Raw genomic sequence first — 57,671 nt, 5'->3', positions numbered from 1 at the left:
TATTGGTTTAGATAATTTAATGAATATGTAATATAAAATGCTTTTAATGTTTAATGAACTATAATTTTTAATAACATGAACGCTAGGGATAAACCCTAGATCTCATAACTTTTGTGGTAAAGAAGCAAACAGCAACGTTTGATAAGTCAGTGCTTTTACGTTTTGAAAACCTTACCAACACAGTGTTTTCAAGAATTCTATAAACTTTGTCATGTTGCTAATGTGACAAAATTCTGACATATAAAGCGTGTAAAAGGCCTTTCCCCCTGCTAAAATTAAAATTGTAAGCGAAACCAATAAACATAATAAATTGCAGAGGGGGAATTTTTATGAAAAATTTTTTTAGTTTACTAGTTTGTATCTCTTTGTTGGCAGCACTCGTTTTATCAGGATGCAGCAGCACTGAGTCAGGAGGAGGTGCCGAGTCAGGAGAAGGTGGTAAGTTAACGGTTGCGACAGTAAACAACCCGGATATGAAAATTATGCAGAAAATGACCGAACAATATTTTGAAAAAGAGACAGGAATTGATGTTGAATTTGTTGTTCTTCCTGAAAATGATCTTCGTAAAAAAGTAACTGAAGATGTCGCACTTGGCGCAGGACAGTTTGACATTGTAACAATTGGAACATATGATGCACCGATTTGGGCACAAAACGGTTGGATTGATTCTTTAACACCGCAGTTTGATGAATTATTAGAAGAAGAAAAAGCGGCATATGATATCGACGATGTGTTTCAACCATTAAAAGATGCGCTTTCTTATAACGATGAACTGTATGCGCTTCCTTTCTACGGTGAAAGCAGCATGCTGTATTACAACAAAGAAATTTTTGAAGAAGCGGGACTTGAAATGCCGACAAATCCTACATGGGATGAAGTAGCTGAAATGGCTAAAACGATTAAAGAAACGACAGGTACAACAGGTATTATTATTCGCGGTCTTCCTGGATGGGGCGAAATGATGGCACCGTTAAATACAATTGTAAACGCATTCGGCGGTTCATGGTATGACACAGATTGGAATGCAAAGCTTAACAGTGACAATACGGAAGAAGCTGTCCAGTTTTATATTGATTTGTTAAATGAAGCAGGACAACCTGGTGCAACAAGTACAGGATTTACAGAAGCACTTACATTAATGTCCACAGGGAAAGCGGGTATGTGGTATGACGCAACAGTTGCAGCAGGCTTTTTAAACAATCCAAATGATTCAGCAGTAGCTGGAAAAATCGGTTATGCGTTTGCGCCTAAGCAGGAAAAAGATAATAACGGCTGGTTATGGGCATGGTCGCTTGCAGTGGAATCAGCAAGTAAAAACAAAGAGCAGGCATTTAAATTTATTAAATGGGCAACAAGCAAAGAATACATTGAAAAAGTTGGCGAAACAGAAGGCTGGGGTGTAGCGCCGTCCGGAACTCGTCAATCAACATATGAAAATTCTAAGTATCAAGAAGCAGCACCGTTTTCTAATATGGTTTTAGAATCTATGCAAAAAGCTGACTATGAAAATGCAACGGTAGATCCAGTTCCGTATAAAGGTATTCAATATGTAACGATTCCTGAATTCCAACAGCTTGGGACAGAAGTCAGTCAGCAAATTGCAGCAGCAATCGCTGGTCAAAAAACAGTTGATGAAGCAATGGAAGAAGCGCAGCGTTTAGCAGAAAAAGCAGCAGAAGAAGGCGGCTATAAAAAATAATAATCGGAAAGTAATCTGCGAAAGAGGAAAAATCAATCTTTCTCTTTCGTAGAAATAAAGAACTGCGAATTAATAACGATAAAAAAGGAGGAGTAGTATGAGACAGAGTGAAGCTGTTCAGCAGTACTCCGGTGTGACGACAAATCGAAAACCTAATAAAAAGAAATTAAATGAACCGCCGGTAAAACGGCTGCTGCTGCCAAGTATTATTTTTGTGGCCATTATAACGCAAGTACCATTTTTAATTACGATTTACTATAGTTTGCATGATTGGAATATTATGAGGCCGGATCGCGGCATTGCGTTTTCAGGGTTGAAAAACTTTGCAAGTGTTTTATCCCAGCCGGCGTTTTATCAAGTTCTTAGCAACACGTTTTTACTTACCGTTTCGATCTTACTCGTTTGTTTTATATTAGGGTTAACTTTTGCCCTTTTAATGAACCGGGATTTTTTTGGAAAAGGAATCGTTCGTACGATGTTTGTTTCACCGTTTTTCGTAATGCCGACAGTGTCAGCAATTATTTGGAAAACAATGATGCTAAATCCGAACTTTGGTTATTCCGCTTATTTTGCGAACGTATTCGGAAGCGCACCGGTTGATTGGCTTTCTGAGCGTCCTCTTCTAGCGATTATTATGATTGTTTCATGGCAGTGGATTCCATTCTTTATGCTAATCTTACTTGCGGGACTGCAGTCATTGCCGCATGAATTAATTGAAGCGTCACAATTAGATGGTGCAAACCGCATTCAGCAGTTTATGAATGTAACAATTCCGCACTTAGTTCGTTACATTGAAGTTGTTGTACTGCTTGGCTTAATGTTCATTCTCCAAGTTTTTGGTGAAATTTATGTTACAACATCCGGCGGTCCCGGCTTTGCATCTACGAACCTATCATTCTTTGTATATCGCATCGGTTTCCAAAGCTGGAATGTTGGAGAAGCAACAGCAGTTGGTGTGATCACAGTTATTCTAACGATTATTATGATGCTTGCACTTATTAAAGTATTACGTCGCACATTCAAGGGGGAAATGTAATGAAAAAAATCGTCTCAGGTGGATTAACCCTTGTTACGTATCTTGCAGCTTTTCTATTCTTTTTTCCGATTTTATGGATTTTTATTACAGGCTTTAAAAGTGAAGGGGAAGCCATTGTAATCCCGCCAACCATTTTCTTTAAACCAACGCTTGAAAACTTTCGAATGATTTGGGATTTAGGCGTTAGTGAGTTTCTAGTAAACTCAGTCATCGTTACATCGGTGTCAACGTTAATCGCGCTTGCCTTAGGTGTACCGGCAGCATATGCCTTAGCAATGTTTAAAGTGAAAAAAGGTGATGATATTTTATTTTGGTTTATTTCAACAAGGTTTTTACCGATTGCCGGAGTTATTATTCCACTTTATTTAATCTTTAAAAATACAAATTTATTAGATTCGAAAACAGGCTTAATTCTACTTTATGCCGCAATGAATGTTCCGCTCATCGTTTGGATGATGCGCTCATTTTTTAAAGATATTTCATATGAAATTATTGAAGCAACACAAATTGACGGTGCGTCAGGACTACAAAGCTTTTTCCAAGTGGTCCTGCCGCTCGTTAGACCAGGTTTAATTTCAACAGGATTATTATCAATGGTATTTGCTTGGAATGAATTTTTCTTCGCGGTAAGTATGAGTTATACAAATGCGGGAACATTGCCTGTTTATATGTCTTCTTATATGACACAGGAAGGTTTGTTCTGGGCGAAGATGGCAGCGGCAGCGACTATTGCGATTTTGCCGGTACTTATTTTAGGATGGTTTACGCAAAAGCAGCTTGTACGCGGTTTAACGATGGGAGCTGTTAAAGGATAAATTCTGGAAAATAGAGGAGCTGATGAATGTGTCGCAAATGAAAGCAGCTGTACTTGATAAGCCTCTTTCAATTGAAGTAAAAGAAGTGAAAATGCCGGAACCAAAGCGAGATGAAGCATTAATTAAAGTAGCCTGCATTGGTGTTTGTGGTTCAGATGTACATTATTATGAGCACGGGAAAATCGGTCGTTATGAAGTAAAAAAACCGATTATTTTAGGACATGAACTAGCTGGAGAAGTTGTAAAGATTGGTGAGGATGTAACAAATGTTTCAGTAGGTGAAAGAGTTGCAGTTGAGCCGGGTGTTACATGCGGAAAATGCAGCTATTGTAAATCAGGACGCTATAATCTTTGTCCAGACGTTGTGTTTATGGCGACACCACCTGTTGACGGGGCATGGGCCGATTATGTTTCTGTGAGAAGTGATTTTCTTTTTAAACTGCCGGACAGCATGAGCTATGAAGAGGGGGCGCTGTTAGAACCGTTATCAGTCGGCTTTCATGCAATGAAACGCGGTAAAGTCGGTCCTGCTGATCGCTTGTTTATTACAGGTCTTGGACCAATCGGTCTGCTTACGATTCAAGCAGCAAAAATGTTTGGTGTTACAGAAATTTACACTAGTGATGTTGTCCCTTTTCGCCGTGAATTAGCTCTTGAAATGGGAGCGACGAACGTAATTGATCCAACAATAGAAGATGTCAATGATAGACTTCAAGAATTAACGAATGGAAAAGGGATTGACGTTTTAATTGAAACATCAGGAAATCAGCATGCGATTGGAGCGGCTGTAAAGCAGGTGAATCGAGGTGGCAGACTTGTTTTAGTCGGACTTCCGGTACAGAGCGAGATCCCGATTGATATTGCTCATCTCATTGATGCAGAAATTGATGTATACGGGGTCTTCCGCTATGCCAATACGTATCCGGCTGTTATTCAAGCATTAAGTCATTGTAATCTTAACATTGAAAAAGTAATTACCGATTCATTTAAGTTAGATGAAATAAAAGAAGCTGTTGAAACGGCAAGAACAGAAAAAGATAAAAGTATAAAAATTATGATTTATCCAAACAGCAAGGATTAAAAAGGGATGTGTAGAGTTCTCTGTCAGTTTGTTAACTGGCTAGTGAACTCTTTTTTATATACTCCACTATTTTCACTGCTTAAATTTTGTCATAAGGGAAGGATGACAAAATTGTGAGAACTTTAGGATGAAAAGGCAGCTTACTAAATGTAAAATGGTAGATAATATCCTCAGCTTTTTTATTTACCGAAATGTAAGGGTTTTAATAACAACTCAAAAGTATGAAGAGCGTGATGAAAGACTAAAGCTGTTTTATAGGAATACAGTTGACTTATTCTAATGTACAATAGTAGTTGTAAATTAGAATAGAGGAGTGATGGAGATGGAGAAGAAACTAGTGTTTTTTGATATTGACGGCACGTTATTGGATGGCGAAAAACGGCTGCCGCTTTCAACAAAACAGGCAGTAAAAGCGCTAAAAGAGAGCGACGTTGAAGTTGCGATTGCAACCGGTCGTGCTCCGTTTATGTTTAAAGAGTTATTAGAAGAACTTGAAATTGATTCATTTGTAAGCTTTAACGGACAGTATGTTGTTTATAAGGGAGACGTCATTTATAAAAATCCAATTGATCAAAAGATCATTGCAGAATTAGAAAACTATACAAGTGACAAAAATCATCCGTTAGTGTTTCAAGATCATCTCGGCATGAAAGCAAACTATGAAAGTCATCCTCATATTGATACGAGTATCAACAGTTTAAAAATAGGCCATTATCCAACATATGATGCAGCATATTATAAGAATCGAGAAATTTATCAAATTTTATTGTTTTGTGAAGAACATGATGAGAAACAGTATAGTGATCGTTTTTCGGAACTTTCTTTTATTCGCTGGCATCACTATTCAGCTGATGTGCTTCCGCTTGGCGGTTCAAAAGCAGTTGGGATTCAAAGAATGCTAGAGCGCATTGATGTGAAAAAAGAAAATGTCTATGCGTTTGGTGATGGTCTTAATGATATTGAAATGCTTCAATTTGTAGGACAAGGTATCGCGATGGGAAATGCCGCAAAAGTTGTGCAGGAAGCAGCTGATCTCGTGACAAAAGATGTAAAAGAGGAAGGCATTCCTTATGGATTAAAATTAGCAGGGTTGCTTTCTTGAAAAAATAAAAATGATCCTTTTCTGACTAGTTTTTAGAAAAGGATCATTTTTATGAGAGAGGAGGGGGAGGCAGAAAAAATGAGATATTCAATTAAAGTAGTTTTCTACATATTCATGCTGTTAATAATATCAGCCTGCACATTACAAGAAGAACCATTTGATCCCAAGAGCACAAATGCAGAACATATCAATCCTAATGTGCTGGTGGAAGCTCCTTTTAAGGGAAAGGTTGAAGGATTGCCAACAATTGAAGCCCCACAAGGATTTGATTGGAAGCAGTTTGAAGGAACCGAGCTAACAATGATTTCTGAAAATACGCCTCCTTCCGCTGCGCTTGCTGCAAACATCGATAAATTTGAAGCCGTAACAGGAATCAAGGTAACGATTGAACAAATGGATTTTGTAACAGTCATTGAAAAAGTTGGCCTTGATTTTAACGCAAAAGCAAGTAACTACGATATTATTTATGCCGATCCTTATCAAATTTTAACAAAATATCAAGAGAATTTTGTTGATTTAAACCTATTTAATAAGGAACCAACGATGCCTCACATTCCTGGAGGTGTAGAAGATTTTATTCAAAGTCAAGTGGACGTTGTCAGCTACATGGAAAATAAAGAAAAGTTTCTTGCTCTTCCATATGACGCTTCTACAATGGTGCTTGCTTATCGAAAAGATGTCTTTGAGAAATACAAAGAAATGTTTATAAAAGAGATGGGCTATGATTGGACACCAGGGGAAAGCTTAACATGGCAAAAATATTATGAAATTGGCAAATGGATTAATAAAAAAGTGGAAGATGGAACGATTACAGAGGTAAAATACGGAATCGGTCATCAAGCAGAACGTCATGATTCACTCATGAATGATTTTAGCAATATTCTCGCGGCAAACGGCGGCGACTATTTGGAAAACAGCAGCAGTCGAAGTATTGGCACAAACACCCCAGGGAATTCAACAATGACGTCAGAAGCCGCAGTACAATCGCTGAAGTTTTACAAACAGCTGTTAAGTATTGCAGCACCGGGAAGTACATCTTGGGATTGGCGCGATCTAGCGGAAGTCTTTGCTAAGGGTGAGCTTGCCATGGCTCCGCAGTGGCATGATTATTCTGCCGTATTTGCAAACAGTCAAACATCAAAAGTGGCTGACAAAGTTGGATGGACCGTATTGCCAAAAGGAACGGTCCGCCGTGCACATACATACGGCGGTACAGGCATTGCAATTAATAAATATGCAAACAGTAGAGAGAAAAAAGCGGCCTGGTTATTTCTCGTCTGGGCTACATCGCCACAGTCTCAATATATGATTTTAAAGTCGGAAGAAGGAGGAACTATTCCCACACGTCAATCTGTTTACAAACTACCTGAAGTGCAGCGAGGAATGGAAGTTGGGACAATTGAATCGAAAGAGATGCCAAATTTACTTTCTGTTCGTGCAGCACTTCAAGCGTGGGAAGAAGAAAATATGTATATAAGACCAAAAATCCCTCAGTGGCCGCAGATTAATACGTTTATTTTTACCGAACTATCCACCATGCTAATAAATAAACAAAGTCCAGAAGAAACAGCAGCAGAAATTGCAGAAAAAAGCGACCGCGTTATTAAAAATAAATAATCATTAAAAGGGGAGAGAAGCAATTGACACAGCAGCATCCATTGATCGATTCACGGCAAAAAGAACTGCTTCGAACGTTGTTATATGCAAAAGGTCCTGTTTCATACAAAGAACTAGCGGACAAATTTAAACTTAGTACGAGAACGATTCAACGTGAAATCACGTCATTAAAATCTGTTTTGCAGCACTACGATTTAAAAGTTGGGAAAAAAATTGGTCAAGGAATTGAGTTAAAAGGAGGATCTGAAGGCAGAGAATTGCTGGAAAAACAGCTGCAGGAAAGTAAAACAATGTCTGCTTATTCTCCTGAAGAAAGACAAGAAGGAATCACCTATGATCTGCTTCTTTCCAAAGAACCTGTGAAACATTTTGTGTTCAGTAAAAAATATGGAGTAACCGAATCAACAATCAGTAATGACTTAGATAAAGCAGAAGGTTGGTTAAATAAAGGACGTATTATACTTGTTCGCCTGCCGGGTGTTGGCGTTTATGTTGAAGGAACAGAACAGCAGCGCCGTACGATGCTGTCTCGGCTTATGCATAAAGACATTACATTTGAAGAATGGATGGAGCTTTTTCATTCTCCAACTGAAGAAGGTGAAAATAAATCTTATCATCAATTAGAAGCAGTGATTCGCAATCGACTGTTAAAATTTGTTCATACCCCTAATATTTTAGTTGTTGAAAAAGCAGTTCGTGAAGTAATTGATGCGCACAAAAAGATTGAATTAACGGATCGAAATTATGTGAATTTAATTGTTCATTTAATGCTTGCTGTTGAAAGAATAAAGCACGGTGAAATTATTGAAGAACAGCCTGCCTATCCAGTCAATCAATTAGATGAAGAAGCTTATTTTCTTGCTGAGAAGATTGTGACTAATTTAGAAAAAGGGTTATCGATTGCTATTCCAAAAACAGAAGTGAATTATATTGCGCTTCATTTAGCAGGAGCCCGAATGATGAAGCAGCAAAACGAGATAGCAGACAATGAAGCGTTTCAGTGGATTGAATTAGCACAAAGTTTTATTCGTGCAGCAGAATATTATTTAGAAGAATCTCTTCAAAGCGATGCTTTTCTTCTTGATGGATTAGTTTCACATTTTGTACCTGCCTTTAACCGTTTAAAGCTTGGGCTTCAAATTCATAATCCAATGCTTGAAAAAATTAAAGAAAAATATCCAGATACTTATCATGCGTGTGAAAAAGCGTGCACACTTTTATCAGAAAAAACAGGATACATCATTCCAGAAGAGGAAATCGGCTATTTAGCGATGCATATTGGTGCTTCGCTTATCCGTAAGAAAGATATGATAAAGAAGAATTATCAAGCAGTCGTCATTTGTGCGAGTGGTCTTGGTACATCTACATATCTTGCCTCTAAAATTCGCACAGAAATGCCAAATCTTCATGTGAAAGATGTTATTTCAGTTAATGAGCTTCAAGGATTGATAAAAGATGATACCGAGATTGATATTTTTATTTCAACTGTTAACCTTCCCTTTTTAGAAGGAAATGAAAAGGTTGTAACAGTAAGTCCATTTTTAGTAAAAGAAGATCTTACAAAAATCCAAAAAATATTAGAGTTTGCTTCTAAAAAAGAAATATTCGTAAAAGAAGACAAAAAGCAGCTTGAAAAACAGTCTTCGATGGTGTCGCTTGCGAAATACGGCGAAGGCATGATGCAAATTTTAAGAAATATAGTGATTGTGGAAAACGTCGAAGTGAAACAGCCGCTTTTATTAAACGTGCTGGAACAGATTAAAGAAAGGCTCGTTATTTGCGATTTTGAAAAAATGCATGAAGATCTTGAAAAGCGTGAGAAGCAGGGAGGATTTGTTTTAGAAAATGTAGCAATGCTTCATGCAAAAACAGTAGGGGTAAAAGAGCTATTTGTTTCCATTTTCCGCATGAATGATTCTGTTGAGTGGAATCGTGATGACGATGCCGCCCAATCTATTAACACCTTTCTTCTTCTTGCCGTTCCAAAAGATTCGCCAAAAGAGCACATTGAAATGATTAGTGAAATTAGTGCGATGCTAGTAGAGGATGAATTTCTCGCTGTTTTAACTGAAGGCTCACGAGAAGAAGTGAATGCGACAATAGACGATGTTTTATCGAACCTGTATCGCAATAAAGCAGTAGGATCTTTAAAGGGGTTATAAAATTAATGAGAAAATTTGGTCAACTGCTCAGTGCGATGATTTGGCAAAATGTAGCTGTTATTATAGCAGTTGGAATTATACGTGAACTTTTTGGGATTTATGGCTGGTTTTATAATGATCGACTTCTTCTTTTAGTGAATCCAATATACAATACACTTTTACCGATATTGTTGGCTTATACTGGTGGAAAGCTGATGGGCGGTCAGCGCGGTGCTGTTGTCGCTTCTATTGTTACGTACGGCTTAACACTTGCTAGTTCCACTTCTGTTATTTTTGGTGCAATGATTGTTGGACCCGTAATCGGCTGGATTGTTAATAAGCTTGATTCAGCCGTCAAAAAAAGACTGCCGGTAGGATCAGAATTATTAATCGGGAACTTAATCGGTGCGATTGTTGCCGTCTTTTTTACAAGCATTTGTTTTTTGTATGTTGGTCAAACATTGTCTGCTGGGGTAAAATGGTCAACCGCGCTTTTAGAAGATGTGATTTATGCTGGGTGGCTTCCATTAACAGCGCTGATTATTGAACCGGCAAAAGTTTTCTTTTTTAATAATATTATTAATTACGGGATACTCGCTCCGTTAGGTATTCAACAAGCAAAAGAATTAAGTAAATCAATTTTTTTCTTATTAGAAGCAAACCCTGGTCCAGGCTTTGGTGTTCTGCTTGCTTATTGGTTAAAAACGAAAGCAGAACAGAGAAGAGGAGCAAAAATTTCCTGTTTTATCCAATTTTTTGGCGGCATTCATGAAGTTTATTTTCCTTATATATTACGAAAACCTTTATTACTTCTTTCCGTTGTCACAGGCGGAATGATAGGAACGATTACATTTCAGCTGTTTGATGTAGGGCTCGTTTCACTTCCATCACCGGGAAGTATCTTTTTATTTATTGGATTAGCTCCAAAAGAGGATATGCTTTTTGTGTTAATCGGTGTCTTAGCTTCAGCACTTGTTTCCTTTCTTATCAGCTTTCTTGTATTAGATCCATTTTTAAAATCACCAACAGAAGAAGAGAACCGTGAACATGTGACTGAAATAACGAGATTAGAAACGGTCGATCAGTTGAATGAGGAACAAACAGGAGCACAATGGTTAGAAGAGAAAGCGTATCAAGAGCCGAAATGTAATCAAATAAATCAGTCTAACTTTCAACATATCCATAAAATCCTTTTTGTATGTGAAGCTGGATTAGGATCGAGTGCGGTCGGAGCAGCGATGCTTAGAAAAAAATTAAGGCAGGCAAACTTAGAAATCGAAGTGGATAACGCCGGTCTTGATGAAATACCTGAAGATGTAAACTTAATTATTTGTCACCAAAAGCTTCTTTCAAACGTACAAAAGACTGCTCCGGATCGAATGTATTACCCGCTGCAATCTTTTACGGAAATGAAAGGATATGATGATCTTATTGAGCGTTTAAAAAGAGAAAACAACTAACCAAGTATGAAAAGCTGTATAAATATAAAATTTGTCATTATCTTTAATTGACAAATTTTAAGGATGTAAAACTATTTCTTGCTTCATGTACTTGTTACAATGAGGCTAAGAAATAAATACGAGTAATGAGAGAAAGGAAGGAATGCGCAAAGCAAGCGTTGTGATAAAAACTTTATTAAAAAACCAACCAACCATTAAAGTAATCACCTTTGCTTGTGAGGGTGGAATGGTTTCAAGTGTAGTCGGAGCGGCATTAATTCGAAAAAAGCTGAGAGAAGCAGGCTTAACGATCAGACTTAACCATTCCTCTATTCATGAGATTTCAGAAGAAACAGATCTGATTGTTATTCATGAAAATTTTGCAGATCAGGTGAAAAACCTTTATCCGGACCATCGTTATTTTTCACTTCAATCGTATCTTCATCAAGAAAGCCATAATCGATTAGTTCAATATTTAACTTCTAAAAATTAAAAGCAGAGTGTTCTTCTTTGTGGGAAGGAACTCTGCTTTTTTAACATTCAACTTCTAGTTCGATAGTAGAAGGGAAATAGCCATTACAAGGACTTTCCTCAACTGGACAGGCAGAAATCGCGATAATAACATCCATTTCTACTTTTAATTTTAGAAAATCCCCAGCGGTTGAGAGCGGCTTTTCCACTTGTAATGTTCCGTTTTGATGAAGCACTGTATTCATAAAAATATTAAAAGGATAATGGTGATCAGACTTTGGAATATTAAATTTAGAAAGGGATTCATTTAAATTATCATAACAATTACGATGCCCATTTTTATTATATAACCATTCATACATTTCAGCCCGACAAGCAGGAAGAAGTACGCCGTGTTTGCCTACCGTATCTTTAAGGATTGTGAACATTGGGCGGTACATATTCGAATAAAGAGCGTCATTCAGTTTAAAATAAACGGTATTCAGAGCATCAATTGTCACCCGGAGATCGAGTTTTTCATGATAGTCCTCAGCATGATAAGCTGTAAAATCAGCAACCTGCTGTCCTTCAACATCAATAATTTTAATGATAGAGCCTTTCTTCACTTCTATACTTAAACCGGTTTTAGCGGGAATAAGAAAATGTTTTTTCATGCTGCTCTCCTAAATGTACAGTTTCTTGTAACAGTATGGATGAGAGATACTTTTCTCATACATAAATCTTTTTCTATTTTCCAACACTAAATGATGGGAAAAGCAAGGAGGCGTGTGATGAAAAGAGTCAGTGTACATAAAAAAGAAGAAGCCTATTTAAAGTGGTGGCAGCTTTCCTTAATTGGTGTTGGCTGTACAATAGGGACGGGCTTTTTTTTAGGATCGAGTATAGCTATTGAAAAAAGCGGTTTTTCTGTTATTTTTACTTTTTTATTTGCTGCAGTAGGGACATACTTTGTTTTTGAAGCTTTAGCAAAAATGACAGCAGAACATCCTGAAAAAGGCTCTTTTCGTTCTTATGCCAAAAAAGCGTTCGGGCGTTGGGCCGGGTTTAGCAGCGGCTGGGTATATTGGGGTGCTGAAATGCTCATTATGGGGAGCCAATTAACTGCTCTTGCTCTTTTCTCACGCTTTTGGTTTCCAAACGTGCCGGTTTGGATTTTAGCCTCGATTTATGGATTTTTAGGCCTTATCGTTATTTTTCTAGGAGCTCATGGCTTTGAAAAAACAGAAAATATTTTAGCGGTCATAAAAACTGCTGCCATTCTTATGTTTATTGTCCTTGCTGTTCTTGCCTTATTTGGATATTTTGACGGTGGGAGACCAATAAAAGCGCAAATTCCAAATTCAGTGGGTGAGTTTTTTCCGGTCGGCGTCGTCGGACTTTGGACTGGATTAATTTATGCCTTTTACGCCTTTGGCGGTATTGAAGTAATGGGACTGATGGCTGCCAATTTAACTGATCCAAAAGAAGCGTCGAAATCAGGAAAAGTAATGTTGTTTATTCTAGCGGTTATTTATATTGTATCTCTGGGTCTTGCCTTACTGCTTGTTCCTCTTGATGCTTTTAATAAACAAGAAAGCCCATTTGTAGTCGCTTTTAAAGAATACAGCCTTCCATATATTCTTGATATTTTTAATGGAGCGTTTATTATTGCAGGATTTTCAACGATGGTTGCCTCATTATTTGCAGTAACACTCATACTTGTAACATTATCAGAAGACGGCGATGCACCAAAGTTATTTTCGAAAAAAGGAAAATGGAAAGTGCCGCTCCCTGCCTTAGCCCTAACAACAAGCGGGTTAATTGTATCGATTATTCTTGCGCTTTTATTACCAAAGCAAATATATGAATATCTGACAACAGCGGCAGGACTGATGCTTTTATATACATGGCTGTTTATTTTATTTTCTTACCGTAAACTTAGCAAACTTAATGTAAAAGATAAAATAAAAACCTTTTCTGCCTTTTTTTTAATCACTGCTGCGGTAAGCGGAACATTATTAGAAAAAACGAGCAGGCCAGGGTTCTTTGTCAGTGTGCTGTTTGCTGCTGTGATTGGAATTATAACGTTAATGATGAGAAAGCGGTGGAGAAATCAAGAACATACAAGTTAAAAGCGAAGTTTATTTAAGGCATGTTTCATACGAGAAAAGGGGCATTTTGATAAAGAAGTGTCGTCGTCACGTAAAAAATACTGCTCCCACTCATGATTATCTTTTTGGCCGTACCATTTTAAGGAAGGATGAGCAGGTATACCGTCGTAGTTAACGAGACGTTTTCTTATCGCCTTTTTTATTTTTTTTCCAAATGGTGTTGAATCGTTGACTTTTTCAAATACCCAGCGCGGTTGAAACGCTAAAATAAAATAAGGAAAATGCCGGCTTTTGCGAATAACATGTGCTGGTGTTGCGCAAAACGCAAAAAACGGTTCGCCATTAAAGCAAAATTCCCAGGAATGGTGGGAAGGATTATCAGGAATATTCTCTGGCCATTCTGCTTCATCAAGCTTTGCTGTTTCATTTAAAAGTGTCCAAAAAAGATTTTCATACATTTCAACAGAGGCATTTTCCGTTAAGTCTTCTGGTGTTTCAAAGATAACAACTAAGGAAGCGTATTTTCCAGTATCTCTTGAACATTCGCTGTACTGTTTTAAAAGGGCTGCTAATGTGTAATAAGACTCGCTTTTTCTAGGATCACAGCTAAAGCCGAAGCGAAGATGATCTAATTGAAACCCCTGCCGTCCCGGAACGCATGGATACGTATTTGCATCATCATTAATCATGTTAGCAAACTTTAGAAAAGCATCTCGCTGCCATTTTGGAAGATCTAGTAGATTTTCTTCAAGCCAACTTTTTTTATACAACTCGGTCATTGAATCGTTCACCTCCAGCGATACAAAATATACATATTACGCGGAGGTGAATAAGGTGAATGCCCTATCTTATAAAAATAATTGTTTACACGCCTCGAAGCCAAAATAAATACCAAAGCAAATTAATGAAATACCAGCCAGTAAAGAAATGATTTGAAGTGGACGGCGGTTTAAATAGTGCTTGCATGTGCTTGCGACCGCCGCCATTACAATATCCCATATTAAAATGCCAATAAAAATTCCTGAGCTGTAAAAAAAGAGCTGATAAGTACCGTAATAATCAACTGTTTTTGCTAAAATCGAGCCATAAATGCCTAACCAAAATAAAATGTTTAAAGGGTTAGAAAGAGCCATGAAAAATCCGACAGAAAATGATTTTGATATTAATTCGTCAGTGCGCTTATTTTCAATCGTCATTTCTTTTAAGCCTTTTAATGTTTCAATTCCTGTATAAACGAGTACAAAAAAGCCAAATAACCAAAGAAATGTTTTTATAAACGGTGTGCTTAAAAATTGAGCAATCCCAAAATAGATGAGCAGCATATACAAAGCATCAGCAGCCATCGCTCCAACACCAATAAGCCAAGCGTGAAAAAAGCCGTTGCGAATTCCTTTATCTAATTGAGCGGCATTTATCGGACCAATTGGAGCCGATAATGATAACCCTAAAAAAATATAGCTTAAAAAAATACTCATATTTTCACACTCCTCTTATGTATCCATAAAGATGACTTGTACACATTCTATTCATGGAAAAGAATAGAAAGAACAATGAAAAGCAGGCTGCCAAGAGCCTGCTTTTCATTGTTTATCGCTATAAATCATTGTCATGGATTGCTCGATTTCTTTTCGTATGTTATGAAAATCTTGATGGCCGTAAATCTCTGCCCCCGTTATATTTGTTGTTTTTGCTAAAACTTCTTTTACTTGATTATAAGACAAACCAGATTGAGCGTTTAGCTGTTTTACTTCGTCAATATTTGTACCAGCAACTGTAAAGTGTTGCTTTTCCATGTAAATCACCTCCCTATTGTTTAAGTTAAACTGAACAGGGAATGTTTATCCTAAAAAAGGCATAGTAATTGTTTTTAATAAATATTGAAAACATAAAACCAACTAATTATTTTATTGATATAATAAATTCAGGGAATTAAAACAACTGAAATGTATTAAAAGGGGAGACATATATATGAATAAAGAGAGGTTTGATTCTTCTCAACATTACGCTTGTGAACTCGATCAAAAAGACAAATTAGCTCCTTTTCGAAATGAATTTTACATAAAAGAGGGAAGTATTTATTTAGATGGCAACTCATTAGGTTTACTATCAAAAAGAGCGGAAAAATCATTATTAGAGGTGCTGTATTCTTGGAGAGAGTATGGCATTGACGGGTGGACGGAAGGAAAATATCCTTGGTTTTATTTGTCAGAAGAGCTTGGTAAATTAACGGCTCCGCTTCTTGGTGCAGCGACTGAAGAAGTAATTGTAACCGGTTCTACGACGACGAATCTTCATCAAATGATTGCAACATTTTATAAGCCAAAAGGAAAAAGAACAAAAATAATGGCTGATGAATTAACATTTCCATCAGATATTTATGCGCTAAAAAGTCAGCTCGAGTTAAAGGGCTACAACCCTGACGAACAATTGATAACCGTTAAAAGCCGAGATGGAAGAATGATTGAAGAAGAGGACATTATTACAGCGATGAGTGAAGAGGTGGCTTTTATTCTGCTGCCAAGTGTATTATATCGAAGTGGTCAAGTACTTAATATGAAGCGTTTAACAGAAGAAGCGCATAAACACCGCATCTTAATCGGATTTGACCTTTGTCATTCTATTGGTGCACTGCCGCATCAGTTAAGTGAATGGGGAGTCGATTTTGCGGTTTGGTGTTCCTATAAATATTTAAACAGCGGACCCGGAAGCACGGCTGGACTGTATGTAAACAAAAAACATTTTAAAAAAACGCCAGGTCTTGCCGGGTGGTTTAGCTCACATAAAGAAAAACAGTTTGATATGGAGCATACATTAATACAAGCAGAAGATGCAGGTGCTTATCAAATTGGCACCCCTCATATTTTAAGCTGCGCACCGTTAATTGGATCACTCGAACTACTTAAAGAAGCCGGAATAGAGCGACTTCGAAAAAAGTCTCTGCAGCTAACAAACTATATGATGAACTTAATTGCGCATGAATTAAAAGGGATGGAGTTTACAATAGGCAATCCAACTGATGAGGAGAGAAGAGGCGGTCATCTTTATTTAGAACATCAAGAAGCGGCTCGAATTTGTAAAGCGCTCAAGGAAAATAACGTGATTCCTGACTTTCGAGCGCCAAATGGTATTCGCCTCGCGCCTGCAGCTTTATATAATACGTATGAAGAGGTTTGGAAGGCTGTTCAAACGTTGAAAAAAATTATGACAGAAGAGCAGTATAAAAAATATCCAAATACACGCGGTATTATCGCGTAAAAAGGAGTGGTAGTTAATGTGGATTGATATTTCTCAACCTTTAAACAATGATATTGCCGTCTGGCCCGGCGATACGCCTTTTTCTTATGAAGTAGCGTATTCTAAGAAAGAAAGCGGCTCTGTTAATGTTGGTAAGCTTGAAATGAGCACACATACAGGAACACATATTGATGCGCCGTTTCATTTTGACGATCATGGAAAAAAAGTACTGGATCTTGATATTAACATTTATGTAGGAAAAGCAAAAATCATTGATGTTTCCCAGTATGAGAGCATTGGAGAAGTTGAACTGCAAAGTTATCAGTTGGAAGGCGTAAAAAGACTGCTTTTAAAAACGAACGCTAGTATGAATCCTTATCAATTTCCTGAAAAAATTCCGCATTTACGTCAAGATCTTGCTCCGTATTTAAAGAAAATGGGCGTACGCTTAGTTGGAGTTGATGTTCCTTCAGTAGATCCGCTCGATAGTAAGGAACTTAAAGCGCATCATGCTTTATTTAATAACGGAATTCATATATTAGAAAATGTTGTTCTTTCGCATGTAACCCCGGGAGATTATAAACTAATCGCACTTCCACTCGCATTAAAAGATAGTGACGGAAGTCCGGTGCGTGCTGTCGTTAAAGCGGTTAAATAATAAATAAGGGGGGAAAGGTATGAAAGGTAAGGGGGACAATAAGGAGCTAACGTCAGAAACAGGCATTCATACCGATTTTCAAAACAGCATGACTTACGGGGAATATTTGGATTTAGATAAACTTTTATCGAGCCAAAATCGGTTATCTAATCATCATGATGAAATGTTGTTTATCGTTATTCATCAAGTGAGTGAGTTGTGGATGAAGCTAATTCTTCATGAATTAAAAGCCGCGATTTCTTCTATACAACATAATAAACTGCAGCCTGCATTTAAAATGCTTGCCCGTGTTTCAAAAATTCAAAGACAAATGATCGAGTCATGGGATGTATTGGCCACGCTCACTCCATCAGAATATGTGAAATTTCGAGACAAATTAGGCAGATCATCTGGCTTTCAATCCTATCAATACCGAATGATTGAATTTGCGCTTGGTTTTAAAACAAGTCATGTACTGGAAATTTATAAAAAAGATAACAAGATATATGAATGCTTAAAAAAGGCGCTTCATGAACCAAGCCTGTATGATGTCTCTATTGAGGCACTCTCTAAAGCCGGTTTTCAAATAAGCGCGGAGAGGTTAAAGAAAGATTATACAAAAGTCTATCAAGCAGATCAAAGTGTAGAGGCCGCTTGGCTTGAAGTATACCGTAATGTTGACGCCTACTGGGATCTTTATCAATTAGCAGAGAAATTAGTAGATATAGAAGATCGCCTCCAGCAATGGCGGTTTCATCATATGAAAACAGTGGAGAGGATTATTGGTTATAAAAAAGGTACAGGGGGATCATCAGGTGTCACATATTTAAAAAAAGTACTTGATCATCGTTTTTTCCCAGAACTTTGGGAGCTGCGCACAAAATTATAAATTGATGAACGATAGTTTTCATTTGCTATTTGAAAGTGTATACTAACTGATGGTAGAGTAAACAATTTTTTATTAGGGAGAGAATTATGAGTCAGCATAAAGAGCAGTGGACATCTAAGATTGGTTTTATTATGGCGGCAGCGGGTTCTGCAATTGGTCTCGGTGCGATTTGGAAGTTTCCGTATGTAGCTGGAACGAGCGGTGGGGGGGCCTTCTTTTTTATCTTTTTATTATTTACAATATTTATCGGTCTTCCAATTTTATTAGCAGAGTTTATTATCGGAAGAGGCTCGCAAAAAGATGCGATCTCCGCTTATAAAACATTTGCGCCGGGAACGAGCTGGCACTGGATTGGTCGTTTTGGTGTTATTGGAAGTTTTGTTCTATTATCGTTTTACAGTGTTGTTGGCGGATGGATTTTAATTTATCTTGTGAAGCTCATAAGTGGTCAATTAAGCAGCATAGGGCAGGATGAGTACGGTCCATTATTTGGAGAAATGATTGCAAGTCCAGTTCTTTCTGTATTTGCACAGTTCGTGTTTATGTTACTGACAATTTTAGTTGTGGAAAAAGGCGTTCAGAAGGGGATTGAAAAAGCAAGTCAATTTATGATGCCTGCTTTATTTATTTCCTTTATCATTTTAATCGTTCGCTCGTTAACGTTAAGTGAAGTAGGTGAAGGAATCCGCTTTTTCCTTTATCCTAGTTTCGCAAATCTTGATTCAAATACAATTTTATTTGCACTCGGCCAATCATTTTTTGCCTTAAGTGTGGGGCTGTCAGTGATGGTTACATACAGTTCTTATTTACCTAAAAAAGAAAGCTTAACAAAATCGGCTTCGATTGTTGTTGCAATGAATATTTTTATATCATTATTAGCAGGTCTTGCAATATTCCCTGCAGTTTTCTCATTTGGGTTTGAACCTACAGAAGGACCTGGTTTATTATTTGTCGTTCTTCCGGCAGTATTTAATGCGATGCCGTTTGGAATGCTGTTTTTATTCATCTTTTTAGTACTGTTTTTATTCGCAACGCTAACATCTGCGTTTTCAATGCTTGAAATTATTGTTGCCGCGATTACAAAAGAGGACAGTACAAAGCGAAAAAAGACAACATGGGTAACAGGACTGATTATCTTTTTAATCGGAATTCCATCTGCCCTTTCATTTGGTGTGTTAAGTGATGTAAAACTGTTTGATAAAACGGTGTTTGATCTTGCGGATTATTTTGTATCAAATATTGTGCTGCCGCTTGGCGCGTTGTTTATTTCTATTTTTGCTTCGCGTAAAATTTCAAAAGAGGTCCTCTTAGAAGAAATTAGTGCAGGGACAAGCTATGGGAAACGCTGGTTTGCGGTTTGGTTTTTATGCATTCGCTATATTGTACCGCTGGCTATTATTATTGTTTTTCTCGATGCAATTGGTATTTTAAATATGTTTCAATAACTTTTAAAAAGCCTGTAACGGATTTTCTGTTTACAGGCTTTTTATTCATCATTTGTTGTAATTCTTTTGGCAAAGATTTAATCGTTAACACAAATAAGATTGTTAAGGATTAAAAACAACCAATTGACAATTTGTCCAATCAATGAACCAAACAAATAAAGATTTAGATCTTGATAGGACTTTGCATGAATTCGTTTTGAGATAACCATTAATTTTATTCCGCCTATTATAAAGAAAAGGCCGCTTAATAGTATGCTGAAAAACTCAAGAATTCCAAAGCGATTAAAAAACTCCACTATTTCTTTCCCGCTTGCAAATCCTGCTCCTACAACCGTTCCGATATAGGTTAACGCAATATTAAGGATGACTCGTTTTTTATCTTTCATTTTCTGCACGCCTTCAAACTGTATCTCTTACTATCTATATGCAGACATTCATTTAATTCTGTATACGATTTCTATAATAAAAAGCATCGGCATATTACCGACGCTTTTTAAAAAACATTCTATTAATAAAAAAGTCGTTTCTGTTTAAGCATTCTAATCTTTAAAATGCAAATACATGATTACCGATAATTGTTGACACTGTTCTGCTTTTTATCCAATCGCTAGTTATAATACTAGGATTATAGAAAAATAGTGATCCATTTGTCGGATCTTCACCGTTTGCTGCGCGAATTGCAGCTTCGATGTTTTCCGAAGTAGGATTAATCGAGTAAATAGCACCGCTAGCCACAGGAGTAAATTGGTAATGACCGTTGTTTTGCTGGAGTACAACCTCCTCTACGGTATTTGGGAACTCGCTGCTGCTTACTCGATTCATAATAACAGCACCTACTGCCACTTGACCCTGCATGGATTCACCTCTTGCTTCAGCTGTAATAATTTTAGCAAGCCATTCTAATTCAGAATCAGATAGGGAAGAAGTTATATTTACTGGTCCAGTAATTTTTTGAGCTGCTGGCACTTTTAGAACTTGTCCGAGATAAATATTAGTAGAATTTAAGTTATTAAGACGAATTAATTCATCAACCGTTGTATTGTAAAATTGACTGAGCCGATATAAGGTGTCATTTGTAATCACAGTATGAAGTCCTACTTCATCTAATATAACGGTACGGATTACATTATCCCAACGGACATTTAAGCCCATTCCTTCAGCAGCAAAACGAAGAGGAACCATTGTTCTTCCTTCTTTAATAAATGGCGTAACATCCATCATCCTTCTTTCGCCGTTTACCTCATATTGAATGGAATCAATCCAAAGCTCAATATGACGGTTATCTTTAAAAGAGATGGAAACTTTCCTATTTAAAGAATCCCATTTTACTTCTGCACCTATTTCCTCTGATAGAAAACGAATCGGTACATATGTACGATCATTTTTAATAAGAGTTAATGCAGTCGCAGATTTAATTTCTTTCCCGTTTAGCAGTACCGCGATATTTGCCGCTGCCTTACTTTGAGCTGGATGATATACCATTACAGTAAAAATAACAGCAAAAAATAGAGCAAAGGAAATAGGAAATCTAATTGTTCCCCTATTTTCTAACACATAATCACCCTTTCTGTTTTTTTTCGACCTTTGTATCTTAACATGGTTTTACACAAAACAGAGAAGGGAATAGTTGCCAATTAAAGTATTTTAACTGTTTCTTAAAAGAAATAGTTTTTTAATATAGTTGGAAATAAAAAAGGATTAACCAATTAAAGCTGGTTAACCCTTTATCTATTAAGAAGCTTTGTGCTTGTTAGTATAGAAGTTTCTGATCTCTAGGAGATAAGAAGAGCCTTCTTTTTAATGGCCTCTTTAATTTTCATCAATTTTCTTTAAGGACTTATTTGCCGGGCCTTCGATAACCTCGCCTTCTATGGAATAACGTGAACCATGACAAGGACAGTCCCAAGTTCTGTCACCACCATTCCATTCCACTTCACAGCCTAAATGGGTACAGGTTGTATCGACAATATGAAGACAGCCTTTCGAATCTTTATAGGCGCCGGCACGTTTTCCGTTAACTCGTACAACAGCACCTTCATCATGGGCTAATTCATCAATTCTCTTATATGTAAGATCGAATTTTCCTTCAAGAAGATGTGCGGCAACATCAGCATTTTGAACAATGAAATTTTTAATGGTTGGATCAGCCTTAAAACGTGAAGGCGTATATAATTCTTCATAAGGATTCTTTTTTTCTAGGATAATATCTCGCATAAGAAGGGCTGCGGCTGTTCCATTTGTCATTCCCCATTTTCTATATCCTGTTGCCACAAGTATATTTGGATGTCTTGTTGAAATACGACCAATATAAGGAAGCTTATCTAATGTGATTAAATCTTGGGCAGACCATCTATATAAATATTCTTTTATTCCTAATACCTCATCAGCAAATGTTTCTAATACGTTATAATGAAGCATTGTATCAATACCTTGTCCAGTTTTATGACTTTCACCGCCAATTAATACGAGTTTATTGCCGTTAATAGTGGTGGAACGAAGCGATCGGACTGTTTCATCAACGCTTAAATACATACCTCCTGGAAAATTTTTTTTAGTTTTTACACCGATCACGTAGGATTTTTCTGCATACATTCGGCTGAAATAAAACCCCAATCCGTCATAAAAAGGAAAATGAGAACAGATAAGTACATTGTCACAGCTTACTTTATGACCATCACGAGTATAAATTGTTGGTTTTAGATCATCTTTTATGTCAACTGCTGTTGTTTGTTCATAAATAATGCCCCCTAGTTTCGTAAACTCATTCACAAGTACAGCTAAATATTTAAGCGGATGAAATTGTGCTTGGTTTTTCATAATGAGCGCTGCGGTAGTCGGGATATCAAACGGTATGTTTTTAACAGTTTCGCCATTAATACCGAGTGTTTGATAGGCTTTGTATTCTTTCTCAATTTTTTCAGCATATTTGTACGAGGTGGAATAAAGATAAGCATCTTCGTCAGTAAAATCACAATCCATCTTTAATTCATTGACTGTATGTTTTATAAAATTTAGTGCATTGGTATTTGCTTCATAGTAAAGCTTGCTTTTTTCCTCGCCAAAATGTTGAAGAAATTCATCGTAAATAAGGTCGTGCTGTGTTGTAATTTTAGCAGTTGTATGACCGGTTGTTCCATTTAAAATTCTACCTGCTTCTAAGAGAATGACATTTAACCCTTCTTTTGCAAGTAAGTAGGCAGCGGTTACACCTGTAATACCGCCGCCAACAATTGCAGCATCTACACTTATATCTTCTGAAAGCCTTTCATATGTAGGGAGATGTATAGACTCTCTCCAGAACGGTTCAGGGTATTGTGGTATCGCACGTTTGTTATCTTCAGTCATTATTGTTCCTCCAGTCCATTATCTATCTAATACATAATTTTTCTAAAAAAATAAAAATTATGTACCAAAAAACGTTCATCAAATAATCTAATTGCAAGATTGTAATGAATTCCTTATAATTATTTCATTAAATAGAAGAAGGGATTTTGTTTGGGGGAAGAGTATGAATTATAGTATTGCAGCTGATTTTTTAAACATAGAATGGCTAAGTGTCAAAGAATATGTATTCACATTGTTTTTAACTATTGTTGTGACGTATGGTCTGCTGTTTTTTCTGCGCTTTAGTTTGCATCAGTTTTTTAAAAGAACGAATTATATTAATGAAAAGCAAGAAGGGACGATTGAAAGTGTTTTCAAAACGTCTTCTAATTATTTAGGATTTTTCATTGTTCTCATTACAGCAGTTAAGCCATTTATTGAAATTAAGGAGCTTCTTGTTGCAGGTGGAGTGCTGGGGATCGTCATCGGATTTGGTGCACAGAGTGCTATTAAAGATATGCTGTATGGGTTCTTCTTTCTGTTTGAAGGTCAGTTTAAAAAGGGAGATTTTGTTCGAATTAATGAAGAGCTTGACGGAGGTACAGTTGAAGAATTAGGATTTCGTGCGCTGAAGATTCGTAAACTAAACGGAATGGTTACAACAATTTCAAATGGGGAAGTAAGAAAAATTGTCAACGGCAACGTTGAATCAAGGCGTATATATGAAAGTGTTATTGTAAGCTTTAGACAAAACCCTCAGGAAGTAAAGGAGCTGCTTAATGGGTTGTGCGAGCAGTTGAATGAACAGCATCAACCATATTTGAAAAAAGATAGAGAAGGGCAAGTTGTTGAACAATATCGTGTGCATGGTCTTTCCTCGTTAGATTCTTCACCGTTAGGATATAAATTTACAATTGTAGCAACAGTTACTGATAGTGACTATATTACAGCTGTACAGGAGACGAAAGAAATTATTGCACAAGCATTTTTCGACCGTAACATCAAGATGCCCGAGCAGCAAATCGCCTATAAAACAGAATGAGAGGTTGACTCATGAGAGTTATCCTCTTTTTTGTTTTGAAACTTTTTTAGAATGTTTACGTATGAAAGATGAAAGTTAATTTATATATGGAGGGGGATTTTTATTTATGGAGTTAAAGCATAACTATTCATTAGAGGAATTTATTAATCAAACCTCTCAGCAAGATAAAGGTCATGGTTTTTTTGAACTTGAAACAGAGCGGCTTCTTGAAGTTAATTTAGACCGTCAAGTATGGGCAAAAGCTGGCTCAATGGTTGCTTATCATGGAAATATTAAGTTTGAAAGAGAAGGAATACTAGAGCATGGATTAAGTAAATTTGTAAAAAAGGCCTTTACAGGTGAAGGCGCCTCATTAATGAAAGCAACAGGTAAGGGTAAATTATATTTAGCAGATCAAGGTAAAAAAATTTCAATTCTTCATTTAGAAAATGATTCAATCTGTGTAAATGGAAATGATCTTCTTGCATTTGAACCGTCTATTCATTGGGATATTAAATTAATGAAGCGTATTACCGGTATAATGGCTGGGGGGTTATTTCATGTTCGGTGTGAAGGAATAGGTATGGTAGCTATCACCTCTCATTACGAGCCTCTGACCTTAAAAGTTACTCCAGATCGTCCTATTATTACAGATCCAAATGCAACGGTTGCTTGATCGGGGCATCTGCAGCCTGAATTTCGGACAGATGTAACATTGAAGACGTTTTTTGGAAGAGGAAGTGGGGAATCCATTCAAATGATGTTTACAGGAGAGGGATTTGTAGTTGTTCAACCGTTTGAAGAAGTTTATTGGCAAAATGGAAATAGTTAAAAAAACTTAGGGATGGTTATGTTGCTTTCTTAACATATACTAAGAGCAGGGGATCCAACAGTTTCCCGTGCTCTTAGTAATTTTGTGCTAAAAACATTCATGTCTGCTTTTAACATCATCGTTATTATTGAAAAGCGTCAATCCATGAGCGTTCACCTAACTGCTTAAAGCGAATAGGTAATCCGGTATTTTCAAATGTAATAACAGTAGAAGGATAGGTTAACGTATTTTTTATTTCTTCATCTTCCGCAGGATCTTTGTATTCAAAAATCACTGCAATATGATCAACACGGTGTTCCACTTTTTTAATTATTACCTCATATCCAGTGGAAGCTTTTTCACCTCTTGTAACGATAACATAAAGTTTTCCATCCGATCCAAGCAGCCCAAACGTTGATTCTTCAATTCCTTTTACATTGACTGAAAGTTGAATATCATTTGGAGTATTTTCTAATGAAACACGTTCAAATGCTATTTCTTTATATTCAGATGGATCAGCAGGAGATGTATTCTCCGTAGCGCTGCTGCATGCACTGAGTAGAGATAGTAAGACAATAAAGATGAGGATGCTTTTTTTGTTCACGGATCTTCTCTCCCTTGTTCAATCAAACCAATAAATAGCGGCATCTCTTTCAAACTACTCTAAATACAGATGATTTTCAAGTGTTAAGATGTTACGAATTTGCAACGATTTATTTAATTTGTTCAATTTTATGTAGAAGTTTTTTGCATATAGAGTGTAACATAATGGGTATATAAGCGTCATAGCATAAGGAATAACAGTATTGGATAAAGCAAATGAGTTAGTTAGAGGTGAAACAAATGAGTCTCATTGTGTTAGCAAAATTGTGTATTGCTGGTCTGTTAGGAATGATGATAGGAATTGAAAGAGAGCTAAAACATAAGCCGTTAGGTCTCAAAACATGTATTGTCATTGCGGTAAGCAGCTGTTTGCTTACCATTGTATCCATTGAATCTGCGGAAACATTTGCTGAACTTTCAACAAATATTCGTACAGACCCAATGCGTCTTGCTGCTCAAATCGTATCTGGGATTGGTTTTATTGGTGCAGGTGTTATTTTAAGGCGGAATAATGATGCCATTTCAGGATTAACAACTGCGGCGATTATTTGGGGAGCATCAGGGCTCGGAATTGCAGCAGGTGCAGGCTTTTATTATGAAGCATTTACAGGGGCAGCACTTATTTTATTTAGTGTTAATATTTTACCCATATTGATAAAATGGATTGGTCCTAAAAAACTTAGACAGCGTGAGATGCGTGCAAAGTTAACTTTGAAAAAAGATAGCAATTTAACCGAATTTATGAAAACCATTTATAAACAGGGCATTCACATTCATCATGTTCGAGTGAAAGATTTAAAAGATCAAAATCATCAAGTTGAATTGCGCATTGCTACGTTTGAGAAACTTTATACAACAGAAGTTTATGAGATGATTAGAACAATTGAAGGAGTTATTTATGTTGAGGTAGAAAGTCTCTAATTTCTTATCGTTTTCGAAATGTATCAATTAAATAAATACCAATAATAAAAAGGAAAATAAGCCCAACTCCAACTAAAATATTTATTATAAATTCCATTTTTATCACTCCTTATCATTCATTATAACAATAATCAAATTCTTTATGACAACAGCTCCTGCTTATAAAAAAACATCTCTCCAGCTTTGGAGAGATGTTTTTTTATAAGCAGGAGAAATTTAAAAATAACTTTTTTAATAGAAATTATTATATAATAATTGGCAAAAATGATAAATAGACGCTATAGTTGAAATAGAGTACAGTGATTAACTTTTATTAAAAAGGTGTTAATGAAAATGGATATTGAATGGATACAAACTCAATTAACTGAAGAAAATATTCTTTCTTTGCTAGAGCAATATCGAACATTAGGTCCGCTCCCTGGAATATTACTTCCAATGTTGGAGTCTCTTTTACCGATTTTGCCGTTATTTTTATTTGTTGCTGGAAATGCGGTTGTATATGGATTATGGCAGGGATTTCTATATTCTTGGATTGGAGCGGTTCTTGGTTCACTCTTTGTATTTTTCATTGTAAGACGTTTAGCAAGTGAGAAGTTTATGCAGTGGGTTTACAAACATAAAAAGATAAAATCTGGCTTACACTGGTTTGAGAAGCATGGGTTTGGAGCTGTTTTTTTAATGTTTTGTTTTCCTTTCACTCCTTCTGCATTCATTAATGTTATTGCAGGCTTATCAAAAATGAATGTAAAAACTTTTTCACTAGCTTTAGTGTTAGGAAAAATGGTGATGATTTTTATTGTTTCATTTATCGGTCATGATTTTATAAAAATTGTTAAAAAGCCGCTCGAGCTTACTTTAATTGTTTGTATTATTGCTGCCCTTTGGGTAGTAGGAAAAGTTATTGAAGCATACTTAAAAAAGCGGACACATAAGGGATTGTAAACTTAAAATGTTTTTTTACGATCCCTTTCTTCCTTTAATATCTCAACCGCTTCACGAAAACGCTGCGAATGAATCACTTCTCGTTCTCGTAAAAACTTTAATCCATCGTTTAAATCAGGATCATCTGACATATTAATAATCCATTGATAGGTTGCACGTGCTTTTTCTTCAGCGGCGATATCCTCATATAAGTCAGCGATAGGATCACCTTTAGCAGCGATATAACTTGCTGTCCATGGTACACCTGATGCATTATGGTAAAATAATGCCTTATCATGATTAGCATAATGCGCACCTAATCCCGCTTCTTTCATCTGTTCCGCGGTAGCATCTTTTGTTAGCTTATAAACCATTGTTGCAATCATTTCTAAGTGGGCAAATTCTTCTGTTCCAATATCAGTTAAAAGACCTACAACTTTATCTGGAATCGTATAACGTTGATTTAAATATCTAAGAGCCGCAGCAAGTTCACCATCTGCTCCACCATATTGTTCAATTAAATATTTTGCTAATGTAGGATTACAAGTACTTACACGAACAGGGTATTGTAATTTCTTCTCATAAATCCACATTAAAGTATAACCCCTCCTTACATGATTGTTTCCTTACAGTTGCCAAGGCCAAGGTGCATCATCCCAGTTCCATGGGGAGCCAACATAACTGTTTCCATATTGCTGAAGCGGTCCATAAATTGATTCAATCTTTTTCTTTAATCGCTTTCTTTCTTTTGCACAATGATTGTATTGACGAATTGCCTCCACATCATTTGGATGTGTATCTAAGTAAAGTGTTAAGTCAACAAGTACAAAGTCTACAGCTTGTAATTCTTCCATTAACATATAAAATTCTTCAGGCAGCTGTTTAGCCATCTCGTTTTCCTCCCATTCCCTCATGTGACTTATAAGGGTTATCATATGGGCTGAATAAAGCAGGCCAAAGCGTACCTAGTTTTAACGCTTGTTGTGGAGAATATTGAGGTAAACCATATGGTTGAAACCCCATATAGAGATTTGGCGGCGTTTCATATGTTTTAACTCTCATAGGGGGGCAGGGATCGAACGGACTTATATATGGATAATATGTTTTCCGTTGGGTATACATACTGTTCCTCCTTAATAAAAAAGTTCACACATAACAAGCGTATTCAGTGGACAATCATTCTAATGCCTATTTTAATAAGTTAGAGTTAAGAATATTAAGTGAGTAACAATCTAGCCTTTACTTTATTTGAGGACATTTTATTCATTTTGAGGTCGAGTTTTTATGAATGGTATATTCAATTCTTCTCTATATGAATCCATTTTTATTTATAAAAATGTATTGACAGAAAAGTCTTTATCCTTTAGATTTTGTATTAGGGAAACATTTTTACGTTTGTCCATTTAATATGAGTGTGTGAAAAATGATATGGAAAAGCACTAATTTAGACATTTGACCATATGTTAAAGATAGATTTATTTAAAGTAGGGAAAAATTGCTGTTTATTTTTTTACCCAAAAAGTTTCCTTCAGGCAAAACTTATAACACAAGCTAAAAAATGATTATTAAACCAAAAAATATTTAGGAATGAATATAATCTAATAAATAAAAGGAGTGGAACATTAATGGTTTCTGCAATTTCAATTGAAGACCTTCATGTTTCCTATTTTGGAAATGAAGCGGTAAAAGGTATAAGCTTATCAGTTGAACCTGGAAATTTAGTCGGGATTATCGGTCCAAATGGTGCTGGTAAGTCAACGTTCTTAAAAGCAATGCTAAACCTTATTCCAAGAGATAAGGGTGAAGTGAAAATTTACGGTAACACGATTAAACAGGTGAGAAAGAAGATTGCTTATGTTCCCCAGCGTAATGCTATTGATTGGGATTTTCCAATTACGGTGCTTGAGGCTGTATTAATTGGCACCTATCCTAATTTAGGCTTGTTTAAGCGTCCAAGAAAAAAAGAAAAAGAATGGGCCCTAAAATGTTTAGAGAAAGTTGGTATGGAAGAATACAGCACGAGACAAATTGGTGAACTTTCCGGGGGGCAACAGCAGCGTGTGTTCCTTGCAAGAGCACTAGCTCAAAAAGCGGAACTGTTTTTTCTCGATGAGCCATTTGTAGGGGTTGATGTAGCTAGTGAGGAAACAATTGTTAACATTTTAAAAGAAATCCGTAACGAAGGAAAAACAGTTGTTGTTGTGCATCATGATTTAAGTAAAGCAAATAATTATTTTGATGAACTCATTTTATTAAATAAAGAATTAATTAGTTACGGTAAGGTAGACGAGGTATTCAAGCCCGAAGTAATGGCAAAAGCTTATAAAGGCCAATTTGCTTTTATGAATGAGATTGGAGTGACGGTATAATGGCTTTTATGGAAGCATTAATGCAGTACAGTTTTTTACAAAAAGCATTATTAACATCAACTATGGTAGGGATTATTTGTGGTGTGATTGGCTGCTTTATTATTTTAAGAGGAATGGCTCTTATGGGAGAAGCCATTTCACATGCTGTTCTTCCAGGGGTAGCGATTTCCTATGTAATTGGTATTAACTTCTTTTTCGGTGCGGTATTTACCGGGGTTTTAACTGCGATCGCAATAGGATTTGTTAGTCAAAACAGCCGCATTAAACATGATACTTCGATTGGAATTATGTTTACAGCTGCATTTGCTGCCGGCATTATTATTATTACAATGCTTAAAAGCAGCACAGACTTGTATCATATTTTGTTTGGTAATGTGTTAGCAGTAAGGTCATCTGATATGTGGATCACATTAGTGATTGGAATTATTGTATTAGGAGCTGTTTATGTATTTTATAAAGAACTATTAGTTACTTCGTTTGATTCAACGATGGCAGCAGCTTATGGGCTTCCAATTCAATTAATTCATTATTTTCTTATGACACTTTTAACAATGGTAACTGTAGCATCACTTCAAACAGTTGGAATCGTATTAGTAGTTGCGATGCTGATTACACCTGCTGCTGCAGCTTATTTGTTAACAGAGAGGTTATGGATCATGATTTTTCTTGCTGCTGGAATTGGAGTGGTTTCATCAGTTGTCGGTCTTTACTTTAGTTTTACCTATAACTTAGCGTCTGGAGCGACCATTGTTCTTTCAGCAACTGCTATTTTTATCATGGTATTTTTATTTTCACCAAAACATGGAATCGTATGGCGTACACTAAAAGTGAAAAAGAAAAGAGCCGCATTGGCTAAATAATAAAAAAGGGGTATGAGGAATGTTTAAAAAAAGTTTCAAATTTTTATTAACAATGATGATTACAGTATTATTACTTGCTGCATGCAGCAGTAATGAAGAAAATGGTAGTAAAGTGTCCCAAGGAAATGAGGATGGAGAAAAACTTCAAGTTGTGACAACGTATTCCATTATCTATGATATTGTAAAAAATGTCGGCGGAGATCACGTTGAGATTCATAGTTTAGCACCAATTGGTTCAAATCCGCATGAATATGATCCACTGCCGGTTGATGTTCAAAAAACAACAGATGCTGCTGCTGTCTTTTACAATGGTTTAAACTTAGAAGCAGGAAATGCGTGGTTTAATAAATTGATGGAAACAGCAGGAAAATCAGGGGAAGATGCACCAGTATTTCGCATGAGTGAAGGTGTAGAAGCAAAGTATTTAACAACAAAAGGCAAAGAGGGAGAAGAAGACCCTCATGCATGGTTAGATGTCCGTAATGGCATTAAGTATGCAGAAAACGCAAGAGATGCACTTATCAAGGTTGATCCAGACAATGCAGAGGTTTATAAGAAGAATGCAGAGGAGTATATTGCAAAACTAGAGGCACTTCATCAAACAGCAGTAGAACAATTTAATGAAATCCCTGAAGAAGAACGTGTCCTTGTTACAAGTGAAGGAGCATTCAAATACTTCAGTGATGCTTACAACTTTACAGGAGAATATATTTGGGAAATTAATCAAGAAAACCAAGGGACTCCGGATCAAATTACAAGAATTGTTGATATTATTAATGAAAACGAAATTAAAGGTTTATTCCTAGAAACAAGCATTGATGCACGAAGCATGGAAACCGTATCTGCTGAAACAGGCGTACCGATTATTGGCAAAGTATTTACTGATTCATTAGGAAAACCAGGCGAAGACGGGGATACGTATATTAAGATGATGGAATGGAATATTAAAACGGTTCTTGAAGGATTAACAAAATAACAGAATGGTTTTTGTTAAAAGTTAGAGGAAATTCCTCTAACTTCTTTTTGTTTTATTGAGAAATATAAAGTCTACCTTTAAAATGAATATATAGAAAAAATAAAAGGTTAATAGAAAATGAGGGATTTACATGATTCTATTTCAAGATCAAATTATAGAAAGAGAAGAAGTTTTGATTGACCTAGAAGACCGCGGCTATCAATTTGGAGATGGTATTTATGAAGTTATCCGTATCTATGATGGAAAGCCATTTACGCTCAGAGAGCATTTAAATCGTCTAGAGCGTAGTGCAGATGAAATACAGCTGCCATTACCGTTTACTTTAGATGAAATTGCTCAACATATCATTACACTTATTCAGCGAAATTCTTTACATAATGGACAAGTGTATTTACAAATTACTCGTGGGGCAGCATTAAGAAATCATTCATTTCCGAATGAAGTAAACCCTGTGTTAACAGCGTATACAAAAGAAATTGATCGACCTTTTGAAAAACAATTAACAGGAATAAAAGCTATTCTTACAGAAGATATCCGTTGGCTGCGCTGCGATATTAAAAGTTTGAATTTATTAGGAAATGTGCTGGGAAAACAAAAAGCAGTCGATTCGGGTGTTGATGAAGCGATCTTCCATCGTGGTGAGCTTGTAACAGAAGGAAGCTCAACAAATGTATTTATTATAAAAAATGGAGTTTTACAAACACATCCTCCAACAAATCTTATTTTAAGTGGAATTACTAGAAATGTTGTTTTAAAACTAGCGAGCGAATTAGGAATTGAAGTAAAAGAAGAAGCTTTTACCATTCATGATCTAAAAGAAGCGGAAGAAGTATTTGTAACAAGTACGACACAAGAAGTGATGCCAATTATTGAAGTGAATAGTACAGCTATCCAAAAAGGGACGCCGGGAGAAATCACTAAAAAAATTCAGGCCGCTTTTTCCGCTGAAATTACCTTAAGTAAATAAAATGGAAAGTACAAAGGAAAGAAGAACATGTGAGAATGTTCTTCTTTTTCTATTAATAAGAGAGAAAAAATTAGAAAAAAATACTTTTACGAATAGAATAAATGGTAGAAGGAGCTTTTCTTATAATTTATACAGAGGACTTGGACATAAAATAAAGAGTTTTGAAATAAAGTTATATTATTATGCCGTAAGATGAAATGAGGTTGAAAAATTGGATTATCCATTACTTATACCTCTTACAGCTTCATTGATTGGATTTGCTGGTTACATATTAGGAGGAATGTTTGGATTTTTTACTCACTATGTAATGAAGCGTTATCTTATTTGGTTTCAAACGTTTGCTGGTGGTTTATTAGTAGGAATTCTCTTATTTGAATTGCTTCCAGAAACACTGCAAACAGGTGATTCTTTTGGAGTTTTCGCAGGAATGTGTTTTGGTTTTTTTATAATGAAATTATTGGATCACTTTTTGCATGAGAAAATGACGAAATTCTCTATCCTCCAAGATCAAAATTGGCATTCTTATTTCTTTTTAATGATTGGAATACTTGTGCACAATTTTCCAACCGGCATTTCAATTGGTACGGCTGTGATGACTTCAGAAGATTTATTTACGGCTTTTCTAGTTGTTTTGTTTTTACACCATATACCAGAGGGAATGGCATTAATTTCTCCATTATTTTTATTAAGAAAATCTTTTATGATTTTTGTTCATTCAGCATGTGGGCTTGCACTTGTGCTTGGTTTAGGAACATGGCTTGGAATGAGTGTAGGTTTAGCAGCTAATGAGTCGTTTACGAGAATTAGCACATGGCTGATGGGATGTGCGGTAGGGATGGTTAGTTTTGTAGCAATCCACGAAATTTTATGGAAAACGTATCAGCAGCTATCTTTTTTTCGTTTCAGTTTTATTGTATGTTCAGCTATTATTATTACAAAAGCTTACTTTACGTTTTTTTAAAATAATATGGGGACTGACTGAAGTCGTTTCAAGTCAACCCCCGCATCTTTCTACATAAGCGTATTAAACCATTTTCGCATTTTTTCATTTACTTCTGGAATATCCTCTGTAAAAGGATACTTTTGCTTTACAATTTGCTTTTCTCCCTCTCCTAAACGCTCATAAGAGTCTTTAAGTTCATTACTGTACTCCAATAGTTTCATAAGATTATATTTAAAATCTCTCATATAACTCCTCCTTTAACAGTCTTTAGTTTATAAACATACCCGTTTATCTAATCTATTTAACTAATGAATGTGTGAACTTCATGATAAAATAAATAGAATGACATAAAGAAAAAGGTTTAATAGAGAAGAGGGATTAGGTGCTTAATATAGATCATCGCTTTAAAGAAGAACTGCTTGAAAAAATTCTTGACAACGCTTACGAATGGATTGTTGTTGTTGATCATAAAGGATTTATTAATTATTTAAATAAAGGATATTGCGAATTTTTAGGGGTGCGGCAGGAGGAAGTATTAGGTAAGCATGTTGCAGATATTATTGAAAATACGAGGATGCACATTGTCGTTCAAACAGGTCAGGATGAAATTGCTGATCTGCAGTTTATTCACGACAATTATATGATTGCAAATCGTATTCCAATTCGTGCTGGAAATAAAATCATTGGGGCGCTTGGCACAGTTATTTACCGAGATACGAAAGAATGGCAGCAAATCAATACTCATATAAGAGAGTTATTATCGGAACTTGAATATTACCGAAAAGAATTTCAAGAAAAAAACGGGGTGAAATATACGCTTGCAGATCTTATCGGTGAATCTGAAAAAATGAACCACCTAAAAGACCAAGTAAAAAAAGTAGCATCTGGAGATGTTTCGATATTGATTCGAGGTGAAAGCGGCACAGGAAAAGAATTAATTGCTCACAGCATTCATCAGCTAAGTGAGCGAAGCCATAAGCCTTTTGTGAAAGTAAACTGCGGAGCAATTCCGGAACATCTGCTTGAATCAGAGTTATTCGGTTATACAGAAGGAGCATTTACTGGAGCGAAAAAAGGAGGAAAGATTGGGAAATTTCAATTAGCAGATGGAGGAACGATTTTTCTTGATGAAATTGGTGATATGCCTCTTCACATGCAGGTAAAACTGCTTCGTGTTCTTCAAGAAAAAGAAGTTGAACGTGTTGGTAGTGTTTACACTGAAAAAGTAGATGTAAGAATTGTAGCTGCAACAAACCGGCCATTAGAAAAAATGGTAAATGAAAAAAGCTTTCGAGAGGATTTATTTTATCGAATTAATGTCATTCAATTAAATGTCCCTCCATTAAGAGAAAGAAAGGAGGATATTGGACAACTTGCACGCTATTTTCAACTAAAGACTGCAAATCGAACAGGAAAACGAATCACAACAATTAATCCGTCTGTGCTGACGATTTTTTATGAGTATCCATGGCCAGGAAATATACGCGAACTTGAAAATGTTATTGAGGCGTCCGTACACCTTACGAACGGAAACGAGATTACAATTGACTCCCTTCCAGATTATTTGAAAGAAAGACGTGGGATTCAACTAAGCGAAAAGAAACTTCAAGAGATTTTAGAAGAAGCAGAGAAACAGGCGATTACAGCTGCACTCCAAAAGCACCACAATGATAAATTAAAAGCAGCGGCTGCGCTTGGAATCGGTAAATCTAATCTCTACAATAAAATTAAAAAGTATTCTCTTTAGCAAAAAGTTCTTTACCGTTAAACGAAATATAGTATCGGTTATTTATTCCACAATCATGGAATGGATTCCATGATTGTGGAAAGGTTTGTTTTTCAATGAACTATTCTTTTTTTATGAGTAAAAGTAAATCGTTTATTCCACGAACATGGAAATAGAAAAGTTTTAAAAAAAGATAAACCTCTTTTTTGTAAGGGTTTACAAAGTTGGCATAGAACTTGCAATTATAAATCGTTAGAAACTATTAAAGGAGTGATTTTATATGAAACCAGTACTTTCTTCATTTTATGATGCAGTAAAAGACATACCGAATGGATCTACAATTATGGTGGGTGGCTTTGGGTTATGGGGAATTCCTGAAAATCTAATTTTAGCTCTTGTTAAAACAGGTGAATTAAACCGAGATCACGTTCATACACCAAGCATTTATGTTCAAAAATTAATTGTTGGTGACCAAGAAAAACGCATTGAACGCTTAACAACTGCTTAACAGCTTCTATATGTACATAAATAGTCGATCGAATGATTACAGAAAGAGCAGTAATTGATGTAACAAATCAAGGCTTATTATTGTTAGAAGTTGCAAAAGGTTACTCAATCGAAGAAATTCAAGCTGTCACCGAACCGAAACTTATTGTTAGCAGTGATGTAAAACTCGAAGCCTATTAATAACATGACAGGGGGTAAATAGAATGATAAGTATGATTGGATTAATTGGGGGATTAGCACTTCTTATATTTTTAACAATGAAGGGGATGAACCTGCTTGTGGCAGGTCCCTTATGCGCCTTAGTGGTAGCGGTTGCAGGAGGTCTTCCGCTATTCCCGCAGCTTGCAGAAGAAGGTCAAGCGAATTTAATTGGAAATTATATGAATGGTTTTTCTAGTTTTGTAGCAGCATGGTTTTTAATGTTTTTACTAGGGGCTGTATTCGGAAAAGTTATGGAAGATAGCGGAGCAGCCGATAGTGTCTCAAAATGGGTTGTTGAAAATTTAGGTATGAAACGAGCAGTTCTAGCCATTGTGTTGGCTTGTGCGGTATTAACTTATGGAGGGGTAAGCTTATTTGTTGTTGCTTTTTCTGTTTATCCAATGGCCGTTAGTTTATTTAAGCAGGCTGATTTACCGCGAAGATTTATTCCAGCTTCACTTGCATTTGGTTCGGTTACATTTACAATGACTTCAGCGGGTTCACCAGAAATTCAAAACTGGATTCCGATAGAGTATTTAAACACAACTCCATATGCAGGTTGGGAAGTAAGCTTAATTGTGGCTGTGTTTATGGCGGTATTTGGTTATTGGTGGTTAAAAAGAATGATTAATAAAGCTGTGGCAAATGGTGAACGATTCTCTGCAAGAGAAGATGATCCTGTAGTAAAGGAGAAAGCGCTGCCGCATCCCCTTTTAGGACTTGTGCCGCTTATTGTGGTACTTATTCTTTCATTTATTTTTCATGATTCATTAAAACAATCAGCATTAATTATTGCCTTATTAGGTGGTATTATCGCAACCTATCTTTTAAACCGTAAATATTTCACGAACTTTGGTGCTGCTGTCTCTGATGGCACATTAGGTGCACTTATCGCTATAGGAAATACAGCGGCAGTTGTTGGTTTTGGAAGTGTTTCAAAAGCAGTTCCAGCTTTTGAAACAGCGGTTCATACAATGACAAATATTCCAGGAAGTCCGCTGATCGGAGGGGCGATCGCGGTTAGTGTCATTGCGGGATTAACGGGCTCTGCTTCAGGAGGACAAGCGATTGCATTACCGATTTTAGGACCTCATTATATGGATATGGGGGTTAATCCAGAAGCACTTCACCGTACCATTGCAATTTCTTCTGGAGCGCTTGATACGCTGCCGCAAAATGGATATGTTGTGACAACAGTCCGAGCGATTTGTGGTGAAGCGCATAAGGATGCTTATTGGGCTTTAGGAGCTTTAACAGTAATTGTTCCCTTAATTGGTTTAGCGCTTGCTATTGTTCTTTTTTCAATTGGATTGGGCATATAAATAGAAAGCGCTTCAATAAGGTTTTATAATACATATATAAGATAGGGGGAAACTAGTTTGGTTGAAAATAAAATTGCTTTTATTACAGGATCTGCAAGAGGAATAGGATTTGAAATCGCTTCTGAATTTGCTAAAAATGGTGCAAAGGTAGTATTAAGTGATTTAAATGAATCAGCAGTACAAGAAGCTGCAGAAAGGCTTAAACAGCAAGGCTATGAGGCGGTTGGACTTACCTGCAATGTAACAGATGAAGAAGCATTAAAAAGGGCAATCGATGAAACCGTATCACAGTTTGGCAGGTTAGATATTCTTATTAATAACGCGGGACTTCAGTACGTTTCCTCTATTGAAGAATTTCCTACTGAGAAATTTGAGCAGATGATACAAGTGATGTTAAAGGCACCATTTATGGCAATTAAACATGCTTTTCCAATCATGAAAGAACAGCAGTTTGGAAGAATTATTAATATGGCTTCAATCAATGGATTAATTGGGTTTTCGGGTAAAGCCGCTTACAACAGTGCAAAACATGGTGTCATTGGTTTAACGAAAGTTGCTGCTTTAGAAGGAGCAGATCAAGGAATTACTGTTAATGCGTTGTGCCCTGGTTATGTTGATACCCCTCTTGTAAGAAGTCAGCTTGAAGATTTAGCAAAAAACAGGGGAGTGCCATTTGAAAAAGCGCTTGAAGAAGTGATTTTTCCACTTGTTCCTCAAAAGCGCCTTCTCTCAGTTCAAGAAATTGCTGATTATGCACTATTTCTTTCTGGTGAGAAAGGAAGAGGGATAACAGGTCAAGCTGTGGTTATAGACGGAGGTTATACAGCTCAATAATAAAAAAAGCTAAAAGTCGCCATATTTCTGATGGCGGCTTTTATTGTTTTTTTATTGGTTAATATGTGATAATTTAACTAATCATTTAAAAATGAATATAAAAAATGTGAGGAGTGGGTGTCATGAATCACCTTATTATTTTTGCACATCCAAGTTCTAAAAGTTTTAATCATGCGATTTATACGAACTATGAAGCAGCATTAAAAGAAAAAGGTGATCATGTGATCGTTAGGGATTTGTATTCACTAAACTTTAATCCTATTTTAACGATGGAAGAATACCATGCTTCAAAACAAGGAAACTACTATGATGATGTCAAAGTTGAACAAAACTATATTAAAAATACTGATATTATTACATTCATTTATCCAGTGTGGTGGGCAGGGCTTCCTGCAATATTAAAAGGATATATTGATCGGGTTTTTTCCTACGGTTTTGCGTATGAATTAGAGTATGAATCACCAATAAAGCTGTTAAAAAACAAGAAAGCAGTTCAAATTTGTACGACAGGCACACCTAAAGAAGTATATAAACAAAAAGGAATCCTGCGTAGTATGAACCAAACAACAGATGAAGAAATTTTTAATTTTTGCGGTATAGAAGTAATCGATCATCTCTATTACGGGAATGTAGTTGAAATAGAAGAAGGTAACAGAAAACAAATTCTTGAAGAGATAAAAGAATTCGCAAAAAATTTGTAATTAGTAGAGGCAGTTGTTATTACAAGGGGAGAAAAAATGATTCGCAAATTAACAGATCTCGATACGGACGACGTGTTGTATTTTTTAAAAAAAGAAGCAGCAATGAATTTATTTATGATTGGAGATATTGAGGCATTTAGATTTGAAACGAAATTTCACGAGCTGTGGGGAGACTTTGACGAAGAGCACAACATCCGTGCCATATTACTTCGGTTTTATCATATTTATACGCCTTATGCGCAGGGAAAGTACGATGCAAAAGCGTTTTCTGAAATCATTAATCGTGATGAATGTTTTGAAGGGTTAACTGGAAAGAAAGGCGTGACAGAGCAGATTGAACCTTTTTTAACGGTTAACCTTCCGAAAAAAAGAACAATGAATTTTCTTGAATTAAAAAGCGAAAAAAAATTAGATCATTCATTAGATGTATCAATCGTTAAGAAGGCAGAAATAACAGATATTGATCGACTATTACTGCTTCGGTCTCAAATGGAAAACTTTACGGAACAGCCTACAACACGTGAAAATATGAAAAAAGTATTTGAATCAAAAACAGGTCGTACAGTTTATATTGAAAAAGAGGAAGAACTTGTCGCCAGTGCTTCCACCATTGCCGAAAATTCAATGTCAGCAATGATTGTTGGAGTTTGTACACTGCCAGCTTTTCGGAAAAAAGGGTTAGCAACGTTATGTGTCACAGCTTTATGTAAGGAAGTATTGTCTGAAGGAAAAACGGTTTGTTTATTTTATGATAATCCAAACGCAGGGAAAATTTATAAAAGGTTAGGGTTTGAAGAGATCGGAATGTGGAACTATTATAAGCCGTAATAAAGGCAGTGGATGATTAAAATTAGGTCAGGAAAGGAAGGATAGGATGACAAAGTGGCAAACAAAAGATTCTTTAATGCATTTGCATGCAAGGTTAGTGGAACATCCAAGCATTACAGGATCAAATGCAGAAATAGCGATTGCAGAATATATTGAACTTCAGCTTCGAGACATCTCTTATTTTAGAAAACATCGCACACATTTACGTTTGCATCCAACGAGTGATGGAAGAAAGTTTGTCTCGGCCCTTGTGAAAAATGGAAAGTCAAGAAAAACGGTCATTTTAATTAGTCATTTTGATGTAGTCGACGTGGAAGATTACGGGGAGTGGAAAAACTTAGCATTTCATCCTTATGACTTAACAAATGCTTTTTATAATCATATTGAAGAATTTCCTCAAGGCGTGCAGGAAGATTTAAAAAAAGGCGAGTGGCTGTTTGGGCGAGGTTCGATGGATATGAAAGCAGGATTAGCGGTGCAAATGAGTATGCTTGAACGTGCTGCAGAAGGAAAATTCGATGGGAACGTTTTACTTCTGTCTGTACCGGATGAAGAAGCAAATTCTACGGGTATGAGGGAAGCAGCTCCTGTTTTACTGCAGCTTGCTAAAGAATATGAATTAGAGTATACAGCTTGTCTGAATTCAGAGCCTATGTTTACAAACTATCCAGGTGATGTTAACGATTATATTTATACGGGATCACTTGGAAAAGTGCTGCCGGGCTTTCTTTGTTACGGGCAGGAAACACATGTTGGTGAGCCGTTTTCTGGATTAAATGCAAATTACATGGCTGCAGAAATTACAAAAGAAGTAGAACTTAATATTGAATACTGCGAGAGTGTAGAAGGAGAAGTTACCCCGCCGCCAACTAATTTAATGCAAAAAGACTTAAAAGAAGAATATTCTGTGCAAATTCCTCATGTTGCTGTTACAAATTTTAATGTGTTATTTATGGAAAAGACGCTTGATAAGCTGACCGAAGCACTGCTTGCTTCGGCACAAAAGGCAGCTGATAAAATTGAAAAACACTATTTCGAACGCGCTCATCAATTTACGAAATGGCAGTCGTACACACCGAAAAAGTTTTCTGTAAATGTTCTTACTTATGAAGAGCTTTTTGATGAAGCAGTACAGCAGTACGGGGAAGAAGAGCTAAAGAGACGTCAAGCATATATCGTAGCAAATTATAAGGAGCTGGGGGATCGCGATTTAACAACTCGCCTTGTTTATGACCTTGCCGGGTTATGTAAGGATATGGCTCCAATGATTGTTTTGTTTTACAGTCCACCGTTTTATCCGGCCATTTCTTCTCGGCATAATAACACAGTCATTAAAACAATGAAGAACCTAAAAAAATATGGAGAAGAAAATTATCAACTTCAATTTAAACACCAACGCTATTTTCCTGGTTTATCAGATTTAAGTTTCGTCGGCCTTCAGCAGCCAAAAGAATCATTAATGCCGTTGATTTGCAATATGCCGCTGTTTGGCAGTCAATATACATTGCCAATTCAAGAATTAAAAGAGTTAAATATTCCAGTAATAAATGTTGGTCCGAGAGGAAAAGATGCACATAAATGGACAGAACGTCTTGATGTTCATTATACGTTTGAAATCTTTCCTCATTTATTAAACTATACAATCTTTCAATTATTACAATAAACTAGAAAGAACCGCTTTTTAAAAGCGGTTCTTTCTAGTTTAAGTCACAGTAGTGATATTGTACTTACGCAAACGATATTGAAGACTTTGTCTGCTGAGACCGAGTGCTTTGGCAGATAGAGAGATATTATTATGATTAGCTTTTAATATTTTTTGTATATAATGGGATTCTATTTTTTCCATTTGTTCAGTTAATGTTTTATTTGATATCTCTCCTTCATGAAACAAGTGTTCAAAGGTATTTTTAGATAACCAATTGTCTTTTAATTTTGACCGCTGGCGAAACTGTCTAGGTAGGTGAACATAGTCAATTTTATCTTCATTTTCAATTAAATTCATGGCTCCTTCAATAATATGTTCAAGTTCGCGAACATTGCCTGGCCATTCATAGGCAAGCAGCATCTTTTTCACATTTTCTTCTATTCCTTTTACATTCATTTGAAAAACCTGATTATATTTTGTAATAAAGTGTGCCGCTAATTCTAAAATATCTTCTTTTCTTTCTCTTAATGAAGGAACAAATAGGGAAACAACACTTAAACGGTAATACAAATCTTTTCTTAATCGATTATTCGCCACTGCATCAATTGGATCTTCGTTCATTGTTGCAATAATACGAACATCAATTTGTTTATCGTTTGTGTCTCCAATTCGCCGAATCGTTTTTTCCTGCAATACTCGTAATAATTTTGTCTGCAGATTTGGATTTAGAGAATTAATTTCATCAAGCAGTAATGTGCCGCCTTCTGCTTGTTCAAATAAACCAGGGCGCTCTAATGCTCCTGTAAATGCCCCTTTTTTTGTACCAAACAATATGCTTTCAATTAAACTATCTGGCAGTGCTGCACAATTTTGTGAAATAAATGGACATGCGGAACGTATGCTTCTATTATGAATACTTTGAGCAAATAGTTCTTTTCCTGTACCTGTTTCTCCTACGATTAATACAGAGGAAGCTGTTCGCGTGGCTCGTTTTGCATTTTCAACGACCTCTTGAATCGGAAAACTTTTACCAATAATGCTGTCAAACGTAAAGCGGGTATTTCCTCTTTTATTCATGTTTTCACGAATAAGCCGTTCAAGTTTTGTGACGTCTTTGGCGATTTCAATTGCCCCAATAATTTGCTTTTCTTTAATGATTGGATAAGTATGATTGATCGTTGTAATTTCCTGCCCTTTATTATTAAAGTAAGTTTGTTTCACATTTTTTGTTGTCTGTCCTTCCTGTAATGCTTTTACAAGTGTACTGTTTTGTCCTTCAGAAAACATAAAAACATCAAGTAAATTTTTGTTTAGTACGTCATGACGATCCATTTCTTCAATTTCCATCATTTTTTTATTGTAAACAATTGTTTTTCCATCTTGATCAACAGCATGAATTCCTACATCTACTTCATCAACAATGCTTTTGTAAATGTAATTGAGTGTTTTAAGTGTAGAGTTCGTATTCTCATTTTGCATAGGTTAGCTCCTTTTTAAGGATTGTACATTTATTTTATGAAATTGGAAGTATTAGTGCAAATATATTTTGCGAACAAGATGCAAAATATATTTTTTTGTGCAAATTTTTTTTGCGTAAAATGATTTTAAGACGTTGATCATATGCAAAATAGCTAAAAAGTAAGATTGGCATGGAAGTTGCATTTTAATAGAATGTGGAAAGATAAACATCATTTATATGGAGGTATACATATATGAACACCTTATGAACAGAATTATCAGGAAAAATCAGTTTTTGAGCTAGATAAAGTGGTATACAAGGATTAAGAAGGATAAAAACTAATAAACTATTAAGGGGGAAAGGTTGTGAATACAATGACAACATCTAAAGGCATTATCACTACAACGGAAAAGTTAGGCGCGCATAATTATCATCCACTTCCAATTGTTATTTCTAAAGCAGAAGGAGTGTGGGTTGAAGATCCTGAAGGAAATAAATATATGGATATGTTAAGTGCTTATTCTGCCGTAAACCAAGGACATCGTCATCCGAAAATTATTCAAGCATTAAAAGATCAGGCAGATAAAGTAACGTTAACTTCACGTGCTTTTCATAATGATCAATTAGCACCTTTTTATGAAAAAGTTGCATCATTCACAAAAAAAGACATGATCTTACCGATGAATACAGGGGTAGAAGCAGTTGAGACAGCTGTTAAAGCTGCACGACGTTGGGGTTATGAAGTAAAAGGAATTGCAGAGAATAAAGCGGAAATCATTGCTTGTACTGGTAACTTTCACGGGCGAACAATGACTGCTGTTTCTTTATCTTCTGAAGCAGAATATAAACGCGGTTTTGGCCCAATGCTTCCTGGAATTAAATTAATTCCGTATGGTGATATAGATGCGTTAAAACATGCTGTTACAGAGAATACAGCAGCCTTTTTATTAGAACCAATTCAAGGAGAGGCTGGAATCGTTATGCCTCCTGAAGGGTTTTTGAAAGAAGCATCTGAATTATGTAAAGAAAAAAATGTCTTGTTTATTGCAGATGAAATTCAAGCAGGGCTTGGGCGATCTGGTAAAATGTTTGCATGTGATTGGGAAGATGTAATTCCTGATATGTATATTTTAGGTAAAGCGCTTGGGGGAGGGGTTTTTCCGATTTCATGTGTGGCCGCAAATAAAAATATATTAGGTGTTTTTAATCCAGGTTCACATGGTTCAACATTTGGCGGAAATCCGCTTGCATGTGCTGTTTCCGTTGCTGCACTTGAAGTGTTAGAAGAAGAAAAGCTTGCAGAACGTTCCCTAGAGTTAGGAACGTACTTTCAGGAAAAATTAAAAGCAATTGACAACCCAATGATTAAAGAAGTGCGTGGAAAAGGTTTATTTATCGGAGTTGAATTAAATGAGCCAGCAAGAAAATATTGTGAAGTATTAAAAGAACAAGGATTGTTATGTAAAGAAACACATGAAAATGTTATTCGTTTTGCACCGCCATTAATTATTTCCAAAGAGGACCTTGACTGGGCAATTAAAAAGATTTGTACGGTCTTAGCAAAATAATGAAGACTGATAAAATATGTAGGTTCTATTATAGGAAATTCTCGTTTTATGGTGAGGTGCAGCCGATCAAATAAAGAATAAAAGTGAAAAAAGGATTACCAGTTTAATGCTGGTAATCTTTTTTAATTGGTACATGATGATAAACTAGGAGGAACCTTTAAAAAGTTTACGTTTAAATGAGAATGCTGCCATTGAATAGTTCCTTTATATAGATTTACTATAAAGAGTGGACACGCTGTTGATATGTTGATGGACTTTTATGAGCTGATTATATTAGTAGGCTGTTAAAGGCTTGTAAAGGTTATAGAGATGATTTTTAATAAATAGTACGAACAAATTTTCTCTTTTTGCTATAATTTTTATAAAAATCATGAGATAATAAATGGATTAGCATGGAGTACGGAGGGATTAGTCAATATGTCACTACGCTTTATATTAGGACGAGCTGGAAGCGGAAAGTCTACCTTTTGTTTAGATGAGATCCGTGAGCATTTAATAAATAACCCAAATGGGAGCCCGCTTTTATATTTAGTACCAGAGCAGATGACGTTTCAATCAGAATACGCATTAATTACCACCCCAAATTTAGGAGGAATGATTCGAGCACAAGTTTTCAGCATGTCTCGCTTAGCTTGGAGAATCCTTCAAGAAACCGGAGGGTATACAAGAACTCATTTAACAGCAGTGGGCACCAATATGATGCTTCGCAAAATCATTGAACGGAAACGAAATGAACTAAAAGTATTTCAACGAGCTTCAGATAAAACAGGTTTTGTTGATAAGTTATCATCAATGGTTACAGAGTTTAAGAGGTATTGTATTTCTCCAGAACAACTGATGAACGATCAGGAAATATCCAATCATTTTCAAAATTATGTACTGCAGGAAAAACTTCATGATTTAGCGATGATTTATGGGGAATTTGAAAATGAACTGCTTGGTAAGTATGTAGATGGAGAAGATATGCTTCAATTGTTAGCAGAAAAAATTTCAAGCTCTGCTTACTTAAAAAAAGCAGAAATTTGGATTGATGGTTTTCACAGTTTTACTCCCCAGGAATTTATTGTGGTGGAACAATTAATGAAACATTGCAAACGAGTAACAGTTGCATTAACAATGGATGAACCGTATGATTTTCATCCACCGCATGAATTGGCCTTATTTCATGAAACAGGAACTACTTATCGGACACTGTTAGAATTATCGAAACAGCATAACATAGAAGTAGAAACACTAGAAATTTTAAGAAGACCTTATCCGCGCTTTCGTCATGCTTCTCTTGCTCACTTAGAAGAATATTTTGAAAGTCGACCTGCAGAGGTTTATAGGGAAGGTGCAGAAATTACCATTTCATCTGCAGTGAACCGACGTGCAGAAATAGAAGGCGCTGCACGCAGCATTTTAGCTCTTGTTCGCAACTCTCATTATCGTTTTCGAGATATTGCGGTTATGACTCGTAATATGGAGAATTATCATGAGCTAATGAAAACAATTTTTAATGATTATCATATTCCAACCTTTTTTGATACGAAACGAACGATGCTTCATCATCCGGTAATCGAATTAATTCGCTCGAGTTTAGAAGTTATTAAAGGTAATTGGCGTTATGAAGCTGTCTTTCGCTTTTTAAAGACCGATTTGCTGTTTCCTGTTGATGATTTTGATGAACTTGAAAATTGGCGTGAACAAATGGATCTTCTTGAAAATCATGTATTAGAAGCAGGCATTCATGGAAAGCGCTGGAAGGATGAACAAGCATGGGAAATTAGACGTTTTTATCAGTTGGAAGATGATAAACCAATTTCTTCAGAAGAGCTTTCTGAAAAAGAAAAGCATTTAAATGAGCTAAGAATAATGGTTGTAAATCCCTTATCAATGTTTGAAACAAAAATAAAACAAGCAAAAACGAGTCGTCAGAAAGCTGCTGCTGTCTATCATCTTTTGGATCATTTAAAAGTCGCTGAAAAACTTGAAAATTGGCGTGAACAAGCTGAAATAAAAGGTGATTTAGAAACAGCAAGAGAACATGATCAAGTATGGAAGGCTGTTATAAATTTACTTGATGAAATTGTAGAAATTGTAGGTGAAGAACAGCTATCTTTAGAAATGTTTAGTAAAATGGTGGAATCAGGGATGGAAAGCTTGAGGTTTTCGCTAGTTCCTCCATCACTTGATCAAGTGTTAGTAGGTACGATTGATCGAACTCGCTTTTCTAAAGTAAAATGCGCCTTTTTAATTGGAGTAAATGAAGGGGTTCTTCCTGCAAAGCCTGAAGATGACGGGATGTTAACAGAAGAAGAACGGGAAGAGATGAGCGGGGCAGGTATTCAGTTAGCATCTGGAAGTCGAAGAAAATTATTAGATGAACAATTTTATATTTATGGAGCTCTTACAACTCCTTCCGAGCAGCTTCATGTTAGCTATTCACTTTCTGATGAAGAAGGAAAAGCGATGTTTCCCTCTATTCTCATTAATCGTTTAAAAGAGCTGTTCCCAATGATTGAAGAGCAGCTGATTTTTGGAGAACCGGAAGGCAGGGAGGGTGAAATGTCTTTTATAACAAACGAACAAAAATCATTATCTTTCTTAGCTGGTCAGCTTCGCAATTGGAAACATGGTTATGGAATGAAAACATACTGGTGGGATGTTTATAATTGGTTTGTCGAGCATGATGCTGACGGAAAAGCACATCGCTTGTTAAGCAGTTTATTTTATAAAAATAATCCACAAACATTAACAAAGGAAACGAGCAGAAAACTTTACGGAAAACGTGTAAAAGCAAGTGTATCAAGAATGGAAAAGTTTAGCGCCTGTCCGTTTTCGCAGTTTGCTTCTCATGGTTTACGCTTAAAACAGCGTGCTGTTTTCCGTCTTGAGGCGCCTGATATTGGTCAGCTCTTTCATTCAGCTCTAGGAATGATCACAGAACATATTCGCCAATCGAATATGGACTGGAAAAAGTTAAGTAAAGAGCAGTGTCAAGAATTAGCTGATCAAATGGTTGATCAATTGACACCAAAATTACAAAGTCAAATTTTGCTAAGTTCTAATCGTCATCATTATATTACACGAAAATTAAAAGATGTTGTTGGGAGAGCAGCCTCTATTTTAGGTAAACAAGCACAAAAAAGCGGGTATTCTCCTATTGGTATAGAAGTTCCTTTTGGTCCTAATGCCAAGCTTCCGCCGATCACGTTTACACTTTCAAATGGAATTGTACTTGAAGTAATTGGCCGAATTGATCGCGTGGATCAAGCCAATAGTTCACAAGGAATCATGCTTCGGATTATTGACTATAAATCAAGTGCAAAAGATTTAAATTTAACAGAAGTCTATTACGGACTCGCCCTGCAGATGCTTACGTATTTAGATGTATTAATTACACATGCCCCGAAATGGTTAGGAGATGCAGCGCTGCCGGCTGGTGTGCTTTATTTTCATGTTCATAATCCAATGATTCAAGTGAAAAATGTATTATCTTCTAAAAAGATTGAGGAAGAATTATTTAAGAAGTATAAGATGAAAGGACTCGTTTTAGCTGATCAAGAAAATGTTCAGTTAATGGATGCGGACATTTCGAATCAATCGAATATCATTCCAGCAGGCATAAAAAAAGACGGGACTTTTTCTAAAAGTTCATCAATTGCTTCAAAAGAAGAATTAACAGCTATTCGAGAGCATGTTCATGATCTTATTAAAAACATTGGTCAACAGATGACAGAAGGGTCTATTCATATTGCGCCATATAAGTTAAAAGATAAAACACCTTGTACGTATTGTGTCTACAAATCCGTTTGTCAATTTGATCAAGCGTTAGAGGATAATAACTTCCGAGTGTTAAAAGCAGAAAAAGATGAGGTTGTATTAAAGAAAATCAGAGAAGAAAGGAGGGACAATGATGAGTGAAATAATTGAAAAGCCGGCAAATGCAGTGTGGACAGATGATCAATGGAAAGCCATTGCTGCAAGAGGCCAAAATACACTTGTTGCCGCAGCAGCCGGTTCAGGTAAAACAGCTGTTTTGGTTGAACGTATTATAGAACGAATTAAAACCAAAGATGATCCTGTAGATGTTGACCGCTTATTAATTGTTACCTTTACAAATGCCGCAGCGGCTGAGATGAGACAGCGAATCGGTGAAGCGATTGAAGCTGCATTAGAAGAGAACCCTAGTTCATTGCATTTACGTCGACAGCTTTCACTGCTTAACAAAGCATCGATTTCAACACTTCACTCATTTTGTTTAGAAGTATTAAGACAAAATTATTACAAAATAAATCTTGATCCTGGCTTTCGAATTGCCGATCAAACAGAAGCAGAATTACTGCGCGATGAAATCCTAGAAGAAATGTTTGAGGAACATTACAGCGCAGAAAACCCAGAAAAATTTTATGAAGTAGTAGATCGTTACTCAAGCGATCGCAGTGATCAAGATTTGCAAATTTTAATTGAAAAAATATATGATTTTTCAAGAAGTCATCCATGGCCAAGTCACTGGCTCTTGGAAATGGTGGCGCGGTATGAAATTACAGAAGGTCAAAAGATTGATGACATTGAATGGGTAAAAGAGATTATAAGTGATATTTTTATTCAGTTAAATGGAATTAAAGAAATGTTAAGAAAAGCTGCAGCCATTGCAGAATCACCTGAAGGGCCTCGTCCTTATCTAGAAAATCTGCAGAGGGAAGCTCATCAGGTTGATTCTCTTTTACAAGGTGAAAGAACATGGGAAGCACTCTATAACGGTTTTCAGCACCTATCATTTGATAGATTAAAGCCGTGCAGAGGGTGTGATAAAGTGCTGCAAGAAGAGGTGAAAAGTTTACGTGCCTCTGCAAAAGAAGCAATGGAATCTATTCAAGAGGATTTTTTTGAACGTCATCCTAATCATTATTTGGATGAGCTCCGCCATACTGCTTCTGTTATTCGCACACTCTCTGCACTTGTAAATGAATTTGCAAAAAAATATGAGGAAGCAAAGCTTGAAAAAGGTCTAGTTGATTTTTCTGATTTAGAACATTATTGTCTTGCTATTTTACGAGATGAAGCTTCAATCCCGGAAAACGTTATCCCATCTGAGACAGCTCGTTCCTATCAACAGCAATTTGCTGAAGTGCTTGTTGATGAATATCAAGATACAAATCAAGTACAGGAATCTATTATCCAGCTTGTCTCAAAAGCAGATGAGAAGAATGGAAATCGATTTATGGTTGGAGACGTGAAGCAAAGCATTTACCGTTTTCGCCTTGCGGAGCCTGCTCTTTTCTTGAAGAAATATAAAGCTTATTCAAAAGATGGAAAAGGAAAAGGTCTTCGAATCGACTTATCTAAAAATTTCCGAAGCCGAAAAGAAGTCCTCCATGCGACGAATTTCATTTTTAAACAAATTATGAATGAAAAAGTTGGAGAACTGAACTATGATGATGATGCCGAGCTTCGTTTAGGAGCAGAATATCCTAAAAGTGAAAATGTAAAAGCAGAACTTCTTCTTATTAATCGCAGCAAGGATGAAAAGGAATCAAATCAAGGAGCTTCAGTTGAATTAGATGATTCAGACTTTGAAACGGTGCAGCTTGAAGCAAGGTGTATTGCTGAAAAAATTAAAGAATTAGTTGGAAAGGAAAACGGCACACCTGCTGAAGTGTTTGATAAAAAATTGCAGGCAATGAGACCGGTTCAGTATCGTGATATTGTAATATTACTTCGTGCCACATCAAGCTGGGCTCCAAGTCTTCTTGAAGAATTGAAGATTCAGGGAATCCCTGCTTATGCTGAGTTATCAACAGGTTATTTTGAAGCAACAGAAGTTTCGATCATGATGGCGCTTTTGAAAGTGATTGATAATCCATATCAAGATATACCGCTTGCATCTGTGTTGCGTTCGCCTATTATTGGCTGTACGGAAGAAGAAATGGCGCAAATTCGTCTTTCTGATAAACAGGGATACTATTTTGATGCCATGAAAGCTTACTTAAATGAGGAAAACAATACAGAACTTAATAAAAAAATAGTGAATTTTTATGATCGATTAGATAGTTGGCGTACAAAAGCGCGACAAGGGGCTTTATCGGATTTAATATGGCATTTATATCAGGAGACAAACTATTATGATTTTGTGGCCGGACTCCCTGGTGGAAAGCAGCGGCAGGCAAATTTACGCGCCCTTTATGATCGGGCACGTCAATATGAAGAAACATCGTTTCGAGGGCTATTTCGGTTTTTACGCTTTATTGAACGGATGCAGGATCGAGGAAACGATTTAGGAGCAGCACGTGCTTTAACAGAACAAGAAGATGTAGTGCGCGTCATGACAATTCATAAAAGTAAAGGGTTAGAATTTCCAATTGTGTTTACAGCAGGGCTTTCTAAACAATTTAATATGCAGGATTTAAATCGTTCGTATTTACTTCATAAAGAACTTGGGTTTGGAACGAAATTTATTGATCCTACTAATCGTTTAAGTTATCCTACCTTACTGCAGCTGTCAATTAAGCAGCGAATGAAACTGGAGATGCTTGCTGAGGAAATGCGGATATTATATGTCGCTTTAACGCGGGCAAAAGAAAAGCTGTATTTAGTTGGCACAGTAAAAGACTTGGAAAAAGATGTTCAAAAATGGGGACAGCATATTCATGAAAAAGAATGGCTTCTTCCTGATTTCGAACGTACAAAGAGCCGTTCCTATCTTGATTGGATTGGACCAGCTTTAATAAGACACCGTGATAGTCAAATTTTAAGAGATTATTTATCTGTTTCTCATCTTCCTGCAGCAGAAGTTTATCAAGATCGTTCGGAATGGAAAATTTCAGTGATAGATGCTGCGAATTTTCTCACTTTAAGTGAACATGAAACCGATCTAATGGAAGAGACCATTGAAAAAATTAAAAATGGGAAAATGGTTGCTGTTACTAGTGAAGAAAAGGAAACTGTTTATCGTTCTCTACAGTGGAAGTACGAGTATGAGGAAACGAGTAAAATTAAATCAAAACAAAGTGTAACAGAAATTAAAAGACAACGAGAATCTGCAGATGAATATAGTGATACATTATTGATTCGTCCATTTAAAAAACAAATCTCTGAACGACCAAAGTTTTTACAAAAAGAGCGATTAACGGCCGCTGAAAAAGGCTCTGCCATGCATATGGTAATGCAGCATTTATCATTTGATCATGCTCAATCAGAGCTCGAAATAAAGGAACTTTTAGCTAAGATGGTAAATAAAGAGATCTTAACAAGTGAACAAGCTGAAACAATTGAAATAAAAAAAATTCAAGCGTTCTTTCACTCAAAGCTTGGTAAGAAAATGTTAAATGCAGAGGCGCTTCATCGAGAAATTCCGTTTAGTTTAGCAGTGCCTGCCAATACGATTACGAATAATCGTTCATTAAAAAGTAATGAAAAGGTATTAGTGCAGGGTGTGATTGATTTAATTATTGAAGATCATGAAGGATTAACTTTAATAGATTATAAAACAGATACAATTACTGGACGTGTTGAAGGAGAAATAGAAGAAGTGAAGTCTATCCTCCTTAATCGTTATAAAATACAGCTTGAGCTTTATCAAAACGCAGTAGAACAGATTTGGAAAAAGCCGCTTTATAACAAGTATTTATACTTTTTTGATGGAGATATTGTAGTGGAAGTTTAAAGATGATGCAATTGTTTATTGCATCATCTTTTTTACATAAGGCAGCTTGCTGTGGGTAAAAGTTTGATGATGTTTATGTGATAATGATTCAACATGGCGAATCCAGCTAATTTCAGCTATTATAAAATGGAATTGATTCTTCACAGTTCGGATAATTAGTAAAATACATGAAAAATAACTTTCTTTTTGGAAATGATTCAGGAGGGTGAGAATGAACAAGTATCAATGGTATTTTATTGAAAAAATTAAGGGTAATTTACAAGATTGGTTTGATGAAAACGCACTTATCTTAGAAAAAGATGTTCATTGTTTTCTTCATTCGGTTATAGGAACAGCACCTACTCTAGGATTAAACGAATATGCGGAATATGCAGAAAAAGCAATTCAACATTTTGATGAGTTAAGCAGTAAACAGGTTGACTTAAAAACAATACAAACTAATCTTTATGAATTGATTGTTAACTTATATAAAGAGCACAAAGGAATAGAAGAAATAAGCGAATTTAAGGAGGAACTAAAAGAAAAACAGGGCACGATCCTATTAGTGGATGATGATCCGATTTTTGTTCAATCTTTAAGAAATAAGCTTGAAAATGAAGGCTGGATGGTTTTTGCTACATTATATGCTGATCAAGCAATTGATCTTTTTTATCGTCTTAAACCCGATATTGTCCTTTTAGATATTTATATGAAGGAAAAAAATGGGGTTGAAGTGTTGAAAACGATTCAAAAGCAAGCAGAATTTCATTTTATTTCTATTATGATGATGAGTTTGCATAATGATAGAGAAACACGTATCCAATGCTTTCAAGAAGGTGCAGATGATTTTATAAAAAAACCAGTTGAAATGAATGAGTTTCTTGTACGAATTAAAAGACATCTTCAAAGGCGTCAATCGATTAGAAATGCTATTTTAATGGATGAATTAACGCATGTTTACAATCGTAAATTTTTAATGATGGAGTTTGATCGCCAGTTGGCAGAATATACACGAACAGGCGAAATATTCACAATTGCAATGATAGAAATAGATGATTTTAAAAATATCAATGACTCTTATGGACACTTAACAGGAGATGAGATTTTAAGGTCATTTGCAAACTTGATTCTTGAAAACAAACGTAATCCTGATTATTTAATACGCTATGGGGGAACAGAATTTGTTCTATTACTTCCCCATACTTCAGCGGCGGAAGCAAATCAATTATTAGAACATATGCTGGATAAATTTCGAAATATCGACTTTTCTTACAATCAACTTTTCTTTCATTTGTCTTTTTCAGCTGGAGTGGTGGAAGTAAATAAAACAAATATTAAAGAAGTAAAGTGGCTTGAACAGGCAGAAATTGCTTTAGATAAAGCCAAAAAAATGGGGAAGAATTGTGTGTTTACGCCTTCTAATATATTCGAAGAAACGGAAAGTTCTAAAACCATTCGAATTGGAATTATTGATGATGAGCCAATTATTCGACAGATGGTTCAAGATTATTTTGAAAATGCAGCGAAAGAAAATTATCATATCGAAGTAAAAAGTTTTCGTGAAGGAGAAGAGTTTTTTAATGATAACTGGCATCGAGGCAGTGGGCCTTATGTGTTAATTCTTGATGGCATTATGCCGAGAATGGATGGATTGGAAGTTCTGAAAAAGCTTAGAAATGAATATGATCAGAGCCGCTATATTGTTGTAATGCTCACTGGAAGAAAAGCTGAAAAAGATATTATTCGAGCATTAGAACTAGGAGCTGATGACTATATAACAAAACCATTTAATATTAAAGAATTAGAAGCAAGAATAAAGAGATTAATTAATAAAAAAATATAAGGGGGAGACGACTTTGAAAATTTTGCTAGCTGAAGATGAAGAAGTTCTTCGTATGCTTGTTACAGATACATTAGAAGAGGAAGGATATGAAATAGAACAAGCAGAAGACGGAGAAGAAGCATGCAAAAAAATATATGAAACTGAGTATGATTTAATTTTACTTGATTATATGATGCCGAAAATGACTGGACTTGAAGTAATCGAAAAAATCAGAAGAAATTTTGATTTTGAAAAAAGAAATGTAAAAATTTTAATGTTAACAGCAAAAAGTCAACAGGTGGATCAAGAGCGTGTAAAACGGGCAGGAGCGGATTATTTTTTAGCAAAACCATTTAGTCCTATTCAATTGGTGAAGATGATTGGAGAGATTTTTAGTGAGTGATAGGCAAGAAAATGAACAAAACCTTATCAATCAATATGAAGAAGAAGTAGAACGAGAAATAAATCAAAATATTATTGATTCAGTAAGAGAGGGTATTCAGTATGTAGACAGGAAAGGGCGTATTTTAAAAGTAAACCGTCAGATGTGTCAGTTTATGAATTGTGCTGATATAAACGATGTGATTGGATGTTCACTAGAAGAATGGCAGGAGATGTTCAAAAAAAATACGGCCGAATCTGCGGAAGTGCTGCAATTTTTTTCTACTGTGATTAAAGGTGAAAAGCCAAAAAGTGAAGTAATTCAATACCAATTCACTACAAATAAACCTCGTTTTATTCAAATGTACTATGAAAAAATAGAAAAAAATGGCGAAATGATTGGCGCAATCTTCGTTCATCGAGATATTACAAAAGAATACGAAATAGATCAAATGAAATCAGAATTAGTCAGCACTGTTAGTCATGAACTACGCACACCTCTTTCTAGTGTGCTTGGATTTACAGAGTTAATGTTGTATCGAGAGTTAAAACCAGAAAGACAAAAAAAATATTTAATGACGATTTACAAAGAAGCAAAACGTTTAACAACACTGATTAATGATTTTTTAGATGTTCAGCGTATGGAGGCTGGAAAGCAAACATATTTAAAAAAATTTGTTGATATTCTTCCAGTAATAGAGGAAGTGATTGAGGAAAATAAAGTAAATTCCAAAAAACATGTATTTCTATTAAAACAATGTACGTTTAATACAACGGTATTTGCAGACAAAGACAAGATAAAACAAGTGATAACAAATATAGTGAGTAATGCTGTCAAATATTCTCCAGACGGAGGAGAGGTTAGAATTACTGTTCAAATCAAAGAGAAACACTTAGCGATAGCAGTATCTGATGAAGGATTAGGAATTCCTGAAGAAGCAATAAGTAAGCTGTTTACAAAATTTTATCGAATTGATAGTTCAAATGATCAGCGAATTGGTGGGACAGGGTTAGGATTAGCAATTTCAAAAGAAATCATGAAAGCTCATGAAGGTGAAATTACTATTGATTCAGTAGAAGGAAAAGGAAGTACATTTACAATTTTATTTCCAATTGTTGTTGAACAAAAAGTGAAGCATGATGATTCCGCTTATAATGAGAAACGTCCTACAATATTTATAGTAGAAGATGATGAAAGTTTAGCACTTTTATTAAAAGAAGAATTGGTAAGGAGTGGGTTTAATGTTTACCTTTTTAAGAGTGGTGAAGAAGCTTTTAGTAATATAAAACAAAAAACTCCTTCTGCAATTGTTTTAGATATTATGCTTGAAAAAGAGATGAACGGCTGGGAATTCATTGAAAAATTAAAAGAGAATCCGTTTTTCGAAAACATTCCAATTGTTATTTCAACGGCTTTAGATGAAAACGATTATAGTAAATCTGTTGGCGCAAAACGCTTTTTCTTAAAACCATATAAACCAAATGAGTTAATTAAAGTGCTTCATGAAATTGTGAAAGAACAAGAAGACCCTTCACATATTGTTTATTTTAATCAACCATTTCTTGAATAAATCAACTATTCAAAAGAGGTGTTCATCTTGATAGATGCTCATATTCATCTAGATCAGTATAATCGTGAAGATTTACCAGCATACATAGAAAAATGGAAAAAAGCAGGGATTAAAGGAGCAGTATCAGTTTCCACCAATTTACGTTCATCATATGACACCCTTGAACTTGCTAATCAATTTCCGGATTTCGTCATACCGTGTATTGGTTTTCATCCTGAGCAGCCTTTACCTGCTGAATGTGAATTAAATGAATTATTAACCCTTATAAGATCTGAACGGCATACAATTTCTGCGATAGGAGAAATTGGATTGCCTCATTATTCATATGAAAACTCTAAGTTTCCTTCTTTACAGCACTACATAGAGCTGTTGAAAATTTTCATAGAAAAAGCAAAGCAGCTTTCACTGCCGGTAGTCCTGCATGCTGTCCATGATAAGGCAGCGATAGTTTATGAACTGCTTCAAAAGTACGAAGGTGTTAACGCACATTTTCATTGGCTGAAAGCGGAAAAAAAACTGCTTCAATTGATTATTGAGGCCGGTTATTTTATTTCAGTAACACCTGAAATATGTTATCGAGAGCGAGATCGACAGTTAGTTAGTCAAGTGCCCTTATCTCAATTAATGCTTGAGACAGATGGACCATGGCCTTATCATGAAATATTTGAGAATACGAAAACAACACCTCTTTTATTAAAAGAGGTCGTTCAAAAAACAGCGGAAATAAAGAAGATAAGTAGTAAGAATGTTAAAGATTTAACTACTAAAAATACGGCTCATTTTTATAGATATGATAGAGTCTAGTGAAAACAGAAAGATATGAGTATTAACTAATTGAAGAGTAAAGTAAAGGAATAAGTTACATGAATACTCCCGCCACTTAATTTTCTAACGAAAATTTGAAGTGGGGGTTTCTAACGTATCGAACATTTCTGAACGCTTAACGTTAGTGGAGTTGACACATTGGCGGTCTAAATACGCCCAACTCCTCTATCCCATCGGTCTTGCCTTTGGGACTTCTTTTAATAAGCCTACTGCACCATTTTCACACGTTGTGCTAGTCATGTATCACGCATCTTCGGCTTCTCTAGGCTTGAACATTTTACGCAGCAGAGCGTCTTTTCCTGCTACAACCTTATATGTTCAGTTTTCAATGAGCATGTACAAGGATGTACAACTATTATGATATCATTTATTACGTACTTGCGTTCGTCATAAATGATGGAAATTCACCCCCTCCCTACTGATTGGTCTATCGCCCTTCACATTCCTTGAGGAAGGGGTACTCTTTCCAAAAACGATAGAAATATTAATTATTGAAATAAAAAGGAGAATGAATGAGGTGAAATAGGTCTTTTTTTTCTAGCATTTTAGCTGAATGTGTGAGAAAATGAACATAAAAATAGTGAGAGGAAGAAATAAAATGCCGCTCTGGTTACGGAAATCAATCGTTGTACTTATTACAATTCTCACTTTTGGAACAGTTGTACCTACGTCGATTCTTTTAAATGATAGCGATTCCAAACGTTCAGAAGTTGTAGCACATAGCATCGATACAAAAGGTGATGCTGTTTCCGAAAATTTTATTGAAGAACAATTAGCACAACCTGAAAAACAAAATAATGAAGCTAAACTTAGTGAAAGTGTATCATGGAATGTAATTCCAAAGTCGTTTTCAGAAAAAGAAAAACTTCAAAACGAATTTATGACTTATACGATGTCCGAAGCAAAAAAATTAGCAGAAATTAAGTTTGGTCCAGTTATTAATAGACGTGTAGGAAAGCAATATGAGCAGGAAGTGTTACCGAAATTTGGTAAGGTTGTAACGTTGTTAGGGGAAGAGTTGGAAGAAGAACAAATTCGCCATCTGAAAATTTCTCAAAACCCAGCCGGTGGTCTCGGGGAAAAGATTCTTCATATTTATGATGAAAGAAACGGTCAAGATATTATTCGGTTTCATGTAAGAAGAGATCATCCTCCGCTTGATGGTTATTGGTTTAATTTTCATTATCATGTTCCAACAGATAACTTTCAAACCCATCATGAAATAGGAAAAATTTATTGGG

The 57,671-nt window shown here is 35.9% G+C and carries 52 protein-coding genes and 1 pseudogene (2 of these 53 cut by a window edge); 40 read left to right on the top strand and 13 right to left on the bottom strand.

Features of this window, described 5'->3' with window-relative positions:
• The 10 genes from DS031_RS12860 to DS031_RS12815 form a co-directional block, all read left to right on the top strand.
• Nucleotides 1–31, top strand: partial view of a GT-D fold domain-containing glycosyltransferase gene (locus DS031_RS12860; protein ID WP_245947407.1) — the 3' portion only. Its footprint begins 743 nt before the window's first position; 31 of the gene's 774 nt are visible here — the last part of the coding sequence; the start codon falls outside the window, past its left edge; its stop codon occupies nt 29–31.
• A 298-nt stretch (nt 32–329) separates the two neighbouring features.
• Nucleotides 330–1,700 (top strand): ABC transporter substrate-binding protein, encoded by a 1,371-nt coding sequence (locus DS031_RS12855; protein ID WP_113806467.1) that lies wholly within the window; start codon nt 330–332, stop codon nt 1,698–1,700.
• A 97-nt stretch (nt 1,701–1,797) separates the two neighbouring features.
• Complete coding sequence (locus DS031_RS12850; protein ID WP_113806466.1) at nt 1,798–2,736, top strand: carbohydrate ABC transporter permease; 939 nt, start codon at nt 1,798–1,800, stop codon at nt 2,734–2,736.
• On the top strand, nt 2,736–3,551 hold the full coding sequence (locus DS031_RS12845; protein WP_113806465.1) for a carbohydrate ABC transporter permease: 816 nt from the start codon (nt 2,736–2,738) through the stop codon (nt 3,549–3,551). The genes DS031_RS12850 and DS031_RS12845 overlap by 1 nt, the downstream gene beginning before the upstream one ends.
• Nucleotides 3,552–3,573: 22 nt before the next feature.
• On the top strand, nt 3,574–4,632 hold the full coding sequence (locus tag DS031_RS12840) for an NAD(P)-dependent alcohol dehydrogenase (RefSeq protein WP_113806464.1): 1,059 nt from the start codon (nt 3,574–3,576) through the stop codon (nt 4,630–4,632).
• 322 nt (nt 4,633–4,954) lie between these two features.
• Nucleotides 4,955–5,734, top strand: a complete 780-nt coding sequence (locus DS031_RS12835; protein WP_113806463.1) for a Cof-type HAD-IIB family hydrolase — start codon at nt 4,955–4,957, stop codon at nt 5,732–5,734.
• A gap of 78 nt (nt 5,735–5,812) precedes the next feature.
• The gene (locus tag DS031_RS12830) at nt 5,813–7,351 is read left to right on the top strand and encodes an extracellular solute-binding protein (protein WP_245947401.1); all 1,539 of its coding nucleotides are present in this window, start codon (nt 5,813–5,815) and stop codon (nt 7,349–7,351) included.
• Between the two features lie 23 nt (nt 7,352–7,374).
• Nucleotides 7,375–9,513, top strand: a complete 2,139-nt coding sequence (locus DS031_RS12825; RefSeq protein WP_113806461.1) for a BglG family transcription antiterminator — start codon at nt 7,375–7,377, stop codon at nt 9,511–9,513.
• A gap of 5 nt (nt 9,514–9,518) precedes the next feature.
• Complete coding sequence (locus tag DS031_RS12820; RefSeq protein ID WP_113806460.1) at nt 9,519–10,952, top strand: PTS transporter subunit EIIC; 1,434 nt, start codon at nt 9,519–9,521, stop codon at nt 10,950–10,952.
• Nucleotides 10,953–11,094: 142 nt separating this feature from the next.
• A complete protein-coding gene (locus DS031_RS12815; protein ID WP_113806459.1) occupies nt 11,095–11,424 on the top strand; it encodes a PTS sugar transporter subunit IIB in 330 nt (109 codons plus the stop codon).
• A 40-nt stretch (nt 11,425–11,464) separates the two neighbouring features.
• Here the strand turns inward: DS031_RS12815 and DS031_RS12810 are convergent, their stop codons facing one another.
• The gene (locus tag DS031_RS12810; RefSeq protein ID WP_113806458.1) at nt 11,465–12,055 is read right to left on the bottom strand and encodes a DUF1989 domain-containing protein; all 591 of its coding nucleotides are present in this window, start codon (nt 12,053–12,055) and stop codon (nt 11,465–11,467) included.
• Nucleotides 12,056–12,172: 117 nt separating this feature from the next.
• On the opposite strand from DS031_RS12810, the gene DS031_RS12805 reads away from it, so the two are divergent.
• Nucleotides 12,173–13,513 carry an amino acid permease gene (locus DS031_RS12805; protein WP_113806457.1) on the top strand — a complete coding sequence of 447 codons (1,341 nt, stop codon included), beginning with the start codon at nt 12,173–12,175 and terminating at the stop codon, nt 13,511–13,513.
• On the opposite strand, the gene DS031_RS12800 is transcribed toward DS031_RS12805, so the two are convergent.
• From DS031_RS12800 to DS031_RS12790, 3 genes are all read right to left on the bottom strand, one after another.
• On the bottom strand, nt 13,510–14,271 hold the full coding sequence (locus tag DS031_RS12800; RefSeq protein ID WP_113806456.1) for a YqcI/YcgG family protein: 762 nt from the start codon (nt 14,269–14,271) through the stop codon (nt 13,510–13,512). The genes DS031_RS12805 and DS031_RS12800 overlap by 4 nt on opposite strands.
• Nucleotides 14,272–14,340: 69 nt before the next feature.
• A complete protein-coding gene (locus DS031_RS12795; protein WP_113806455.1) occupies nt 14,341–14,967 on the bottom strand; it encodes a LysE family translocator in 627 nt (208 codons plus the stop codon).
• 105 nt (nt 14,968–15,072) lie between these two features.
• Entirely contained in the window at nt 15,073–15,285 is a 213-nt protein-coding gene (locus DS031_RS12790; RefSeq protein WP_113806454.1) for a gamma-type small acid-soluble spore protein, read from the bottom strand.
• A gap of 175 nt (nt 15,286–15,460) precedes the next feature.
• On the opposite strand from DS031_RS12790, the gene kynU reads away from it, so the two are divergent.
• The 4 genes from kynU (at nt 15,461) to DS031_RS12770 (ending at nt 19,697) form a co-directional block, all read left to right on the top strand.
• Entirely contained in the window at nt 15,461–16,747 is a 1,287-nt protein-coding gene (gene kynU, locus DS031_RS12785) for a kynureninase (RefSeq protein WP_113806453.1), read from the top strand.
• A gap of 16 nt (nt 16,748–16,763) precedes the next feature.
• Complete coding sequence (gene kynB / locus DS031_RS12780; RefSeq protein ID WP_113806452.1) at nt 16,764–17,384, top strand: arylformamidase; 621 nt, start codon at nt 16,764–16,766, stop codon at nt 17,382–17,384.
• A 19-nt stretch (nt 17,385–17,403) separates the two neighbouring features.
• Nucleotides 17,404–18,252: a tryptophan 2,3-dioxygenase gene (gene kynA / locus DS031_RS12775; protein WP_113806451.1), complete on the top strand. Its 849-nt coding sequence runs from the start codon at nt 17,404–17,406 to the stop codon at nt 18,250–18,252.
• 86 nt (nt 18,253–18,338) lie between these two features.
• On the top strand, nt 18,339–19,697 hold the full coding sequence (locus DS031_RS12770; RefSeq protein WP_113806450.1) for a sodium-dependent transporter: 1,359 nt from the start codon (nt 18,339–18,341) through the stop codon (nt 19,695–19,697).
• A gap of 77 nt (nt 19,698–19,774) precedes the next feature.
• On the opposite strand, the gene DS031_RS12765 is transcribed toward DS031_RS12770, so the two are convergent.
• The 3 genes from DS031_RS12765 to DS031_RS12755 form a co-directional block, all read right to left on the bottom strand.
• Nucleotides 19,775–20,083 (bottom strand): hypothetical protein, encoded by a 309-nt coding sequence (locus tag DS031_RS12765; protein WP_113806449.1) that lies wholly within the window; start codon nt 20,081–20,083, stop codon nt 19,775–19,777.
• Nucleotides 20,084–20,243: 160 nt separating this feature from the next.
• Complete coding sequence (locus tag DS031_RS12760) at nt 20,244–21,251, bottom strand: stalk domain-containing protein (protein ID WP_113806448.1); 1,008 nt, start codon at nt 21,249–21,251, stop codon at nt 20,244–20,246.
• A gap of 255 nt (nt 21,252–21,506) precedes the next feature.
• Nucleotides 21,507–23,042 carry an FAD-dependent oxidoreductase gene (locus DS031_RS12755; RefSeq protein WP_113806447.1) on the bottom strand — a complete coding sequence of 512 codons (1,536 nt, stop codon included), beginning with the start codon at nt 23,040–23,042 and terminating at the stop codon, nt 21,507–21,509.
• Between the two features lie 163 nt (nt 23,043–23,205).
• Between DS031_RS12755 and DS031_RS12750 the strand changes: the two genes are divergently transcribed.
• Both DS031_RS12750 and DS031_RS12745 read left to right on the top strand, forming a co-directional pair.
• Nucleotides 23,206–24,063, top strand: coding sequence for a mechanosensitive ion channel family protein (locus DS031_RS12750; RefSeq protein WP_113806446.1), 858 nt, complete (start codon nt 23,206–23,208; stop codon nt 24,061–24,063).
• A 106-nt stretch (nt 24,064–24,169) separates the two neighbouring features.
• Nucleotides 24,170–24,874, top strand: a pseudogene (locus DS031_RS12745) (AIM24 family protein).
• Between the two features lie 124 nt (nt 24,875–24,998).
• Here the strand turns inward: DS031_RS12745 and DS031_RS12740 are convergent.
• A complete protein-coding gene (locus DS031_RS12740; protein ID WP_113806445.1) occupies nt 24,999–25,457 on the bottom strand; it encodes a protease complex subunit PrcB family protein in 459 nt (152 codons plus the stop codon).
• 239 nt (nt 25,458–25,696) lie between these two features.
• Between DS031_RS12740 and DS031_RS12735 the strand changes: the two genes are divergently transcribed.
• Both DS031_RS12735 and DS031_RS12730 read left to right on the top strand, forming a co-directional pair.
• On the top strand, nt 25,697–26,377 hold the full coding sequence (locus DS031_RS12735; RefSeq protein ID WP_113806444.1) for an MgtC/SapB family protein: 681 nt from the start codon (nt 25,697–25,699) through the stop codon (nt 26,375–26,377).
• 333 nt (nt 26,378–26,710) lie between these two features.
• Entirely contained in the window at nt 26,711–27,319 is a 609-nt protein-coding gene (locus DS031_RS12730) for a TVP38/TMEM64 family protein (protein ID WP_113806443.1), read from the top strand.
• A gap of 2 nt (nt 27,320–27,321) precedes the next feature.
• Here the strand turns inward: DS031_RS12730 and DS031_RS12725 are convergent, their stop codons facing one another.
• From DS031_RS12725 to DS031_RS12715, 3 genes are read right to left on the bottom strand one after another with little or no spacing between them, the layout of a single operon-like run.
• Complete coding sequence (locus tag DS031_RS12725) at nt 27,322–27,891, bottom strand: manganese catalase family protein (protein WP_113806442.1); 570 nt, start codon at nt 27,889–27,891, stop codon at nt 27,322–27,324.
• A gap of 33 nt (nt 27,892–27,924) precedes the next feature.
• Entirely contained in the window at nt 27,925–28,188 is a 264-nt protein-coding gene (locus DS031_RS12720; protein WP_113806441.1) for a spore coat protein CotJB, read from the bottom strand.
• Nucleotides 28,181–28,420, bottom strand: coding sequence for a spore coat associated protein CotJA (locus DS031_RS12715; RefSeq protein ID WP_113806440.1), 240 nt, complete (start codon nt 28,418–28,420; stop codon nt 28,181–28,183). The genes DS031_RS12720 and DS031_RS12715 overlap by 8 nt, the downstream gene beginning before the upstream one ends.
• 503 nt (nt 28,421–28,923) lie before the next feature.
• Here DS031_RS12715 and DS031_RS12710 point away from each other — a divergent pair.
• The 5 genes from DS031_RS12710 (at nt 28,924) to DS031_RS12690 (ending at nt 33,431) form a co-directional block, all read left to right on the top strand.
• A complete protein-coding gene (locus DS031_RS12710) occupies nt 28,924–29,667 on the top strand; it encodes a metal ABC transporter ATP-binding protein (RefSeq protein ID WP_113806439.1) in 744 nt (247 codons plus the stop codon).
• Entirely contained in the window at nt 29,667–30,527 is an 861-nt protein-coding gene (locus DS031_RS12705; protein ID WP_113806438.1) for a metal ABC transporter permease, read from the top strand. Before DS031_RS12710 ends, DS031_RS12705 begins: the two co-directional genes overlap by 1 nt.
• Before the next feature lie 19 nt (nt 30,528–30,546).
• Complete coding sequence (locus DS031_RS12700) at nt 30,547–31,503, top strand: metal ABC transporter substrate-binding protein (RefSeq protein WP_113806437.1); 957 nt, start codon at nt 30,547–30,549, stop codon at nt 31,501–31,503.
• Between the two features lie 124 nt (nt 31,504–31,627).
• On the top strand, nt 31,628–32,470 hold the full coding sequence (dat, locus tag DS031_RS12695; protein WP_425451966.1) for a D-amino-acid transaminase: 843 nt from the start codon (nt 31,628–31,630) through the stop codon (nt 32,468–32,470).
• A gap of 211 nt (nt 32,471–32,681) precedes the next feature.
• Nucleotides 32,682–33,431 (top strand): ZIP family metal transporter, encoded by a 750-nt coding sequence (locus tag DS031_RS12690; protein ID WP_113806435.1) that lies wholly within the window; start codon nt 32,682–32,684, stop codon nt 33,429–33,431.
• Between the two features lie 50 nt (nt 33,432–33,481).
• Here the strand turns inward: DS031_RS12690 and DS031_RS23700 are convergent, their stop codons facing one another.
• The gene (locus DS031_RS23700) at nt 33,482–33,658 is read right to left on the bottom strand and encodes a hypothetical protein (protein WP_181833145.1); all 177 of its coding nucleotides are present in this window, start codon (nt 33,656–33,658) and stop codon (nt 33,482–33,484) included.
• Between the two features lie 137 nt (nt 33,659–33,795).
• Here DS031_RS23700 and DS031_RS12685 point away from each other — a divergent pair, with 137 nt between their 5' ends.
• The 8 genes from DS031_RS12685 (at nt 33,796) to DS031_RS12655 (ending at nt 41,195) form a co-directional block, all read left to right on the top strand.
• Nucleotides 33,796–35,160 (top strand): sigma-54 interaction domain-containing protein, encoded by a 1,365-nt coding sequence (locus DS031_RS12685; protein ID WP_113806434.1) that lies wholly within the window; start codon nt 33,796–33,798, stop codon nt 35,158–35,160.
• Nucleotides 35,161–35,419: 259 nt separating this feature from the next.
• Nucleotides 35,420–35,647, top strand: coding sequence for a CoA-transferase (locus DS031_RS24465; RefSeq protein WP_113806433.1), 228 nt, complete (start codon nt 35,420–35,422; stop codon nt 35,645–35,647).
• A 32-nt stretch (nt 35,648–35,679) separates the two neighbouring features.
• Nucleotides 35,680–35,826, top strand: a complete 147-nt coding sequence (locus DS031_RS23695) for a hypothetical protein (RefSeq protein ID WP_181833144.1) — start codon at nt 35,680–35,682, stop codon at nt 35,824–35,826.
• Between the two features lie 23 nt (nt 35,827–35,849).
• Nucleotides 35,850–37,169 carry a GntP family permease gene (locus tag DS031_RS12675; protein WP_113806432.1) on the top strand — a complete coding sequence of 440 codons (1,320 nt, stop codon included), beginning with the start codon at nt 35,850–35,852 and terminating at the stop codon, nt 37,167–37,169.
• 57 nt (nt 37,170–37,226) lie between these two features.
• Nucleotides 37,227–38,003, top strand: coding sequence for a 3-hydroxybutyrate dehydrogenase (locus DS031_RS12670; RefSeq protein WP_113806431.1), 777 nt, complete (start codon nt 37,227–37,229; stop codon nt 38,001–38,003).
• 122 nt (nt 38,004–38,125) lie between these two features.
• Nucleotides 38,126–38,704 carry an NAD(P)H-dependent oxidoreductase gene (locus tag DS031_RS12665; protein WP_113806430.1) on the top strand — a complete coding sequence of 193 codons (579 nt, stop codon included), beginning with the start codon at nt 38,126–38,128 and terminating at the stop codon, nt 38,702–38,704.
• Nucleotides 38,705–38,740: 36 nt separating this feature from the next.
• Nucleotides 38,741–39,532, top strand: a complete 792-nt coding sequence (locus tag DS031_RS12660; protein ID WP_113806429.1) for a GNAT family N-acetyltransferase — start codon at nt 38,741–38,743, stop codon at nt 39,530–39,532.
• Between the two features lie 46 nt (nt 39,533–39,578).
• The gene (locus DS031_RS12655; RefSeq protein WP_113806428.1) at nt 39,579–41,195 is read left to right on the top strand and encodes a M20/M25/M40 family metallo-hydrolase; all 1,617 of its coding nucleotides are present in this window, start codon (nt 39,579–39,581) and stop codon (nt 41,193–41,195) included.
• A gap of 39 nt (nt 41,196–41,234) precedes the next feature.
• Here the strand turns inward: DS031_RS12655 and DS031_RS12650 are convergent, their stop codons facing one another.
• Nucleotides 41,235–42,656: a sigma-54 interaction domain-containing protein gene (locus DS031_RS12650; RefSeq protein WP_113806427.1), complete on the bottom strand. Its 1,422-nt coding sequence runs from the start codon at nt 42,654–42,656 to the stop codon at nt 41,235–41,237.
• A gap of 354 nt (nt 42,657–43,010) precedes the next feature.
• On the opposite strand from DS031_RS12650, the gene DS031_RS12645 reads away from it, so the two are divergent.
• From DS031_RS12645 to DS031_RS12610, 8 genes are all read left to right on the top strand, one after another.
• Nucleotides 43,011–44,204 (top strand): ornithine--oxo-acid transaminase, encoded by a 1,194-nt coding sequence (locus DS031_RS12645; RefSeq protein ID WP_113806484.1) that lies wholly within the window; start codon nt 43,011–43,013, stop codon nt 44,202–44,204.
• Nucleotides 44,205–44,621: 417 nt separating this feature from the next.
• On the top strand, nt 44,622–48,110 hold the full coding sequence (gene addB / locus DS031_RS12640) for a helicase-exonuclease AddAB subunit AddB (RefSeq protein WP_113806426.1): 3,489 nt from the start codon (nt 44,622–44,624) through the stop codon (nt 48,108–48,110).
• Nucleotides 48,100–51,852 (top strand): helicase-exonuclease AddAB subunit AddA, encoded by a 3,753-nt coding sequence (gene addA, locus DS031_RS12635; protein ID WP_113806425.1) that lies wholly within the window; start codon nt 48,100–48,102, stop codon nt 51,850–51,852. The genes addB and addA overlap by 11 nt, the downstream gene beginning before the upstream one ends.
• A 211-nt stretch (nt 51,853–52,063) precedes the next feature.
• Nucleotides 52,064–53,674 (top strand): GGDEF domain-containing response regulator, encoded by a 1,611-nt coding sequence (locus DS031_RS12630; RefSeq protein ID WP_113806424.1) that lies wholly within the window; start codon nt 52,064–52,066, stop codon nt 53,672–53,674.
• Nucleotides 53,675–53,687: 13 nt separating this feature from the next.
• Complete coding sequence (locus tag DS031_RS12625; protein ID WP_281269121.1) at nt 53,688–54,056, top strand: response regulator; 369 nt, start codon at nt 53,688–53,690, stop codon at nt 54,054–54,056.
• Nucleotides 54,049–55,605: an ATP-binding protein gene (locus DS031_RS12620; RefSeq protein ID WP_181833143.1), complete on the top strand. Its 1,557-nt coding sequence runs from the start codon at nt 54,049–54,051 to the stop codon at nt 55,603–55,605. Before DS031_RS12625 ends, DS031_RS12620 begins: the two co-directional genes overlap by 8 nt.
• An 18-nt stretch (nt 55,606–55,623) precedes the next feature.
• Nucleotides 55,624–56,409, top strand: a complete 786-nt coding sequence (locus DS031_RS12615; RefSeq protein WP_245947399.1) for a TatD family hydrolase — start codon at nt 55,624–55,626, stop codon at nt 56,407–56,409.
• Nucleotides 56,410–57,028: 619 nt separating this feature from the next.
• Nucleotides 57,029–57,671, top strand: partial view of a YpjP family protein gene (locus tag DS031_RS12610; RefSeq protein WP_181833142.1) — the 5' portion only. 32 nt of this gene lie beyond the right edge of the window; only the first 643 of its 675 coding nucleotides appear in the window; the start codon lies at nt 57,029–57,031; its stop codon lies off the right edge, out of view.

This window comes from Bacillus taeanensis (genome assembly GCF_003318295.1).
Classification (GTDB): Bacteria; Bacillota; Bacilli; order Bacillales; family UBA6769; genus Maribacillus; species Maribacillus taeanensis.
This window is presented reverse-complemented; position numbering and strand designations above follow the sequence as displayed.

Excerpts from the sequence above, each read along its gene's own strand:
- DS031_RS12795 (WP_113806455.1), bottom strand. The coding sequence starts at position 14,967 with ATGAGTATTTTTTTAAGCTATATTTTTTTAGGGTTATCATTATCGGCT.
- addB (WP_113806426.1), top strand. The coding sequence starts at position 44,622 with ATGTCACTACGCTTTATATTAGGACGAGCTGGAAGCGGAAAGTCTACC.
- DS031_RS12830 (WP_245947401.1), top strand. The coding sequence starts at position 5,813 with ATGAGATATTCAATTAAAGTAGTTTTCTACATATTCATGCTGTTAATA.
- DS031_RS12840 (WP_113806464.1), top strand. The coding sequence starts at position 3,574 with ATGAATGTGTCGCAAATGAAAGCAGCTGTACTTGATAAGCCTCTTTCA.
- DS031_RS24465 (WP_113806433.1), top strand. The coding sequence starts at position 35,420 with ATGAAACCAGTACTTTCTTCATTTTATGATGCAGTAAAAGACATACCG.
- DS031_RS12645 (WP_113806484.1), top strand. The coding sequence starts at position 43,011 with ATGACAACATCTAAAGGCATTATCACTACAACGGAAAAGTTAGGCGCG.
- DS031_RS12735 (WP_113806444.1), top strand. The coding sequence starts at position 25,697 with ATGAGTCTCATTGTGTTAGCAAAATTGTGTATTGCTGGTCTGTTAGGA.
- DS031_RS12845 (WP_113806465.1), top strand. The coding sequence starts at position 2,736 with ATGAAAAAAATCGTCTCAGGTGGATTAACCCTTGTTACGTATCTTGCA.
- DS031_RS12750 (WP_113806446.1), top strand. The coding sequence starts at position 23,206 with ATGAATTATAGTATTGCAGCTGATTTTTTAAACATAGAATGGCTAAGT.
- DS031_RS12665 (WP_113806430.1), top strand. The coding sequence starts at position 38,126 with ATGAATCACCTTATTATTTTTGCACATCCAAGTTCTAAAAGTTTTAAT.
- DS031_RS12730 (WP_113806443.1), top strand. The coding sequence starts at position 26,711 with ATGGATATTGAATGGATACAAACTCAATTAACTGAAGAAAATATTCTT.
- DS031_RS12725 (WP_113806442.1), bottom strand. The coding sequence starts at position 27,891 with ATGTGGATTTATGAGAAGAAATTACAATACCCTGTTCGTGTAAGTACT.
- DS031_RS12705 (WP_113806438.1), top strand. The coding sequence starts at position 29,667 with ATGGCTTTTATGGAAGCATTAATGCAGTACAGTTTTTTACAAAAAGCA.
- DS031_RS23700 (WP_181833145.1), bottom strand. The coding sequence starts at position 33,658 with ATGAGAGATTTTAAATATAATCTTATGAAACTATTGGAGTACAGTAAT.
- DS031_RS12630 (WP_113806424.1), top strand. The coding sequence starts at position 52,064 with ATGAACAAGTATCAATGGTATTTTATTGAAAAAATTAAGGGTAATTTA.
- DS031_RS12650 (WP_113806427.1), bottom strand. The coding sequence starts at position 42,656 with ATGCAAAATGAGAATACGAACTCTACACTTAAAACACTCAATTACATT.
- DS031_RS12855 (WP_113806467.1), top strand. The coding sequence starts at position 330 with ATGAAAAATTTTTTTAGTTTACTAGTTTGTATCTCTTTGTTGGCAGCA.
- kynA (WP_113806451.1), top strand. The coding sequence starts at position 17,404 with ATGAAAGGTAAGGGGGACAATAAGGAGCTAACGTCAGAAACAGGCATT.
- DS031_RS12835 (WP_113806463.1), top strand. The coding sequence starts at position 4,955 with ATGGAGAAGAAACTAGTGTTTTTTGATATTGACGGCACGTTATTGGAT.
- kynU (WP_113806453.1), top strand. The coding sequence starts at position 15,461 with ATGAATAAAGAGAGGTTTGATTCTTCTCAACATTACGCTTGTGAACTC.
- DS031_RS12765 (WP_113806449.1), bottom strand. The coding sequence starts at position 20,083 with ATGAAAGATAAAAAACGAGTCATCCTTAATATTGCGTTAACCTATATC.
- addA (WP_113806425.1), top strand. The coding sequence starts at position 48,100 with ATGATGAGTGAAATAATTGAAAAGCCGGCAAATGCAGTGTGGACAGAT.
- DS031_RS12715 (WP_113806440.1), bottom strand. The coding sequence starts at position 28,420 with ATGTATACCCAACGGAAAACATATTATCCATATATAAGTCCGTTCGAT.
- DS031_RS12720 (WP_113806441.1), bottom strand. The coding sequence starts at position 28,188 with ATGGCTAAACAGCTGCCTGAAGAATTTTATATGTTAATGGAAGAATTA.
- DS031_RS12700 (WP_113806437.1), top strand. The coding sequence starts at position 30,547 with ATGTTTAAAAAAAGTTTCAAATTTTTATTAACAATGATGATTACAGTA.
- DS031_RS12850 (WP_113806466.1), top strand. The coding sequence starts at position 1,798 with ATGAGACAGAGTGAAGCTGTTCAGCAGTACTCCGGTGTGACGACAAAT.
- DS031_RS12805 (WP_113806457.1), top strand. The coding sequence starts at position 12,173 with ATGAAAAGAGTCAGTGTACATAAAAAAGAAGAAGCCTATTTAAAGTGG.
- DS031_RS12770 (WP_113806450.1), top strand. The coding sequence starts at position 18,339 with ATGAGTCAGCATAAAGAGCAGTGGACATCTAAGATTGGTTTTATTATG.
- DS031_RS12790 (WP_113806454.1), bottom strand. The coding sequence starts at position 15,285 with ATGGAAAAGCAACACTTTACAGTTGCTGGTACAAATATTGACGAAGTA.
- kynB (WP_113806452.1), top strand. The coding sequence starts at position 16,764 with ATGTGGATTGATATTTCTCAACCTTTAAACAATGATATTGCCGTCTGG.
- DS031_RS12655 (WP_113806428.1), top strand. The coding sequence starts at position 39,579 with ATGACAAAGTGGCAAACAAAAGATTCTTTAATGCATTTGCATGCAAGG.
- DS031_RS12710 (WP_113806439.1), top strand. The coding sequence starts at position 28,924 with ATGGTTTCTGCAATTTCAATTGAAGACCTTCATGTTTCCTATTTTGGA.
- DS031_RS12660 (WP_113806429.1), top strand. The coding sequence starts at position 38,741 with ATGATTCGCAAATTAACAGATCTCGATACGGACGACGTGTTGTATTTT.
- DS031_RS23695 (WP_181833144.1), top strand. The coding sequence starts at position 35,680 with ATGATTACAGAAAGAGCAGTAATTGATGTAACAAATCAAGGCTTATTA.
- DS031_RS12815 (WP_113806459.1), top strand. The coding sequence starts at position 11,095 with ATGCGCAAAGCAAGCGTTGTGATAAAAACTTTATTAAAAAACCAACCA.
- DS031_RS12800 (WP_113806456.1), bottom strand. The coding sequence starts at position 14,271 with ATGACCGAGTTGTATAAAAAAAGTTGGCTTGAAGAAAATCTACTAGAT.
- DS031_RS12820 (WP_113806460.1), top strand. The coding sequence starts at position 9,519 with ATGAGAAAATTTGGTCAACTGCTCAGTGCGATGATTTGGCAAAATGTA.
- DS031_RS12810 (WP_113806458.1), bottom strand. The coding sequence starts at position 12,055 with ATGAAAAAACATTTTCTTATTCCCGCTAAAACCGGTTTAAGTATAGAA.
- DS031_RS12755 (WP_113806447.1), bottom strand. The coding sequence starts at position 23,042 with ATGACTGAAGATAACAAACGTGCGATACCACAATACCCTGAACCGTTC.
- DS031_RS12675 (WP_113806432.1), top strand. The coding sequence starts at position 35,850 with ATGATAAGTATGATTGGATTAATTGGGGGATTAGCACTTCTTATATTT.